Source organism: Agaribacterium haliotis, from assembly GCF_002312815.1.
GTDB lineage: Bacteria > Pseudomonadota > Gammaproteobacteria > Pseudomonadales > Cellvibrionaceae > Agaribacterium > Agaribacterium haliotis.
Genome location: NZ_NKQJ01000007.1, coordinates 1 through 57671 on the forward strand (window position 1 = coordinate 1; position 57671 = coordinate 57671).

Here is a 57671-nt window from a genome sequence, read left to right on the forward strand (position 1 = left end):
GATTGATGAAGCGCGTTCAGGTATATTTGGTTACATCGAAATATTTTATAACCGCAAGAGAAGGCACTCTGCGAACGACGGGCTTAGCCCCGTCGATTTTGAGGAGGCAGCAACTATCGCTGCTTAAGTAAGGTGTCTACTTTTTGTGGGGAACACCAAATTGATAAGGTTCGGCTATTGCACTTTGAAGATCTTAAGAGCGGGTTTGGTGACGTTTATCTACCGGATGCTTTAGATCGTAAGTATCCTGGTGCAGCTAAAGAATTTTGCTGGCAGTTTTTGTTTCCATCATCTCGGATAGCTGTTGATCCACGATCAGGTGTAAAACGCCGGCACCATTGCCATCCATCAACGTTATCAAAAACGGTTCGCCAAGCTTTGAAAAGAGCTGGTATTCACAAGCCCGCTCGCTGCCATAGCTTTCGCCACAGTTTTGCTACTCATCTACTTGAATCAGGATACGATTTGCGCACGATTCAAGAGTTGCTTGGTCATTCGGATATATCAACCACTGAAATTTATACCCACGTCTTAAATCGCGGCGGGCGCGGCGTATACAGCCCTCTGGACGCATTACTTTAATAGCTTGTTTTTTGCCCTTTTAATTGTTGATAAGAAATAAAAAAAGGCCTCCAAGGAGGCCTGCAAGTTACGGGGTTAAGCTGTTGTTCTCTATTCGTTTGCGCCTTGTATTTCACCTGCGATTACTTTGGCGCCGCCGCTAACCTGGGGCATGGCGCCAATATCGGCGGAGCCCTCAGTGCGGGTTGGCACCGGTGCGGCGGGCTCTCTGATACGCATGCTGCCGCACTGACCGTTGGCTGGCGCCATGCGCTGTTCAATATCGCGGGCTTTTATTACATATTCGTTATTCGCGCCTACACTTGCACCGTCGGCGATGCTAAACAGGGCTTGGTGCCTGTCGTTTTCCCGGCTATGAGGAATGCCCCAGAAGTCGCCGTTGCCGCCGTAGTTCAGCATAAATACCTGGCCGTTAAAGTCGCCGGCGTCGCCGCTGCGGTCGTTAGCATCGCTGTGGGTGTAGCGAACTTGAATTGGTTTATCGAAAGCAAGCATGTTGCCGTTTTCGTCTTTAACGGCGCTGAGTTTGTTCCAGTTATGCGCGCCGGTTTCCCATACGTAGAAAGTGCTCACTAGCGTTGGCTCGTATACGTCCCAGCTATTTTGCAAGCTTGCTGCTGTGGCGGCGTCTACCAAAATACCTGAGCTTACGCCCCACTGGTGGGCGCTGTTATTCAGGGTGCTTTCGCTGATGCCGTCGGCAAATTTCACCGGCTCGCCGTTGTCGTTGCGAACTAAAGTCAGGGCGTTGGCGCCGCTGTTGCCGAAGCTGTAAGTTACAGCGCTTTCACCTTGCAGAGAATACGGGCTGTCGTAGTCGGCAAGGTCACCCGCATCTAAAGTACCTATCGGGCAGCGATCAAAGCAGTGCAGTTCAAGATCACCGTTGGCAAACAAATCGCCCGAGCCGTTAAGCACTTCTTCGCGGTAGAAACTTAAGAAATCTGAGCCGCTTTGGTAGCGCACTTCGCCGCCGAGCTGTTCGCTGTACATGTACAGCGTTTCATAACTCTCAAGAGTGATGGGCATCGGGTCGAGCTGAACGATTTCCTCTCCATTTTCACCGTGGCGCAGGCCGGCAACAACATAAAAGCCGTTGCTGCTGTAATTGACAATCAAGTTGTCGTAGCCGAGTTCGTAAGCGCCGTCCCAGCTTCGAAAATCAATGCCTGCTGCGTTGCTAAGCGGCAGAGCTTCAACGGATTTTTTAATTAACTTACCTGGGGCACTAACAATCCTGAAACTCTCAGGCGTGCCGCCCTGGCCAAAGTTTTCTTTGGTGATTTCGCTTCCGCTGGGCAGGCCGTTTTCATCTTCGGTCCATACCCCCCAATAACCTACATGGCCGTGGCTATCGGCTGCGCCATTACCGTCACTGTCGTAGCGAAAAGAGAAACCCGAGTTCACTTCAACACGGGCACCAGTTGTAGCGTGGTAAAGGTCATAGCGGTGAACACTGTCGATAAATTCGGTGCGGCTCAAACACATGCCTTCGTTGTCTCCATTTTGGAAAGCGAGGCTGTCGTAGTTGTCGCCAGCTTGAATTAAAACATGGTTATCGTTAAAGGCGAGGGCATTGGCGCGGCCAAAGTCACCCCATTCGACGGCGGTCAGTGCGAAGCCTTCGCTGCGGTCAGCGCTCATCACTACGCTGGCACTTTGTGAACTGCGATGGCTGCCACGTTGATCTTGTTCGTAAAGGGTGAAACCAATATGCTCTTCGATATCAACGGTTTTTAATTCACCGCCACCGCGACGGCTGCTGTCAGAAAAACTGTTATAAAAGTCGAAGTTAAAGGTAAATTGTCCGAAGGGGTTGCTGTCGCTCGCGCCTTCATAAATTACCGCTTTAAATTTAATCGCCTGTGCAAAATCGTCATCGCCCATATCCGGCATCCAGGCGCTAACAATTAATGGTGAGGTGTCGCTTTCGCGAGTCGCTTCAACAATAACTTCTTTATAAGCCGGGCTGCCGCCGCCTTCGCTGTCACTGCCGTTGCTATCGTTGGAAAAACAGCGATCTTCATCTGCGAGTACAATGTAGGCGCCGTCGTTTACAAAGTCGGTTACGCGCATTTGTTCGGTGAAACAAAGAATACCGTTAACCAGCTCCAGTGGTTCGAGCGCTTCGTTCCAAACGTGGCTGCGTTGTTTGTCGGTATTAAAGTCGCTAGTGCTGTCGTGAATGCTTTGGGCAAAGGCGCCGCTGCTGCAGATGGCTGAAATTGCCAAAGAAAGTTTTATGCTGGTTTTAGTTTTCATTGGTAACCACCTCAAGCTTGCTGGGCAGAGTCAGTGTTTCGGTGGCAACAGCTTGTTGCAATTCCTGGCTTTCGTTGCCGTCTATTTGGTTGGCGCTGTCGCCTGCTTGATTGGCATTGCCGCCGGAGCCGTCGCCAGCCGAGCCGCCTCCACCACAAGCACTAAGGCCGGGGCCAACAAAAATTACAAATAAAAGGCTTAAGAAAAATTTACGCATTGCTTATCTCCGCCGTGTTTTTATTAGGTCAGTTGCTGAAACACAGTGGTTTAAGTTGCAAGGGGCGTGACAGGAGATTAGAAATAAACGAGATTAAAATACGCCAAGTACAACGCCTAAGCTAAGTGCTTGTTTTGTAAGCCCGCTTTTGTTGTTGCCGAGCCCGCCGTACTATGTGATGGATGTCTCAGCACTTCGTGTTATAAACAGAAGTTCGGCTTAGCTCTGATTCAACTAACTGTTTACTACAGTGGCGCCAAATACCACGCGGACAAAATCTGTCAGGCCCTGACGACTTTGGCGCACAAAACAACCTTGACTATTTTTATTGAAATAAAACGGCCGTTTGTTTTTTCTGGCCGTGATAGGCCGCTTATATTGCAAAAAATATAAAACACAAAGTATTTAAAACTGGATCACAGGGTAGGGTATAGTTAGCCAATATAGGCAGCTAGCCAAGATCGCTCTTGGGTACAGGCTGTTAAGACTGCTGTTATGAGAAGGATGAAGGCTAAGCGGGCCTTGTTAAGGAAACATTATGTTGGACTATTTTGCACTCGGGCTTCTGATTTTTGTGTTTGTCACCCTTTTTTATGGTGTCATTGTTATTCACGATATTCCCTATGATATTGCCAAAAAGCGCAATCACCCTCAGCAAGATGCGATTCACGTTGCCGGTTGGGTCAGCTTGTTTACGCTGCATGTGCTGTGGCCCTTTTTGTGGATATGGGCAACACTCTACCGCGACGATCGAGGCTGGGGTTTTATCAAAGAGGACGAAGCCAAGCTGGCTGAGCTCGAAAAAAACGAAAAAAAGCGCGAACAGCAGCTAAGTTTGCTTCAGCAAAACTTGGCTCAGGCAACTGCAGAGCTAAATACCGTAAAAACACGCTTAAGCGAGCTTGAACAGTCATCACAAGTGGAGGCCGACTAATGGATCTGCTTCTTATATTGACTTATGTTGCGCTGTGCACAGTCGTATTTAAAGTTGCCAAAATTCCTTTGAACAAGTGGACGGTGCCCAGCGCAGCGCTTGGTGGAATTTTTCTTATCGGTGCGCTGATTGTGCTGATGAACTACAACCACCCGTATTCAGAAAAAAGCCGCGAGTACTTTGTCAGTACGCCCATTATCCCGGCCGTGCGCGGGCGTGTTGTTGAAGTTGCCGTTGAGGCAAACCAGGTTGTTGAAGCGGGCAGTTTGCTTTTTCGCATAGACCCGGCACCCTTTGAAGACAAAATTGAAAGCCTGGAGGCAAGGCTTGTGGCAGCGCGCGCCGATCAGCAGCGTGCCGAGGAGCTGATGCGGCGCAAAGTTGGCATTCAGCGCGACCTTGATCAGGCGACAGCCCTGGTTGAACAGCTTGAAGCTGATTTAGAAGTCGCCGTCTACGACCTGCAGCAGTGTGAGGTCAGGGCGCCGAGCCGCGGTTGGGTGACGCAGCAGTTCTTGCACGAGGGCATGATGCTGGTGCCTATGCCGCTGCGCCCGGCGATGGTGTTTGTTCACGACGAAAATTATGTGCTGGTTGCCTGGTTTAGGCAAAATAGCACCATGCGCCTGGAGCCGGGCTTTGAAGCCGAAGTGGCCTTTGACGCGCTGCCAGGCGAAGTGTTTTCCGGCAAGATTCGCTCGGTATTGCCGGTGCTTGCTCAGGGTGAGTTACAAGCCAACGGCCGTTTGCTCAGCAGCGAAAACGATCACTACCCCGGGCGCATACCGGTGATTATCGATATTACCGACGCTGCGTTTCTAAATTACAAGGCCAGTATACCTGGTGGCGCCTTTGCGCAGGCGGCGGTGTACAGCGATCACTTTGAGCATGTGGCGATTATGCGCAAGGTGCTACTGCGTATGAATTCCTGGATGAATTATTTGTTTCCATTTCACTAAGTGGATGTTTTAGCTTATTTGTCGCTACAGCTCGCCGTTGCTTTTGCGTACCATAGCGGGCTTAAATTCTGGCCTTTTTTAATTTGTGTTAACAGGCCCTAGAGCACCGCTCTATCGTTTAAGGCCCGTCCAACGGCGATACAAGATCCATGACTCAGACAGACTTTGTTGTGCAGCCCTTAGGTTTTGTACACAGTTGTTTTAAAGAAAAATTCGGCATTCCCCGCCAGCCGGGCCTGGTCAGCGAGGCCAAAGCTAAACTTGTCTTGCAGCCGCCGTTTAATCGCGCCGAATGTGTTGAGGGTTTAGCCAGCTGTTCACATCTGTGGCTGCATTTTATTTTTCACGGTTTTGCTGAAAACGCATGGAAACCGACAGTTAGGCCGCCGCGCCTGGGCGGCAATAAGCGCATGGGGGTATTTGCAACACGCGCGCCGAACCGGCCAAACCGGCTAGGTTTAAGTGTTGTCAAACTTGAGTCGATCGACCTTAGTGACGGTGTCTGTTTAAACTTAAGTGGTGTTGATTTATTAGATGCGACGCCGGTGGTCGATATTAAACCCTATGTGCCTTATGTCGATGTGGTCAACGAGGCAAGCAATACTTTTGCCGATGAGCCGCCGCCGGTGTTAGCGGTGGTTTTTTCCAGGCAGGCTGAATTAGCGCTGGCCGAGCGCGAAAAGCTGTATCAGGAACATCAGGGCATCAAGCTTAAGCGCCTGATTGTCCAAGTGCTTCAGCAAGATCCGAGGCCGCGTTATCAGCACTATGATCCGTCGCGCATTTATGCCATGCACTTGCTCGACTTTGATTTAAAATGGTCTTATCGCCAGTCAGCCGAGGCTAAACTTGAGCTTGTTGTTGTATCGCTTGACGATAGATAAAAAATCCCGGCTAGGTTCGCACTTCGTCTGTGAATAAGTCACTGGTCCTCCGGCTCGCTGCCTGCAGTGGCTTTCGCGGGATGCCGTGAACCCGTCCCTGGGGGCTGCGCCGCCGCATCCATGCGGCAGAGCCCCGCTCAAACCACTCCAGGCACCAAGCCTAGCTACGAGCAAATAAAAGGCTCAGCAAGCTTGCTCACAGTGTTATTGCATTGTCTGACCATAGCCGGGCCAGGGTTGGGAGCACGGGGAGAGCTCCTAATTTCTCCTTAGTTTTTGTTCCAGCGGCGCTGGTACATCTCAGCGTGAACTTCTTTTGCCGCCTGAACTAAGGGCGCATAGGGAATGTCGGTGACCGCAACCATGCCGTTGTTGTAGTTTTCACCGTCGTAGGCGCGACCCGGTATTGGGCTATCCATATACTGGAACATATGGGCACCGATAAAACTTGGGTGATCAATAACGCTGTACATATAGCTTTTATACATGCGGCCCCTGTCTTCTTGATCGCTGCTAATAACAATGCCCGGGTGCACGTGGCCGGCATCAAACGAGCCAAAGCTAAATTCGCCAATGAGCGCCGGCGCGTCGATGTCTTGCATAAATGCCCATTCGCTCGGCACCAGGCCTTCTTCGTATAAGTTAAACGTAATGATGTCCATGTGTTTGCTGCCGGATTGAACAATTTCAATTGGCATGCCCCACACAGGCAAACGAGAACCAAGGTAGAGGTGATTGGGCAGGCGCTGCTTGAGTGCGCGCTTGACGGTGCCAAAATACTGGTCGCCGTAGGCGTAGAGCATGGCAGAGTAGTCTTGTTTTTGCTGTTTGCTGTTAAAGCTCGGCTCGACGCCTTTGGCAAATTCATCCCACGATGCCAGGTTTTTCCCCCAGGCTTTATTTAGCTTGTTGATGTCGCCGTATTTATTTTTCATCATGCGGGTAAATTCCGCTTTGGCGTAAACCTTGGCGGCGTCTTCTTTTAAGGTGTTATAGACAATGCCGTAGTGCAGCTCGTCGGTTTCGAGGCGGCCAAAACTTTGCTCGTTGTCGAGAAAAATACCCATGCACCATGGGCTGTTTTTAATTTGTTTGGCGACGCCGTCAACAGCGGCTTCCGCGCGCGTTTTAAACAGCGGGTCCCACGGGTCTGGCACACCGTGCCAAAAATCAAAACCGCTGCTTAAGGTGCCGAAGTCGCCGATGATATCGGCAAAGGCGACATAGGGCATTTTGGTATTGCTGTAGAACTCTTCCTGAGCCCAATTGCCGAGAGAGCTATAGCCCCAATTTTGCATGCGTTTTAGGGTGATTTCTCGCCAGCTTTGTAAATAACTCTCCGGGCTACTCTCACCGTATTTTCGTTCGAGGTTGGCGCTGTAAAAACTGTAGGTTTCGCCGTGTTTAAGCGGCCCGCTTTGGGTTTCGCGGCGGTAGCCAAAGTGGTTGCCGAGCTCATCGTCGTAACTGGGCAGCCACTTGAAAATATCCGCGCGCGTTTGGCTAACCAGTTTGCGCGAAGGCAAAGCATCATCGCTAACGCGGTTAAGCGGTTGGTCGTCTTCTGAGATCAGCATTTCGCCGTGGCGCTTAGGGATAAACTTTTGATCAAAATCGTAACCGGTTAGGGTCGATGAGTTGGAAAGGCGCAGAATGTCGATACCGGTGCTTAGGTATAAATAACCTTCCGGGTCTATTAACCACCATTTTCCATTGATTTTTTCAGTGCGGAAGTTGCCAGTAGCCTCATAGCGCGGGCCGTCGGCCCAGCCGTTGAATTTACTGCGCCCAGGGAAGGCTTGATCGCTGAGCTCGGCGAGCTCTTTGTCTCTTGCCTGATGCAACTGCTCTAGGCTGTGAATCTTGCCTGGGTAGTCAACTTTATTATTTTGGCCAAATTCATCAATTAAGCCGCTGAGAAAGTTTTTATCCATTTTCGGGTTGGGGCGCAGACGCAGGTTGTCGATGGTAAATTGCCTGTCGCTGAGCATGCCTTTAACCGAAAAACTGATCTTGGTAATGCCTTTTAAGTTCAGGTGTTTTTTGCCCCACAGCGAAAAAACCTGGTGATCGCCCTGCCAGGTGGGTGGGTTTGAACGCAGGCCGCTTTCAAAATTAAATTCATTGTCACTGGCCCAGGCCGGCTCTTTTTGATCGTGGCCATCCATTTTGGCATACCAGGTCCAGGTCACTCCGACCGGTGCAACAAAGGCGCGGGTATAGGTATTGCCGTCGATATCGCTGATATCTAAGTTGATATCGACACTCTCGTCGCCAAAGTTGGCGATATCAAAGGCCAGATGAAAATCCTGGTATTGGCTCCAGTCCCAGGCCTCATTGGGTTCAAAGTTAAGCGCCGCGCTGTTGTGATCGCGCGTCTTGGTGTGAACCAGCAGGGATTTTTCCCCACTTATGGCCTGTTTGCCCGAGACTATGCTTGTTGTTGCGTTGTTGCTGTTAATCGCCGAGCGCAGGCTGATATTGTCAAAGTCGGCGAGCATTTTTTCGCCGCTTAGTTTTTTCGCTTCGATATTGGCGTCGGGACTGTTTTGTACGTTGTTTGGGGCACCGTTGTTAGTCTGGGGCTTAGACTCGCTGTTTTGGCAGCCAGTTAAACTTAAACCGGCGGCGGCAACCATAGCGCTTAAAGAAATACCGGCTAAGGTCGACGGTAAACGGCGAATGTTGGGGAAATATAAGTGACTCATAAGTCCTTCCTTATTCATACTTATTTAAGGTCTTGTTAAAATTTGTTATTCATAGCGAAGGGCGTGCACGGGTTTGCGCATGGCGGCGCGGGTGGCGTGGCTGGCGACGGTTAACCAGGCAATTAGCAGGGCGAGCACCGCGGCAAAAATAAACACGGAAAATGGTAAACCAATATTTTGTGAAAAGTTTTTAAGCCAGGCGCGCATTGCCAAGGCGGCAATGGGCCAGGCAATCACATTGGCAATCAGTACCAGTACCGCAAACTCTTTTGTTAATAAAACTACGATGCTAGGTACCGATGCGCCCATAACTTTGCGCACGCCAATTTCTTTTGTTCGCCGTGCAGTAGTGAACGATGCGAGACCAAATAAACCGAGACAGGCGACAGCAATGGCCAGGCTGGAAAAGGCAATAAACATGGTTGCCTGTTTGTCCTGGCTGTTGTACATCGCCTCAAAATTTTCGTCGAGAAAACTCAAGTTTACTGCGCGGTTAGGCATTAATTCTTGCCAGCTTGCATGAATAAACGGGATTAATTCATCGGTGTAGTCGGTATCAATTTTAACCGAAATATTTTGGCTGCTCTCTTCGACAAGGTGATAAATCATCGGGTTTTGCTCTTCGAGTAGCGAGCCAAAGTGAACGTCTTCAACAACACCAATCACCTCGAGTTGCATAAAAAAGTCGTTGCCATTTTGAGTCCCGGTGGGTGCGCTCAATACTTTGCCTATCGCTTCATTGGCCTGGTAACCGAGCTGCTTGGCGGCGCTGCGGCTGATAACGGCAACTGTTTTGGTAACCGGTTGTTCTGCGTCGGGAAAAACACGAAACGGGTCGTTGCGCTTCTCTGAAAAACTGCGGCCAGCGAGCAGCGGGATTTCGTAGTGTTCAATAAAGTTGTAACCGACATTGAGAATGTCGAGCGCAACCATATTGTCTTCGTTTCTCGGTACACCTTCGGCGTAATACACAGAGCTGTTAAACAGTGTGTTTGCCGGCGCTTGATTGGAGCGAGTGACACTGAGCACGCCGGGGTGAGCGCTAAGTTTTTCGCGCATGGCCCGATATACGGCGTTCATATCCTGCAAACCGGCGGCGTAGGGCGTATCCAAAATAAGGTTTTGGGCCTTGTTGTAGCCGGGGTCGAGAGTGCGCGCGTACTGGGTCTGCAAGACAACCACAGCCGTACAGATCAGCAGCACAATTGAAATTGAAAACTGAAGCACAACCAGGCCTTTGCGCAGGTGGCTGGAGCCGCCAGCTTGGGCCAGGTCGCCCTTTAAAACTTGCGCCGGCTTAAAACCCGAAAGATAAAAGGCAGGGTAAGAGCCCGCGATACAGCCCACCACAGCAACTAACAGCAATAAAAAGCCCAGGTTCTTTGCAGTGTAGAGGCTTAAGCTTGTTAGCGGTAGCTCTACAAAGGCGGTAAACCACGGCAGGATTAACTCAACTAACGAGCATGCAATAAGCATGGCTATTGTTGTCAGTACCACCGCCTCGCTTAAAAATTGAATAATAAGCTGGGCGCGCGACGCCCCGGCTACTTTTCTTAAGCCGACTTCTTTGGCCCGCAAGGTGGCGCGGGCGGTGCTTAAGTTCATAAAGTTAATGCAGGCAATTAATAAAATTACAAAGGCGATGGCGGAAAAGCTAAGTACCATCACATAGCTGCCGGGTTCGCCGAGTTCAAACATCAGGCGGCTGTGTAAATGAATATCGGCAATAGGCTGCAAATACAGCGCGTGATTTTCATCCATATCCGGGAACTGTTCCTGTAACAGGGCAGGGAACTTTTGTTCAAGCCGCTTGGCGACGTTTTTGTCGGCAACTTTAATAAAGGTGTAAGTACTATTGTTGGACCAGTTTTCCATCGCCTGGGGGTAGGCGCGCTGCACACTGCTTAGCGAGCCGAGCATGGGAAATTGCAGGTGAGTATTTGGCGGTAAATCTTTGATAACGCCGGTTACTTCAACCGGAAATTGGCCCATCATCAGCAAGGTTTTGCCTATTGGGTCTTCGTTGCCAAAGAAGCGCTTAGCCTGAGTCTCGGTCATCACCAGCGTGCTGTGGCGTTCAAGAGCGGTGTTTTTATCGCCGGCGATAAATTCGAGCTGGAAAAATTCAAAGATATTTTTGTCGGCCCAAAGAAAGTTCTCGACATTAAACTGTTTGTCTTGCCAGCTAAGCGGCATGGTCGAGCCCATACCTATGCGAACGATGTCGTCGATCTCGGGGAAACGCGCTTTTAAAAGTGGGCTAAATGGCGGCGCGATACTGGCAAGGTGAGAAAACTCGTTGCCAAAATCGCGGCTAACGCGATAGATTTGCTCGGAGTTTTGCCAGTGTTGGTCGTAGCTGCTTTCGTAGCGCACGTAGAGCACAATTAATATGCATACGGCCAGGCCAAAGGCGAGGCCAAGAATATTTAGCGCACTAAATAGCCGGTTGGCGGCGATATTGCGCAGAGCAATCAGCAAGTAGTTTTTAAGCATGCTCGGCAACCTTGGCCAGTTGGTTTTCGCTGACAACTTTGCCATCAAATAAGTGAATTAAACGTTTGGCGTATTCGGCGTGGTACTGGCTGTGGGTCACCATCAAAATAGTTGTGCCTTCATCGTTGACCTGTTTAAGCAGCTCCATCACTTCATCGCCGTGTTTTGAATCGAGGTTGCCCGTTGGCTCATCGGCTAGGATCACCTCCGGTTTGCAAATTAATGCGCGGGCAACGGCAACGCGCTGCTGTTGGCCGCCACTGAGCTGCTGCGGCATATGCTTGGCGCGGTGTGCGATATTTAGCCGTTGCATGACTTCGTCAACACGTTGTTGCCGTTCCGCGCGGGCAATGCCCTGGTAAAAAAGCGGCATTGCGATGTTTTCAGCCACGCTTAACTCATCGATTAAGTTAAAACTTTGGAAAATAAAACCGATATGGCCTTTGCGCTTTTGCGCAAGCTTGCGTTCGCTGTAGCGGCTGATCTGTTCGCCGTTAAAAAAGTACTTGCCATCGCTCGGGCTATCGAGCATGCCGAGCACGTTAAGTAGGGTTGATTTGCCACAGCCCGATGGCCCCATGATAGAAATAAACTCGCCGGCCTCGATATTTAGGTTGATATTATTCAAGGCGGTGGTCTCGACTTCGCTGGAGCGATAGACCTTAGTAATGTTTTCGAGACGAATCATGCTTGCTCCTGTTAGCTTACCTGCGTGGAATTGGCATTTAATAATTAGTGTTCAATAAAAAGGCGGTCGACATTGCGGTAGTTACCGTAGCTCGACACAATGATTTTTTCCCCGGCTTCAAGGCCCTGGGTAATTTCAAGCTGGCTCGGGTTGCGGCGGCCAAATTTAACGTCGCGCTTATAGGCAACTTGCCCGTCTTCGCTCAATACAAAGACCCAAGCGCCGCCGCTTTCCTGAATAAAGCTGCCGTTGTCGACCAGCAGCACCCGCTCTCGTTTACTGAGCATTAAACGCGGGCTTAAGCTCTGGCCACGGCGTATAGACTTGGGTGCGGCGCCGACAAAATTTAAATCCACTTCAAATTCGTTATTGCGAACTTCGGGGTAAATCTTGCTCAGCTCGAGCTCGTAGTTGTGGCCGTGAATCTCGACTTCGGCGCGCTGGCCGAGGCTCAGGCGGTTAAGGTAGTACTCACTTACCATGCCGCTTGCTTTATAGCGTTCAACATCGTCGATCTGACCGAGGCGCTGACCCCGGTTGCGGGTTTCTCCAAGCTCGACATCAAAGGCGGTCAGGCGGCCCGAGCGCGGCGCTTTGACAATTAAGTTATCGAGGTTGGAGCGGGCGATCACCAGGTTTTTCTCAAGCTGAGCGACGCTGGTTTCGAGTTGTTCTATCTGCGCCAGGCGCATCTGCTCTTCTTGTTGCTGGCTCTCCAGCGTCAGTGTGCGGCGGAGCTCCATATAGTGAAGTTCGTCTTCGAGGGTATCGATTTCCTCTTCGCCGACATAGTCGGCAAGCTTCTGGCGTCGCTCAAGGCGGCGCTTAAGGCGTTTTATCTGGTAATCAATCTCAATTAAATCCCGCTTCAGGCTCAGCCGATTTTGTTCAATCGCCAGTTTGGTATTGCGCAAGTTGTTTAACTGTTCGCTAACTTGCGCCTCGCGCGAAATCAGATCGAGCTGCAGTGTTGTATTACTGAGTTCGAGCAGCTTTTGGCCTTTTTCAACCAGCTCGCCTTCTTCGACAAAAATTTTCTCAACCCGGCCGCCCTCAATCGCGTCGAGGTAAACCGTTTTAAACGGCTGCACAAAAACGCGCAGTGGCAGGTAGTCTTCAAACAGCGATTGTCTGACCTCGGCAATGCTTAGGCGCTCGCCTTTTACACTAAAACTCTGGCCACTTCCCGGCCCGAGCGCGACGATGGTCGCGGCAACAACAACACCGAGGCCGGCCAGGGCCCAGTACCAATAGCGGCGCGGGCTTTTTTCAATTTTTTTATCCATCGTCTTTTATTGTGCTCTTCGCGTTTTCGGTAAGCTTCTTGCGTTTTCTTGGTTACTTGTAGAGCCAGGACTGTGCCAAAACAAAATGTCTATATATTTCAATGGCTTAGTTCCGCTCTTGTGCTGATGTGTGTGCGCTGGCTATACACGAGGTGTACGCATGCGTACACTTGCCTGAGTTTGTCATTGCGCTGGAGCGGCTTTTTATAAGCTCGCTTAACAAAAAATAAGGAAGCTCTATGGCTAAAAAAAATGCCAAGATTGTTGTTGTTGACGACGATAAAGACGTACTGATTGCCGCCGAACTTTTATTAAAGCGCCACTACAGCGAAGTCAGCTGTTATAGCCATCCCCAAAAGCTGCTGGACGCCTGCCCACAGTTGCGCGGCGATGTTTTTTTACTCGATATGAACTTTGCCCTCGGCCGCAATACCGGTGAGGAAGGCCTGGCTTGGCTTAAGCGCATTCAGGAAATAAAGCCCGGCGCGGTTGTGGTTATGATGACGGCCTACGGCGATGTAGAGACCTCGGTAGCGGCAATTAAAAATGGCGCGGCCGATTTTGTGCTTAAGCCCTGGCAGAATGAAAAGTTGCTGGCGACCTTAAATTCGGCGCTGCTGCTTGCCGATAGCCGCGAGCAGGTGCAAAAGCTAAAACAGCAGCGCCGCGAGCTGCAGCAGCAAAATAAAGCGATCATCGCCGAAGCTCCGCTGATGAAACAGGTACTCAAACTCGCGCAGCGAGCCGCGCTGACCGATGTCAATGTATTGATACTCGGCGAAAACGGCGCCGGTAAAGAAGTGATCGCACAGGAAATTCACCGCCACAGTGCGCGCAAAGATGAGTTGATGCTCAGTGTTGACCTCGGCGCGATACCCGAGAGTTTGTTTGAAAGTGAGTTATTTGGCCACGTTAAGGGCGCCTTTACCGATGCCAACAGCGATAGGGCCGGGCGCTTTCAAGCGGCCAGTGGCGGCACCTTGTTTCTCGATGAAATAGGCAACCTGCCTTTGCATTTGCAGGCAAAATTGCTGCGTGTGCTTGAGAGCCGCGAAGTCAGCCCGGTTGGCTCAGACAAACATATCGCCGTTGATGTACGCCTGATTTGCGCAACGAATATGCCGCTGCAAACCTTGGTGGATGAAGGCAAGTTTCGCGCAGATTTATTTTATCGCATCAACACGGTACAGCTTGAATTGCCGCCGCTGCGCGAACGCCCCAGCGACATACCGCTGCTGCTTGATTTTTACATACAAAAAAGTGCCGCCAAATACAAGCTGGCTCACAAGTCTTTGAGTGCGGCGGCCATTAAAAAACTCAGTGCCTACGCCTGGCCGGGCAATGTGCGCGAGCTTGCACATGCGGTTGAGCGCGCATTGATTTTAAGTGAGGGCGACGAGCTCAGTGAACACGACTTTTTATTGCGCCCGCAAGGCGGCGGCAGTACCGCCTTGTTTGATAACTGCAACTTGGAGCACGTTGAACGCCTGGCCATTGAACAGGCACTTAAAAAGCACGCGGGCAATATTAGTCACGCGGCCGAGGAGCTGGGTATTACCCGCACCTCTCTTTACCGGCGCTTAAAAAAATACGGTTTATAGAGCTTATGAACGTTTCGTTAACCCTGCGTTTTCGCTGCCTATTTTTACTGCAGCTGCTGGTTTTATTTATTTTATTGTTCACCTGCGTATTTGTGCTAAAGCTTGAACAGCAGCCGTTGACGAGTGTGCTGTTTGTCGGCTTGGCTGTGCTGCAGTTGCTGTTGTTACTGTCTTTTGTCGAGCGCCACTTTCGCCTTGTTGCGCAGTTTTTTCGCGCGGCACAAAGTGGTGATTTTTCTCAAAGCCTCGGTGACGGCGCCTACAGCAATGAGCTAAAACAGAGCTTTAATCAGCTCAATCGCCAGCTGGCAGAAAAACGCCACCAGAAAGAAGCGGAGAACGACTTTCTACGCGCCTTGGTGCGCCAGGCTCCGGTGGCAATCTTGGCCTTTGATCAGCTTGGCAATATTAGTCTATTTAATCTCGCTGCCAGCCGTTTGTTTAATCAGGCAAGCCCCGTCAATATTCGCGAACTTGAACACAGCTTTAGCGGATTTGTCGACGCGCTAAACAAAAATACCGGGCAGAGCCGGGCCTTGTGCAAGGTTGTGCGCGATGGTGTTGAATACAACTTGATGTTGGCGCAGAGCTCGGCCGTACTCGATGATAAACAGCAAAGCCTGGTAACCATAGAAAATATTGGCCGGGAATTAATGGATGCCGAATATCAGGCGTGGCGAAACCTGATTAGTGTGCTGACCCATGAAGTGATGAATTCGGTGACGCCGGTGGTTTCGCTGGCGACAACCTGTCGCGATATTCTGAGCCAGGATGAGCTTTTATCTATGCCGCCGGAGCAGTTAAATGCGGAGTTACACGATGCAAAACAAGCGGTGCGAACCATCGCCTCGCGCAGTGAAGGCATTGTCAGTTTTGTTCAGGCTTACAGGCAGCTGGCAAAAATGCCGGCACCTGAGTTCGAATCAATAAATATGGTGGATTTTTTTGCAGAGCAAAAACCTCTGTATATGAACTTAGGTGCAAGCGAGCGGCTCGAGCTCAGCATTGATATTGAGCCTGCGAGCCTTGCGCTGCGCGCCGATAGGCAGCAATTGGCTCAGGTCTTATTAAACCTGGTGAAAAACGCCATCGAAGCGATGGAAACAAGCGCCGAGGCCAAGCTTAATATCGAATTACGTCTGCGCGCCGCCAAGACCGTGCTCAGTGTAAAAGACACGGGCTGTGGCATTGAAGCTTCAATGCTCGAGCAGATTTTTGTGCCGTTTTTTACCACAAAACGCCACGGCTCGGGCGTGGGTTTGGCCCTGACCAGGCAGTTTATGCACGCCCACGCCGGCCAGTTGGCTGTGCACTCAAACGTAGGTGAGGGCACAAGAATCGAGCTGATTTTTAATTAGTGTTAACAGGCCCTAGTGTTGCACAAGCCAAGGCCAAAACCGAATCGCGATTATTCTGTCTCGTATATCATCTTTTGGGGCTACCATTCGCCCGGAAACTGTGAAAAACTTTAAATTCATGTTTTCACTTGTTTCAACGTATTGAAACGACCTGCTGTAGTTTACGGCACGCTTAGGTGTGGGCGAAACCTAGGGGATTTTATGGATAATACGATAAAGCATGATATCGCGCTGCTTGATTTTATTCGCGGTTGGGCGGCGCTGGTGGTGTTTTTTGCACACGCAGCGTTATTGGGTTTTGGGCCCAGCGTGCTTGCTGCGGTTTTAGCTCACGAAGCCGTAAACGCTTTTATGTTGGCCTCGGGTTTTTTAATTTATTTTCAGTGCTCTATCAGTAAGTCGTATGAAGGCTTACAGACCCGCTCGGGTATAACAAACTTTGCTATTCGCCGCTATTTTCGAATCGCACCTGCCTATTACCTGTGTTTACTTCTGGCTTTTTTGTTTTCTGATTTTCTCGGCCAATGCCGCGAGTCAATTGCCGAGGTGTTGCCGCATGCCAGCACTGATATGGCGCGTTATTATTTCGCCAAACCACTAGAGAACTTTCTTGTTCATATTACTTTTGTCTTTGGTTTAATCCCCTCCTATGCCTTTACTACGCCGCTTCCCGATTGGAGTTTGGGGCTGGAGATGCAGTTTTATTTTATGTTTCCGTTTCTTTATTTTTTCTATAAAAAGAACTTTGCTTTATTTTTAACCCTGTCTTTGTTGCTGATGTCTTTTATTGCCTATGCCTTAACATCGGCCGGCATTGAGTATGCAATGCCTACTTTGTTAGCGCTTAAGTTTCACAATTTTGCTGCGGGCATGGTGATTGCGCATGTACTGATAAACAAACAGGCGAGGCTGTCTAATGCGATTGCGGTGCTTGTCACCTTGTTGTTCTTGGTTGTGTTAAACGACAATGTGCTGATTGCGTTGATGTTTGTTTTTTGTCTGTGGTGGATTTGTTATGCCGACCACTTTGCCAAATTTGGTTTCTACAAGGCCTTGGCTTATCTTTTTAATGCTCGCCTAAATAAGCTGTTGGCTGAAATGTCGTACTCCGTCTACATTTTCCACCTGCTGCTTATGCTGCCGTTTTTTGCTTTTGTACTAAAACACGGGCCTTTAAGCGCAAGCACGTGGCTGCTGTTATCAAGCTTGCTGTTCTGCATAGTGCTTGTATTTGCCTACTTTATTTATCGATATGTCGAGATCCCGGGTATTAACTTAGGTAAGGCGCTGATCGGCCGGCGAAAAGCGCTCGGGCCAAAAGGGCTCTCTGTGTGATGGCGCTAGATGCTTAAGTTTGCGCTATTGTTCGTTGCGATCAAAAATCAAACACGTTGCAGGCGCAGTTTCATCCACAGTTTCTGTGGATAAGTTGTAGAACAAGTTGCCGGTAAGTGGCAAATACCGGCCCCAAGCTGCATGTTTACTGGCTTGAGAATTATTGCAGTTTTTTTAAGCACTTGCTGGCTGTGCATGGTGATAGCAATGCACAGCCAGTACCCGCGCCAATACCCACACCAATATCAACACCAGTACCCACGCCAATACTTGTGCCTTCCGCCAGTTCCAATGCTTACGCCAGCACCATTGATAAGAGCCATGCATATCTGTAGCTCTGCAGCGTTGTCAGCTAAGGCTTGCTGCTAGTTAGAGTGATAGAGATAGGGGATTAAAATAGTGTATTGCGCGGCCTCGCTTGCTGGAGGCCGCGCAATACAGCTTCTTGTTACATAAATGCACCGTCGCCAAAACTTACACGCACGGGTATACACCAGATGCTGATGTAGTCCATATCGTCGAGGGTTTTGTCTTCTGGCAGTTGCACACGGAAGCTGCTGTTGCTGTAGCCGCTGTTATTCACCAGGTTGTCGCCCATTGCAAAGCCGCCGCTAAAGTTGGCGCCCTGGCCGCCGTAGGCGCGCACGTCGATGCCGCCACCGTCGAAGTCAAAATTGCTAAATTCGATGGTGCAGTCATCGATAATCGTAGCCGTGCCGCTGACTCCGTGGGCGCGTTCGGTCAGGTTTGCGCTCTGGCCAACTTTGCTGTGTGTTGTTGCACACTGGCGCTGCTCGCCGGAACTGCCGCCATTATCGGGCAGGTTGTTAAAGTCGCTGGTAATTAAAAACTCGATGACATTGCTTAAGTTGGCATCGCTGATTCGGTCTTCAACCCAAAACGGCATGCGCCCGCCAATGCCATCGTTGTAAACATCGTGCTCGGTCGGCCCGCTCAAGCGCACCTTGCGCGCGATATAGTTGGCGGCGCCTTCGTACTGCAAACGCCCGGCGAGGCTCGGGCCTCTAACGGTGCCTTCGGCGTCTTCACCGTGGCACATTGCGCAGCTGACATTAAAAAATAGGCGGCCGTCGTCGGCGCTGCCATTCACAGCACTGTTGCTGGCAAATTCCAGCGGCGTGGCTTTGGCAAACTGCAGTAAGTCAGCCGGGCCGGAGCCTTGATCTTCATTTTCTAAAAAGTCGACCAGGGCAATATAGCGCTCGCTCTGTTCCGTCCACGGGGTATCGACGGCCATCCAGGTGTCGAGGCAGACATTAACAGCGTCGACCAGGTTGTCGAGTTCGCCGTTTTTAAACATGGCCCGGCGCGTGGCATCGCCGATGGCGTGGCCCGGGCGATAGAAACTGTCGCTGGCCGGTTCCGTCAAGGCGTGGCAGTTTGCGCAGGCAAAACTATTGCCGTCAGCTTGCGGCTCCATATATACATCAACACCGCTGATTTGAGCTGCAGGGCTGCTAGATGGCGACGGCGACGGGGCGGATGACGGAGAAACAACAGGCGAGGGCGAGCTGACAGGGTTGGCCTCGGCGTCACTTGAACCGCCGCCGCCCCCGCCGCACGCGCTAAGCAGCGCAGTGGATAGAGTCAAAACGATTAAGCGCTGCTTAGTAAGCGGCTGCATTAAAAAATGCTTTACGAAAGAACGACTGAAGCTGAACATAGGGCCTCCCCTTGGTTTTTTTATCTTGGTCGCAGCAAGTTTAGGATTCTTACAGCCGGGCCCGCGTTTGTTGAGTGCTCACAGATGAATGTTTTATGACAAGCTGCTGTATGATGCGTTTTACTTGAGCTTGCGTGATTTATTGCAATTTTAGCTAAGAGCTGCAAGGCGCTCTTTGCTAAAGAGCTGTGCAGCCGGAGGCTTGAAAGCAGGCACAAGACCGGCGCAAGAAAAATTAAGGCACAAGCAGTTAAGGCGCGAGCAGTTAAAGCACAAACAAAAAGGAACGTGTATGAGCACCAACACCAAGGCCCAGAGCAAACGCATTGCCGCAATCGACTGGATGCGCGGTTTTGTGATGATCTTAATGGTGCTGGACCATGTATCGATGGTCTACGATGTTGGCCATTTAAGCACGGATTCGGCCGCCTCGTATGAGCCCGGCACGGCACTGCCAGAGTTTGCGTTTTTTTCGCGTTGGATCACTCATCTGTGCGCGCCGACCTTTGTATTTCTGGCCGGCACGGCACTGGCTATTAGTGTTGAGCGCAAATTACAAAAAGGCGTGAGCCCGGCGCTGATCGACAAAGACATTCTTTTGCGCGGTTTATTTATTGCCGCACTGGATTTAACCCTGGTATCGCTGGTGGCCGGTAAGTGGACGGTGCAGGTGCTCTACGCCATCGGAGTGGCGATGATGTGCATGGCCTTTTTTCGCCGTCTGAGCACTCCGGCACTGATTGTTATTGCCCTGGGCTGGATGCTGGCCGGTGAAGCGCTGACGGCCTTGTTTTGGCCGCCGGGGCAGGGCGCCGAGTCGATTGGCGCGGCGCTGCTGTTTAGCAAATATTCCTCCGATAACCTGAGCATTAGCTACGCGCTGTTGCCGTGGCTGGCGGTGATGTTGCTCGGCTGGGTATTTGGCCGTTTTATTCTGGATTTTAATGCCGGTAAAACCAGGCTCAGTCCGGCGCAGCTGTTATATCTGCTTGGCTTTATTGCGCTGGCGGCGTTTGCGCTTGTGCGCTACGTCAACGGTTACGGCAATATGTTTTTACTGCGAGACGATATGAGCTGGCAGCACTGGTTGCACGTTAGCAAGTACCCGCCATCATTGAGCTTTATGTTATTAGAGCTCGGCCTGATGTCGATTATCCTGGCGATGATGATGAACCTTGAAAAAATAATCGGCGTGCGCCCCAACGGCGTGTTACTTGTCTTTGGCCAGACAGCGATGATGTATTATCTTGTGCACCGTTTATTGCTGGTTGGCAGCGGCAATTATTTGGGTTTAAAAGACTTTACCGACTTGGGTACAAGCTATTGGATTACCCTCGCTTTGTTGCTTTTACTCTACCCCTTTTGCCTGTGGTACCGCGGGTTTAAGGCGCGCCACAGCGATAACGCCTTGCTTAAATACCTGTAAAAGCTGGTGTGGCTCTGCATTAACGCAAGCAACTAAAAACAAGCAACTAAAAACAAGCAATTAAAATAAGAAGCAAAAAAGATGTTAATAAATTTACTTATAGGTGTACCGGTAATGGCGCTGTGCCTGGTGTTTCAGGTGCGCCTGCTGGTTTATGCTCTGCAGTATTACGGCCGTCAGCGCCAGGCCTTTTGCACGGTTCGGCGCAGCTCGCGGCTGTTGATTATCTCGTCGGTGATGCTGATTTTAGTGTTTGGCAATTTATTACAAGCCGCACTGTGGGCGCTGGTATTTATGTTATTGGGTGAATTTAGCAGCTTCTCTGAGGCTTTTTATCACTCCCTGGTTAACTTTGCCACGCTCGGTTACGGCGATTTTGTTATGTCGGATACCTGGAAATTACTCGGCCCGCTTGAAGCCTTAAACGGTATTTTAATGGTTGGTGTGTCGACTTCGGCACTTATGTGGATTTTGCAAAACGCCTTTACCGCACTTGCCGAGCACCAGGCTGCCAATCAACAGACAGTAAAACAACCGGCTGAAAAGTAACGGGCTGAAAAGTAACGGGTTAAAAGCAACACAAACCGCAGTTTTATAAATTCACGAAGCGGTATTCGCTCCGTGAATTTAGTACTAGGCCGTGTAAAGCGCGCTTGTTATTTGGCGCCGTCGTGGTGATCAAAACTAAAGCGGCCGATGTAGTTGCCCCACTGATACCAGGCTTTGCCTTCTATTGGCACATACTGATGGTACAGGCCCCAGCTTAGCGCCGCGCCCGGTGCACTTTCGCGCTCTAAGGATTCGACCAGGCCAATCGCGTGGGGGATCTTGGCATCGAGATACGCTTTAATTTCAAAGTTTATGCCGTCTGGCGACCACTGCATGGTTAAGCGCTCGGGGCCATCCTGGGTGGATATCATGGCCATGCCGCCCTGGTAGGGCCAAATCAACAGTTCGTGGCCACTTTGGGTAATGGGGTTGTATTCCGATTTCACATAGGGCCCTTCGGCTTTATCGGCAATGGCAACACCCCAGCGAATTTCGCGGCCGCCGGCTGTCAGGCGCTCACCCATGCGCTCACCTTTGTAATACAAATAAAACTTATCTTTGTAGAACATTAATGTGGGGTCGTGCACTTTGTGGCTGTCAAAATCACCTTGTTTAATTGCTTTGTAGTGGTCGTCTTCAGTGCCTTGCCATATGCCGTTATCCGCTGGCAGCAAAATTGGCTGCTCGAGCTTGCGCCAGGGGCCGCGCGCGTTATCGGCGATGGCCATCGCTACGGAGTTTTTAGTGCGCAACAGGTACGGCGCTTTGATGGCTTGATAAACAAGATAAAACTTGCCCTCGTGCTGCATCACCTCGGGGGTGAACACGGAGCGATCGTCAAAGGCGCCGGCCGGGCCGCGGCCAACGGCCAGGCCTTCTTCTTTCCAGGTCCAGCCATCTTTGGATGTGGCGTACCAGATTTCGGCTTTGTCCCACGGGAAGACCTTGTTTTCAACTTTGCCGGAATTAAAACCGTAGACCTTACCGGTTGAGCGTGTGTACCAGGTGTAATACAGGCCATCGACCAATAATACCCGCGACGGGTCGCGGCGCCAGATCTTGGCATCGTAGGCAAAGTCACCTTTGAGTGGGCCCATGCTAAAAAGGCCAAACCAGTCGGCATTGAGGTGGTAACCGCGCTCAAGCGCACGCATGGAAGAGGCGCTGAGTTTGCCGTCGCGACTGAGCGCGAGCTTGTCGAGATCCTCGTCACTGTAGCGGCTTAAATCGAACTTTTCTTCAGCGCAGACACTGACACTGCAAAACAGTAAAAACAGCGCGGCGCGCACAAGATACACTGCGTTGGGCATGGGGCTTTCCTTGCTAACCGTTAATGGTGAATAGCTGGTGGTTAATGGCTTGGCAGCCAAGCCGTGTTTATTGTTATCGTTTAAAGTTGCTATTAAATGTTAGCGGGCAGCATTTGGCAAATAGATCAACCAAATAGCCCGGGCCTGCGTACAACACAGTTCACTTAAGTGAACAATGTTGCGGGCCTGCGTATACTTTTGGTATCAACGGCCCTAGTACAACAATGCCCTAAGTGGCCTCAGCTTGGGTTTAGTTAGCTACCTACTATAGTGAGAGTCGAGTCAGCAAGAGCGCTGTTGCAGCGAGTACCGTGAATGAGGGTACTGTGAATGAGCATACAGATAACGAGCATAGCATGCGTATTTTAATCACCGGTGGCACGGGCCTGATCGCCCGGCACTTTATCGCGGCTTACCCCGACTACCACTACTGTATTTATACCCGCAATACAGCGCTGCGCTCGAGCGAAACGCTTGCTTATATTCATTCGCTCGATCAGCTTGCCAACCTGAACGACTTTGATGCGGTTATCAACTTAGCTGGCGAGCCGATTGCCGATAAGCGCTGGACTCAAAAACAAAAAAACAAACTCAGGCACAGCCGCCTGCACACAACAGAAAAAATTGTAGAACTGATGCAGCGCAGTGATAAAGCGCCGCTGGTTTTTTTAAGTGGCTCGGCCATTGGTTATTACGGCTCGGGCCTTAACAGCGCAGTCGATGAAAACTACGGCCAGATTCAGGCAGACTTTGCCCACGAGCTGTGCCGCGACTGGGAGGCGGCGGCTTTAAACGCGCAGGCCAGTTGCCGTGTTGTCTGCCTGCGCACCGCGGTTGTGCTCGCCGAAAACGGTGGCGCCTTAAAAAAGATGCTGTTGCCGTTTAAGCTTGGCCTGGGTGGCCCGATTGCATCGGGCAAGCAGTTTATGTCGTGGATTCACATTCACGATATGGTGCGAGCGATGCATTTTCTACTGTGCGAATCGACCCTCAGTGGGCCGGTGAATATGGCCGCGCCGCAGTCACTGCCCAACGCTGAATTTTGCAAAGCTTTGGCCAAGCGCTTAAAGCGCCCGGCATTGATGCCGATGCCCGCGGCGCTATTAAAAATACTGATGGGCGAGGCGAGCAGTTTGTTATTGGAGAGCCAACAGGTACTGCCAACCAAACTGCAAAAGGCGGGTTTTAACTTTAGTTATGCCGAGCTGGATAAAGCCCTGCAGGCGTTAAAACTTTAGCCTGTATCAGCGGGCCTGCAGCACCACTGTTGAAGGCATTGGTTAAAGGCATTGGCTAACGGTAATAGCTAAAGGCAGTAGTTAAAATAATAGTTAAAGGCAATAGCTAGAGTAGGGTGTTCATCCGGTGCGCTTGTTTTGGCGTATTGTTTGGCTCGGCTGCTTATATCAAAGACAGGTTGTATAGACATTTACATGCTTAGAACCGGGCTTTAGACTCGGGGCTATAATTTTGGCATCTTCTGATAAGGATTCACTCGATGCGTGCTTTTGCTTACTTTCCAATGCTTGTCGGTTTTATGCTGGCTGCCCCGTTGAGTTTTGCTGAAGAAAAAACCTTTTCGCCCTATGTCAGCAAACATGCCACCAACGTTTATTGGGGCGATTCCCACCTGCATACGGGGTTGTCTTTGGACGCGGGTTTGTTTGGCAATACCTTAGGCCCGGATGACGCTTACGCCCTGGCTCGCGGCAAACAAGTGGTTTCGTCACGCGGTTTGCCGGTAAAACTTTCGCGCCCGCTCGATTGGCTGATCGTGACCGATCACACCGACCTTATGGGCATCGCTACGGATATCCAAAGTGGTGCGCCAAACGTTGTGGCCGTGCCTAAAGGTAAAGAGTGGCACGAAGGTTTTAAAAAAGGTGGCAAAGCCGCCGGTGAAGCCGCTTTTGATCTTATTCAGAACTTCTCGCAAATGACCCTGCCAGAGCAGTTAGTAAAAGACTACAGCCCAGGCTCTGAAGTGTTTGAAGGTGTCTGGCACGAGATTGTCGATTCGGCTGAGCGCAATAACGAGCCGGGTTTGTTTACGGCTTTTATTGGTTTTGAATGGACGTCGGTGCCCAAGGGTTTTAATTTGCACCGCAACGTGATTCTTCGCGATGGTGCCGATATCGCCAAAAAAGTGCAGCCGCCAACAACGCAAGCACCCTCTGGCAGTACCGACCCAATGTCTTTGTGGCAGTGGTTGGCAAATTACGAAAAGCTCGGCGGCAAGGCCTTTGCGTTTGCGCATAATGGCAATTTATCCAACGGCTGGATGTTCCCAACCGAAAGCACCTATCACGGCGGTAAGGTCGATAAAAACTATGTTGAGCTTAGAGCAAAGTGGGAGCCGCACTACGAGATTACCCAGATAAAAGGCGATGGTGAAACCCACCCCTATCTTTCCCCCGAAGACGAGTTTGCCGATTACGAAAACTGGGATGTCGGCAACCTGGATATCAGTGAGCTTAAAAAGCCCGAGATGTTCAAAGGCGAATATGCGCGCGAAGCCTTAAAGCAGGGTTTGTTGTTAGAGGCCCAGCTTGGCACTAACCCTTACAAGTTTGGTGTCGGCGGCGCAACAGATAGCCACACCGCTTTGGCGACTGCCGCAGAAGATAACTTCTTTGGCAAGTCGACCTCTGTTGAGCCAGAAAAAGACCGTATTAGCCACTCGTTTATCGCCAACGATATGGGCCGCATTGAAGGTTATAAATTGGTTGCCTCGGGTTATACAGCTATCTGGGCACATGAAAATACACGCGAAGCGCTGTTTGATGCCATGCAGCGAAAAGAGAGTTACGCCACCACCGGGCCGCGTATGACGGTGCGCTTTTTTGGCGGCTGGGATTACAGCGACAAACACCTGAACAGTTCGCAAGCTGCAAAATTTGGTTATGAGCTGGGTGTGCCAATGGGCGGCGATTTAACAAAAGCCAAACGCGGCCAGGCGCCTAAGTTTATGGTGTTTGCCCAGCGCGACCCGATAGGGGCAAACTTAGACCGCATTCAAATTATTAAAGGTTGGCTGGATAAAAATGGCCAGCTGCATGAAAAAGTCTACGACGTTGCTGTATCGGATCAGCGTGAAATCAAAAATGGCAAGGCGCTTAGTGCCGTTGGCAATACGGTTGATGAAAAAACCGCAAGCTGGAGCAATAGCATTGGTGATGCAGAGCTTGCGGCACTGTGGAGCGACCCGGACTTTGATAAAAACGAAGCGGCGTTTTATTACGCGCGTGTTCTCGAAATCCCGACCCCGCGCTGGGTGCTGTATGACAAAGTTCGTTTAGGTGCAAAAATTCCGAAAGAAGCCGAGTTGCTTGGCCAGGAGCGCGCTTACACTTCCCCTATTTGGTACAGCCCGCGTTAATAAAAGCTGCGAGCCATTGCCATTGTCTATTACTTATAATGCAGGGCCTTAAGGCCCTGTATATCGTTAAATTTGTATGCTGCTTAAACTAATTAAAGACCCCTTAGTACACTTCTTATTTATTGCCGCCGTATTTTTTCTACTCTTTGGCCTTATTAACAATAACGAGACGCTGAATTCAGAGGCACTGAACTCAGAGATTCGGGCTTTTGAGGCAAAAAGCACAGAGCCGCGTATATATATAAGCGCCGAGCGCATCGAAGCGATTAAAGCCAACTATGTACAGCGCTGGCAGCGAGAGCCCCTGCCCGAAGAGCTGGATAAAGCCATTGCCCACTACGGCCTTAACCAAATGTATTTGCGCGAAGCGCGCAATATGGGGCTTGATATTGGCGATCAAATTATCGACAGGCGCCTGCTGCAAAAAATGAACTACATGCTCGACGATATGGCGGCCGTGCGCGAACCCGATGAACAACAGTTAAAACAGTTATACCAACAGCAACAAGATCAGTTGAAAACGCCCGCGCGCTTTAGTTTAACCCAGCGCTTTATTTCAACTGAGCGCAGCGATAAAGAGTTAGCAAAGCTGCTTACCAAGCAAAGCGCGCGTATAGCGCAGGGTTTGGCGCCCGAGGCAGAGCGCTCGACCTTGCCCGAGCAATTTATTTTGGCCACAGCCGCGCAGCTGGTTCAGCAGTTTGGCCCGGGGTTTAGTCAGCGTTTATCGGCCTTGCCTTTGCAAAGCTGGTCTTTGCCGCTGGATTCAGCTCTGGGTAAACATTTTGTTTTCATCACCGAATATCGCCCTGAAAGCCAGCTAAGTTTTGAACAGGCAAGGCCCGAGCTGGTTAAGATTTGGCGCAAACAAAACGAAATAGAGCTTAAGCAAAGTTTTGATCAAAAGCTGCTTACGCAATATACGCTTGTACTGGCTGAGTAAGGCTGAGCATGAAAAACACGCTTAGCATGCCAAGCACTCCAGTAGCTCTAGTAACCCCAGTAACACAAACCACACCCACCACTTCAAACAGGCTATGGCAAGCTGTGTTGGCGGCGATAATAGCGATAATGTTAGCTTTTGTATTTACGCCCAGCAGTTACGCCGATGACCTGCGCCCGGCGGCGCTGTTTATCGATGCCGATGGTGAAAATTTAAGCCTGCAATTAAAGCGGCCTTTTATTAAGTCTCAGCTAATGCCACTGACATTAACGCTTGATCACGGCGCCTTGCCTTTGCATGGGCCTAAGTTAGAGGGCGAATTAAGAGGAGTGTTAAGGGGCGAGCCAAGGCGAGAGTCGGGCGCGCTGATTGAAAGCTGGCAGCTACAAAGAAAAGCCGGCTTGGCAGGTTTACACCTACAACTAAGTGATATGAGCGACGCTAGTGCCGGCGTCATTGTACACGTAGCCAATAGCGACGGTATTTTGCTAAATACCGTGTTAAGCCCAGAAAAAAGCTCACTGCGCCTTGGCGATAATTTGCAAAGCTCGTGGTTAAAAACCGCCTTAGATTATCTGTGGCTCGGCATAGAGCACATTCTAATAGGCTGGGATCATCTGCTTTTTGTGTTGTGTTTGATGATGATTGCCACATCCATCAAAAAATTATTGTGGGCAATAACAGGTTTTACCCTTGCACACTCACTTACCTTAATTTTATCTAGCCTTGAGTGGGTGCAGCTACCGATTGCGCCGGTAGAAGCCGTTATTGCTTTGAGCATTGTATTTTTGGCAAGAGAGATTTTAGTAAATAATAAAAACAACCTGAGCTTGCGCTTCCCGGTATTGGTATCTTCGAGTTTTGGTTTATTGCACGGCTTTGGTTTTGCATCCGTATTAGCCGATATCGGCCTGCCATCTGGCGCAAAATTTACCGCCTTATTAAGCTTTAACTTAGGGGTAGAACTGGGCCAGCTAATTTTTGTTGCCGCGCTGTTGGCCTTATATGCACTGGTGAATAAATGCCTGCCTAAAGCGGCTGCACTCTGGCGCATGCCCACCGCCTATCTCTGTGGCGGTTTGGCGTGTTTCTGGACTTTGGAGAGGTTGGCTTCGTTTTAGGCTTAAGCAAGCAGCAAAAAACGTTAAGCTTAGAGCATTTAAATACAAACTAATCACCCGCTTCTACTTCCTTTCTCAGTGCTTCATGGCCCTTAAAAGCGTAGATCGCTGCGATAATGTAAATTGGGTACACCAAAAAAAAGATTTCAATCGACGGCGGCGACATGATCGAATACCAAACTTCATCCGCTAATGCTGCGATAACATAGATGCGCCAAAATAGAGTGGGGCCTAGTTTTATTCCAAATGCCAGCAAAATCGCGCAGAAATATAGTGGCAAAGTAGTTGAAAATGTTAATAGATCTGATAGCTGAGCGTGGCCCGTACGTACGGCGACAAGCGTGTCTATCCATCGAATTGTATACAGCGGAAGTTTCGGAATCAGATAAATAAGAACGGCTAGTAGGGCGATTATCCGTAGTTTTTTTGTGGTGCCTTTTTGACGCTCTTCTAGTTCAGATTTTGGTGGGGTATAAATCGAATCGGTCATAGTTAAACGTTCAGCTTGCACACACTATGGCTAGTATTACTTAGCAGTCCTGTTCGAATCCTGATGGATTTTGAGCTTGGTTATCAATTGTAGTCTTGAACTGTATCACTAATCTCATGCCATTAACTATTTACAATGGATTTATTGGCTTTTTGGTGATTGATAAGTGCTCACTAGAGTTCTCGGTGTATTTATAGATAAAGGACTATATCCGTGACAGAACAGACGGTAGATGTATACGAACTGCAGCCTCAGGAGCTAAAACGTCACCAGGCTTTTAAGGCAAACTAGATCAGAACAGCAATGCAGGGCAGCACTTGAATCCATTGCTACACGCCTACAGAACGGTGAGTTTGAGTACTAAGATGAAGATCTATACGGTAAACCCTGACCCAGATTACAAGCTAATGTTTCCAGAAGATAAGGTTTATGACTCTGAGCATTGGTGCTTTCAAGGTGATGAACTGGCAGGAAGGCTGCCTCTACATTTCAGCGCTTACTTTCAAGATGATGACAAGCTTGCAACACCCGATATAGCTTGGTTGGGAATGAATACTTTTGCCTTCAGAGATGATGTCGCTTCAGCGTTACAACACATTCTAGAAGAGTTTGGAGAGTTATTGCCGTTTAAGGTTGGCGAGCAACAATGGTACTGTTTTAACGTTCTAAACAAACTTGTAGATGCTCTAGATGTTAAGGAAAGCCAATATGAAGTTGATAACGGCGAAATGCGTTTTGGCTTAACTAAAGCGGTTTTCAAGGCTAATAAAATTCCGAACGCTTCGGTTGTATTTAAAATTGAAGAAGACAACTACACCAATATCTTTTGTACTGACCTTCGTGATAGCGATGAAAATATTATGAGCAACCTCTTTTGTGCTATTGCTGCTGGTGAGTATACGGGGGTGGTATTTGAAGAGGTGGTTGTAGTTTAAAAGTTATAAATTGTAGTAGCTCAGACTTACAATGGGTCAGCTTTGAAGCTCTACAAATCAGATATTATTTTAATTTACTCTGTAAATTATTCTGTGTAATTCTCAGCTTAAAGATAGTCTAGCAGGCGATCTACGGGCCCGATCACAAATCAATTCAAGGTCTTTTTTTGTTTTTTAATTATGGTGCAGGTCGGGTTGCCTGAGTATTTAAAAATTTTAAGGCTGCGGCTCTGCATGATGTGCTAAGTATTTCAGCATCGGCCGCTCAAGTGGCAGCGCATTGAATGCCGGGTTTATTACAATGCCGTCATAAGTCTCGCCTTGAAGCGCAAATGCCCACGCTTGTTTACTGGGAAGTACCCACCCAGATACCTTTTTATCCGTATAAGCGGCTAGGGCTTTCCAGTCTGTGAAAAGAACAAGGAAGTGTTTACCTTCACTGCGCGACGATAAAACGCCAAAGCTACTGCCTTTTTCGATTGTGCTCTCGTTGTTTTTTCCATCTGAGATTTCTAGTTCGTCAGGAAATATCGCTGCAAGAAAATCGGCCTGTTGCAACTGTAAAAGAAGTGCATCTTTTGCTTCGTCAGAACCGTCTCTGGCCACACGCTCCATCGCTGCAAGTAGGGATGGGTTTTCAATAGGCTTATCTAAACTGGGTTTTGAGTTGCTTTCGGTTTTGCTGCTGGCCGCTTTGAAGCGAAGTGCTGTGCTTAAGCGTGATTTTATTTTGTTTAGCATGGTTGTCGAATTTATTGTCATCTTAGTGGAAGAAAGGCAGTTGTTGGGTGTGTCTTGTGTTTTGGTATCGGCTTGTTTTTTCTGGTATGAACTTTTACATTCAATCGGAACTTGAGGTGCAGCTTGCCTGAATATCTAGAAATTTTGATAGTAGGCAAGCCGCCGCAAAATTCTCACCTTATGCTTTAACCAAATACAGATATGTTGACGGTGCAGCTTTCGCCTTGGTTTGATACAACTTGAACCTGTGTGTATTGGCTTACGTCAGGGCCTTTCTTTTCGAAAGAAAAGTGACGAGGAGTGCCTTTCATAGGGCCTGGGTTGGGCGTTATGGTTAACTTCAGTAACAATATACTTGGGTTAATACCAGGGGCATCCGCTTCTTCGATTGTGACTTCAGTTTCAGTGGTGTAAACCATAACTGAACCATGAACATACAAGCCATTGGGCTGTTCTTTCAAATTTACGTTTGCGTTTAAAGCTAAATTACATTCACTCATTGTAAAATCCTTTTATCCAATCCATATTTTTACGATTTTTCCCGATTCCGACAATTCGATATTGACGCGATCAGGTATAAAGTCTTCGGTTAGCCTGTCTCCTGTTGTATAAACTCTAGAGGGTTTGCCGATCAGGGTTGATATGGCTTTGTCGTTTACTTCATTGCTCATGCTACTTTCCTTAGTTGTGGTGGAATGCTAGCGCCGCGAACAGCAGCTGATAAAGATGAGGGATTCGGGTGATGGTTTGGTCGATTGTCAAAAAAACAAAGTTCTGGTGATAAGTAAATTGTTCCTGAAGTTAGTCGATGAGATGGCTGTGGCTTGAAGCCAATGCTAAATGATTGTTTTGGCAATTTCGTAGGCCTCATGTGAATCAAGTAGCTCATCTGCTATACGTTTTTCTCTATTCTCGGTTTTTACGCCGTCTGTTATATCTGCGGAGTAACCTTTGATGAAGGTAGGTGGTAGGTTCGGGGCTTTGCGTTCGAAGCTAAAGACACCAATGCCCTGAAAAGTCGAATAATCTATGTGTGAATCACATGTGTATGTATATGTGAGTATGCCGTCGGAAGCATTGATCGAAGTTGCGACTGATGTCCATTGGGCATATGTTGTGCCATCTGTATTGAATGCTTCGCCTCGAATAGTTAATGAAGAGATGGTTTGCTCAAAATACTCTACAGTGATCTTCTCTTCTCCTTGCGTGTTTACGAACTTTCCTGCCCAAGTGCCAGCCAAATAACTTGGCCCTAATAAATGCCTCTTTAACCATGGCCATTTTCGGGCGAAGCTATTTAATGTCTTTGCAAATAGCCCATATAAACCAAATGCAGATAAAAGGCTTGCTAGAGGCATGAGGTAGGTTTTAGTGCTTTCATGGCTAATAATAACTGGCATCAGCTTAGAGATAATAAAGTACATGAAAAACACTGTTAATGTTGTTATATATGAGTGAAATTTATGTTCTGGTATCATCGATAGTGTTGAATTAAGCGTTAATTAATTGTAATGATTTTTATCTTGGGTATTAATCGACCCTGTAAATGATTCTGTGTGACTGATTGGGTTTAAATTAATAGACCAGTCATGGTCTTGAACTGTATCACTAGTCTCTACGGTCAACTATCTCAAGCTCTGTCAAGTAAGCCGTTCCCGAAACTATCCAACTGTTAGTTTCCGTAGTTCCTAATAATCGAATCTAAGTTCGACCTTCCTATTTCTGCTCGCATGTTATAGCGATCTTTTAAGCTAAAGATTAGTTTACTAAACCATTCCGGTGCTTCAGGGCACACTCGAACATCGTCAATAAAACTATTCCCGACAAGTTTAATAGCTGTGCCAAATGGGCTGTTCGTTCGCTCTTTCATTGGGTCTTGGTTGCTAGGGTAAACAATAATGCGCGCTTCATTCTCATATTTATATGCCAAATGCTTGTGGAAAAATGTATTTAGGCGATGAGAAGTTTGAAAATAGTGATTTTCATAGTCTATATAATCAACCCTAACAACAGTAACTGCTATATCATCAGGAATATTTAATGCGTCTAGCATTTTCCCAAAAGTTGTAGTAATGCAAATGGATTGTTGACTTTTTCCGTATATTTTCCACATCGCCATATTGTCCCGTGAGCTTTCTGGAAGATGCCAGCAACTCACATCAAGCCAATTCTTTTGGGCTCGAAGAATATCTCTATAGGTTCGCTCTTTGTTTGTCCCAATGTTGCCAAAAACTGTCTTTATGTTTTGGTTTTTTTTATCCTTATCATGTTTTTCAGATCTTTTCTGGGCAGCTTCAATAACGTCTGGTGGGTTTAGGTTTTTGCCGAATGAAGAGACAAGAGAGTTGTTTACGAGGTTGCTCAGTTCTGAAGCTCCACCACTTGAGAAAAATTCATTAAGAGGAGTGCTTGCCCCCTCCAGCTTGTCTTCAAAATGATTCATGTTGCAGAAAAATAATTGCTGGTTCTCAAGAATATCCATGTACTTACTGAGGTCCATGTATCTCTGAATCTGTGTTTTTCGCGTCAAACCACCAACATACTCGATCATACTTATCTCAAGATGATAACCGTGAATAAATAGAAGTGTTTTTTCTTTAACTTCCCAACTCTACCTCCAGCACCTAAAAAAATCCATAAGCATCAGCAGCTTAGCGCTTTTTTTGATTTGCTTATGTATGCATAATTTATTTTTACGCTACCGATTTATCGGCTTGATAAAACCGAATATTTATTACTTAGCTTTGTATATTTAGGCCGGTATTAACGATTTGTGTTTTTCTACGCGATTTTTGTGTAGCCGGTGCAAGGTGATTTGCCTTTGCTTTATCGCCGCTTTGCTAAGCAGTTTTAAGGCCATTCTGGGCGCCGCGCTGTATACATTGAGCTGTAATTACGATTTGGTCACAGTGCGAAATGTTTGTTTCCAAGAGCTTAATTTTCATGGCGGGGTGAGGAAAAAGACGTCAGAAAGTTTGCTATATCAACACCTAGTGTTATCAGAATTGTGCATAATGCTTCGGTCGCAAATATAACGAGCAGTATTGCGATGCGCCCGCTAGTTTGGGGGCTTAAGAAGGACACAACCATTGAAGGTGAAGTATGAAACGAATTTTTTTGGGATCACTGGCAGCGTGGTCTGCGTTTGCCGTTGCTGCAGATTGGGATACATTTCACGAGGTGCCGGCTGACCCCGGTGAGGGTTATAGCTGGCAGCTGCACCCTATGTCGGATGACTTTAATTACGAAGCGCCGGCCGTGGGCAAGAGCGATCTGTTTTATCAGCGCTGGGATGAAGGTTTTATCAACGGTTGGTTGGGGCCCGGGCCAACGGAGTATTACGCGCCAAATTCCAGTGTAACCGGCGGCATGTTGCGCATTGAAGCGACACGCAAGCCCGGCACGACTGATCGTTACCACGCCGGTATTATTCACTCGCAGCAGAGTTTTCAATTTCCGGTTTATCTTGAAGCGCGTATCAAAGGCATGAATATGAATTTGACCAATGGCTTTTGGCTGTTGAGCGCAGATTCAACTCAGGAAATTGATATCGCCGAACTTTACGGCAGCGATGATCCAAACGAAGTTTGGTTTGATGAGCGTGTGCATATCAGCCACCACGTATTTATTCGCGAGCCGTTTCAGGATTATCAGCCGCTCGATTTTGGCAGCTGGCATGCCGATGAAGCCGGCACGCGTTGGCGCGAGGATTATCACACCTACGGTATTTACTGGCGCGACCCGTGGACCCTGGAATACTACATCGACGGCGAGCACGTGCGCACTGTGCACGGTGTCGATATTATCGACCCGGTTGGTTATACCGGTGGCCAGGGTTTGAATCAGCCTATGGAGCTGATGATTAATGTTGAATATCAGGAGTGGCGCGAAGAGCAGGGCACAGTGCCGCCAACCGATGAACAGCTGCAAGACCCCGAGCGCAACCGCTATCACGTTGATTGGTTCCGCGCCTACAAACCTGTTGATGCCAATGGTTTGGGGCCGTATTACGCGGTGACCACAGAGATGGGCGATTTTCTGCAAACCGGCAAAAACGGTGAAGCCATTGAAGGCGACAGTGTTGTTGGTTTTAACCCGGCTTACGGCAATATCAACTTTAATACCGTTGGCGATTACGCCGATTACCAAGTTGTGATTGAGCGCGACGGTTTTTATCGTTTTGATATCACCACCGCCACCACGGTAAGCGAAGGCACAGGCGCAGATATCAGCATCGACGGCCAGTTTGTTGGCAATGTTGAGGTTGCAGCGACCGATGGCTGGGAAAGTTATCAGGTATTCAGCATGGACGAGCTGATAGAGCTTAGCGCTGGTAGCTACACCGTGCGTGTTGAAAGTGCCGGCAGCGCTGCCTGGCAGTGGAACGGCAACGACTTTACGTTTGTTAGGGTTGACCCGAATGCAATACCGAGTCCGAGCCCATCACCAATTGTTAGTCCGTCACCTGAAGTGAGCCCATCACCAAGTGTTAGCCCATCGCCGAGTCCTTCTCCGGAAGTAAGCCCGTCGCCAAGCCCAAGCCCGTCACCGAGCCCAAGCCCATCGCCGAGCCCAAGCCCATCGCCGAGCCCAAGCCCGTCACCGAGCCCAAGCCCGTCACCGAGCCCAAGCCCGTCACCGAGCCCAAGCCCATCGCCAAGCCCGGCACCGGGTGCACCTGTGCTGGTTGAAGGTGAAGACTTTTTTGCAACCGGCGGTACGCAAGATGGTTTTACCACGCGTTCGTGGTGGGGCGGCACCATTACCTTTGCCGATCATATCCTTACCGGCGGTTGGGCCGACTACAGCGTAGATATTCCGGCGGATGGTCAATACAGCCTGAAATTTACCGCGTCGAGCAACGAGCAGAGCGATTCAAACGCCAAGGTTTATATTGATGGTGTGGCGGTTGCCGAAGTACCGATTTACGCAAACAACCTGAATGTGTTTGTCGACTTCCCAATTGTTTCCGGCTTGAACTTAAGCGCCGGCGAGCACACCGTGCGTATCGAAGCTACAGGCTCAAATTTAAAGTGGCACTTTTTCTTAGATAGCTTCACCTTTACCGCGCAATAAATAAAGCGGCTGTAATCGTTCCGCCGTGAACGTGATATAAGCAACCAAGACCCTCAGCTGCTGTGAGGCGCCAGGGAAGGAACTACGCCGCGTCTTGGCTGCTTGTATGCCGTTTACATTTGACTACTCGCTTCAGTTTTTTTCAATAAATAAAGCGGCTGCGATGTTTATAGAATGAACTTGATTTAAGCAACCAAGATCATCAGCAGCAGGGAGCTGCTGCCCCGGCTCCAGGGATGGATCCACGCCGCGTCTTGGTTATTTGTATTCAATTTATATTTGACTGCTCGCTTCAGTTTTTTCCAATAAATAAAGCGGCTGCGATGTTTATGGAATGAACTTGATATAAGCAACCAAGACCATCAGCAGCAGGGAGCTGCTGTTGAGGCTCCAGGGATGGATTTACGCCGCGTCTTGGTTGCTTGTATCAAGTTCATATGTGGCTGCTAGTTTCAGTTTTATCGGGCTATTAACTCGAATGCGCTTGGCCAATATGCTTTTCTAAAAACTGTTCAATTTCTTGTAGCAATACTTGGCGAGTCGAGCCTTTATCTAAGTAGTGGCTTTCTTCTTCAAACTCCAGATAGCGCAGCTCTTTATTATTTTTCTCAAGCGCAGTTGCAAAACTTCGGCTCTGCACAACCGGAACAACGGTATCGTGCTGGCCGTGAAATAATAAAACCGGCATGGCGACATCTGCCGCATAACTAAGTGGTGAAGCCTGCTTCAGCTCTTTATTGCTTTTACCGACCATGGCCGCGTAAATATTTTTTTGCATAGTGTTATTCATGCGTGTGCGGTTGGCGACTAAATCCGATAGGCCGGCATAACTGACGGCGCAACTAAAGTGCTCTTTTTGTTGTGATGCGGCAAGCATCGCAGCATAGCCGCCATAACTTGCGCCCACAATGCAAATACGTTTTGGGTCTACTTGATAGCTTTCAGTCAGCCATGCTGCGGCGTCCGCCAGGTCGCTTTGCATGCTGCCGCCCCAGTTTTTAATCGCCTGCTGGCTAAAGTCAAAACCGTAACCGGTGGAGCCGCGAAAATTCGGTTGAATAACGGTATAACCCCGGCTGGCGAGAAACTCCGCCCACCAATCAAAGCCGCCCCAGGTTCTTGCCATCGGCCCGCCGTGGGGGAAGACAATAGCCGGCCCACCTTTTTTAACGCCGCCGTGGGGCAGGCTGATATAGGCTTCAATCTCAAGCCCGTCGCGGGCCCGATACTGCACTTTGCTTTTACCACTTAGTTTGCTGTCATCTAATAAGGGGTATTGTGAACCGAGCTGCTCAACCTTGCCGGCTTTTCTGTCAACCAGGTAAAAGTGTTTGGGCATGCCCGATTTTTGCGAGCTAACAATGAGGCGTGTTTCATCGTCGCTGAAACTTTCCATCACGTTAAAACGCTCGGGCAGGGCTTTGTCTATCATCGCTTGCAGGCGGTTGTAGTTTTCATCCCAGTAGGTCCAGCCGTTGCCGTCGCCGTGATGGGTGCCAATAGCATCGTTGCTAAGCGGGGAATAAATTAAAGCACCGGCAACGTCGTTATCTTCTGCGGCAAAAACAAGCTCACCTTGTTTGTTTTCAGCGCGAATATCGATTTTGAAAATCGCGGCATAGCCGTTGTGATCGGCCTTGTAATACAGCACATTTGGGTCGGCAGCAAAACCGAGCGGTGTAATCGGGGGCTGCTCAAACTGTTTGTAGCTCCACAGGGTGAACCAATCATTGTTTTCAAGGTTCAGCACCTGAATCGAAATTTCCCGGTCGCGCTCGCCTTTGTGTGCAGACTGTGCGATGCCGAGCCTAACCCGGCCCTGCCTGTCGGCCATCCAACGCCGCACATTGCTCATCGTGCGCTGGGCTTTTTTCTTGGCGCGCTTTTTATTTAGGTTAATTTCATACACAGCGGGCAAGCCCGGTGTTTTTAAATCCAGCTGCATCAGAATATGGTTGGGTTTTTCCGGCAGGGTAGAGACGATGCGATCGCGAAGCTGGGGGCGAAAGTCTTTTTTACCCGGTACAAATACCGGGCGAAAATCTTCGTTGTTGTTGATACTTACACGAATAAGTTCGGTCTCGCTAACTTCGGCCCTGGCCCAGCCCATGCGCTCACTGGGGTAGGCAATGCTTACCAGCATCACTTCATTATTGGCCCAGTGATAGCTGCGCATTTTAAACTTGCGGTTGTCGCTAACTAAGACATCCTTGGTCTCGCCGCTTTCTAAGTTGGTTGTACGCAAATACGTGGTATCGCCAACATACTGGTAAAACGCAAGTTGTTTGCCATTGGGTGAAAGGCTTAACGATGTGATTGAAGGGCGCTCGGAAAATGCCCGGATTGGTATGTCGCTATCTGCCTGGCTAAGCGCCAGCGACGACAACAGCGCAGTAACAGCGGCTAAAAAGGTGGCTAAAAAGGTGCTAAAGAAGGTTTTTGTAAATGTGGCAAAAAAGGCAGATAAAATACGGGGTACTGCTAGGGGAAATACAAGGGTTTTCAATACTTACTCCTGACTATTATTTTTATTTCCGGTGCGACTATTTATTTTCGCGCGACTTTAACATGGGCCAGCACGCCGGGATAATTATCGGCGAACATTTGGCTAAATGTGCTTTTAGTGCATACCTTGCGCTGGGCTTTGCCTGGTTTTTGATCGATGGCTCGGTTTAGCGGCCGCTTAATTCGTGTTAACAGGCCCTAGGGCGGCAGCCAAGCCTGGCTCTGCAACTGGTATCTGCGCCTGGAATTCTCGCCTTGAATTTGCGCGAGCATTGAGCTGGCTCACTATTGAGTGCATCCGGCTTGTAGTACAATTTCAACTTTGTGCCTGTAAGCTAGCGCCGCGTTTATTAGTGATCGGAGTTTGAGCATGTTGTTATTTGCCCGTTTACCTGTTGTATTGTCAGCCTTGCTGTTATTGCCGGCTTGCACAACAACTCGCGTGGATGAGTTGACGGATGACGAGGGCGGTTTGTTAGCCGGTAAGACGGTTACTTATTCGCAATATAATGAGCTGCCCGACTTCCCAATTAAAACGGCGGCGAATCTGCGCTCGGGCATGCTTGATATTGCCGGTGCCATTACCAGTGGCAACAAGATGATCAAGCGCGCAGAGGTTGGCGACCCGGCCTTTGATATCGCCCAGCTGCTTGGCCAACAGCTTGAAACACGCTACGGCGCAAGCATTGAGCAAGGCAGTGGCAAAAAAATAAGCTCAAAAAAATTGGATCATGTTGTTAAGGCGTATGACGACTACGACTTTGTGTTGGATGTACGCACTTTAAGCTGGTCTGCAGCGTATTTGCCGTCTAACTGGAAGCACTATTCAGTTCAGTATTCGGCCTTGGCGCGTTTGATTAATGTCGATAAAAAAACGGTGGTTGCCGAAGAGGTATGTGCGTTTAACACCAGTTTAAATGACCCCCAGGCAGCGCCGACTTATAAAGAACTGGAAGCCGGCCCGCGCCTGGCGCAGGAACTGGATGCAGCGGTGCAGTACTGCGTTAAACATATCAGTGAGATGGCCAGGTTCCATGTGCAGCAGATTAAGGCGGATATGGCCACAGATAAGCGCGGGCACTAAGGCGCGGCTTTAACTTAAGCAGGCCCTAGCTTATCACCAGAGCTTACCACCAGGCTTCAAACTGCGCGCCGATGGTTGTTGCTTCAGATTCGCCCATTTTAATCTGCTCGCCATCGTTGCTGTGTTGGTAAACCAGTGTTTCGACATCCATATTGGCGTAGGTGATAAAAAATCGAATCACGGGTCTGTCCCAGTAGCCGCTGCCAGCGTGCAGGTTTTGGCTGACGGTAAGCTTATAGCCGCTGTTGGTACCGTCTTGTGCCGGGTCGGTTGCGGTGAAACGAACTTGTTCGTAACCGGTTTCAATTTCCGTTGAGGTGCGCTGATTCCAGGCAAGGCTATTGCGAAGCACCAGAGAATTCCAGTGCGCATCTACCTGCTCGGTGTAATTTCGCTTGCGCGCGGCTTCGTCAAAGTGTGCATTTTCGTGTGACCAAATATAGGCGATGCGGTAGTCTTCGGTGATGTGTTTAAGGCCCTGGTAAAAAGCGCCAATCTGATAGCTCGGTGTTTGTTGCCAGGTACGCGTTATAGACATCGAGGTATTGTGGCTATAGCGCAAGAAAAATTCATCGTTGTTAAAGTAGTCGCCGCGATGCAGCTTAAAGGCCAGCTGATAGGCATTGGGGTTTAGTTCTCTGGCGTTGCTGTTGTCATCACTGACCGCCGGGCCCATAAACGTGCCGAAGTTGGCAAACACATCCAGCTCTATCTGCTTCGGTAAAACAATTTTTCGCAGTGAACTGGAAACGGCCACCATGTCGCCACTTTCTAAGTTGGTCTCGTTGTAAAGGTTGCGGGTAACGCCGATGCTAAACAGCCCGGCACCGACATCAAGGTCGTCCATGCCAAAACCTAAACCGTCACTCGAGAGCGCCTGCATATCGTTTAGCACGGTTTCAACACGCGCATAGTAACGTTTGCCGGCCCAAAAGCGCGCATTGCTGTGCTGGGTAAAAACACCGTCGGCCTGGGTGTAGAGCTCATCAAGCGCCAGTTCATCGCCGTAGACAATATTGGCGTTTAGACCCCAGGCCATATCGTGGTCGTGGGTGAAACCCTGGTTAAAATGCAGCTCGAGCCAGTTGGCCTCATTGCCCATGCGCCCGCCCGAGCTATCGGAATAGCGATTGCCGGCGAGGCGGAAGATATTCATACCGTTTGCAGCCCAATCGTAGGCTTCGGCATTAAGGATCGGGTCGTTGCTAATACCTAAGCCACCTTTGGCGTAGCCGTGGAACTCAAAACCCGGTTCGATCACCGAGCTGGCGTGGCTGAATGAACAAAGTAAGCCCAGCGTCAGGCTGTTGAATACAAAGCTGGTTTTTTTAGGCATCGGCAAGTTCATATTAGTTACGGCTGACGAACGCTTGCTTCTACAAAAGAGAAAGAGGTCGTACAAGGGCTTATACAAAAGCAAAAATTCTAACATAAGCCAAGCGAGCATAGGCTTGGGCTGGCGCTCATAGCGGCGCTTTTTCCCAAAATATTGATTTAGCACCATGATGCACAAAGCGGCTTTCGCAAAACAGTCATGTTTACCGGCGCCGCCTATGTTAACTTTCTGGTTTGCATCGCTAACTTGCACCGTTTTACTTGCACGGCTTTACTTGCAAGTCGCAAGCAAACTGCAACATAGATAAACAATGTGGCATTTATATTATTATCGAGTATGAGCGGGCTTATATTGACGCTGTGCCAGCATTTTGATCACTTAATGAAGGAGCCTAAGGTGAAGCTTATCTCACGTGAGTATGTCAGTTTTTTGTTTTTAATGTTTCTAGCTGTTGCACTTAGCTATAGCAGCCCGGCCAGTGCGGTTGATAGTGTGTATGTTAACGGCCAGGTCTATACCGTTGATGCCACCAAGCCCTGGGTCAGTGCCTTTGCTGTGGATAAGGGCAAGTTTGTTGCGCTGGGCAGCGATTCGGAAATTAAAAAGCTGGCGAAAAAACACACGCAGCTGATTGATCTTGACGGCCAGTTTGTTATGCCCGGCTTGATCGATAGCCATACCCACCCCGTGCGGGTGATTATGTTTGAAGATATCTTGTTTCGTAACGATAACTTCACCCACCGCACGCCGGATGAATTTGGCGAGATCTTAAAAACTTATGCACAAAAGAACCCGGATAAAGAGTGGATCTACGGAGCGGCTTTTTCGTGGAGCTATTTTCTAAATAGCGGCGTAGAGATGGATCGCCACTTTATCGATAAATATGTTGCCGACAGGCCGGTTGTTATCGAGGACGACGGTGGCCATGTTGTGGTCGCTAACACTAAAGCTTTGCAGCTTGCGGGCATCAACAAGGATACTAAAGACCCGGTCGGTGGCAGCATCGCCCGAGATAAAAACGGCGAGCCCACCGGTAGGCTAAATGCGTCGCCGGCGATTAAGCTGGTGCTTAAATATCATCCTCGTTTTGACTTGGCCGACGTCTATTACGCAGCAAAAAAATCGACAGCCATTATCAGCTCGTTTGGTTTTACTGGTATAAAAATTCTCGAGGGTGACGAGGTACAGATGCAGGCTTTTCACAAGCTCGATAACGAAGGGCTGCTGAAGATGGACGTGCGCATGTACCCGTATCAGGAGGACTTCTATTTTGGTTATCGCAACGATGATGTGATCTTAAAGCGCGATCAGTACCGCAGTGAGCACTTTGCGGTGACGGGGGTAAAGCTGTTTATTGACTCAACGCCCTTTGGCCGTGCGATTGCGGTAAAAGAGCCCTTTAAGGGCGACGGCAAGGATTTTGGTAAGACCTTTACTACCTATGAGCAGTATCGCGACGATATGCTGCGCTGGAACGGCCTGGGTTTGTCGGTGGCGACCCACACCATGGGTGATCGCGGTTTTGAACTTGAGGTCAACGCGATGGAGGAGTCGGCCCAAAAAAATGGCCTGGAAAAAGTGCGTGCGCTTCGCAACCACGTTGCTCATGCGATGATGATAGATCCGGCCGATTTGCCTCGCTTAAGGCATGTCGGCGGTTTTGTTGAGTTTTCACCGAATGTGTTTTTGGGTTTGCAGCTTGCCGACGCGGTAAAAGACGATATGGAGTTTGATCAGGTGCGGCGGTTTTGGCCAATTGCCGATGCGGTAAATGCCGGTGTCGGCTACACTATCGCCAGCGACTGGATTCAGGCACCGATGAACCCGTTTTTACATATCGAACAGGCGATGACCAGAAGCCCGGCTGGGGCGACATCCATACAAGATAAATTTGCCTATAGCCAAACGATTTCCCTGCCCAAGGCCATAGAGGGCTACACCATCAATGCCGCGAGACTTATGCATATGGAAGATAAAGTCGGATCTATCGCTAAAGGCAAACACGCCAATTTTATTGTGCTAAATAACAACCCCTTTGATATACAGGTCAATCAAATCCACACCCTGTTTGCCAAACAGGTGGTGTTTGAGGGTGAGCTTGTGCACAGCAATGAAAAACAAGTAAGCAGGGATTAATACTGCTGCAGCTTTTGCAACAATTTGGAGAAAATATGATGTTTATTTTATCAGCGAATACTTGCTTTCGTACGATGTTATTACTGGCCGCTGGTGTTTGCGCGACGGTCAGTCACGGCGACAGTGCTGATGGCGGCATTGATGCCTCGGACCCAACTAAAATATACAGCTATGCCGGTGCCGGTTATAAATTCACCGACTTTACCAATGGTGAAAGCCTAAGTGAGTTTAGAATCTCCGGCAATTTAGGTTTTAGTGCTACGGATATGGTGCTGTTTGAGCTTGGCTACGGCAGCAGTGGCCAGGTCGATGCCGGCGACGACAGCGGTTTTACTAACGCGCGTGCGCGCTGGTTTCATATATTTAATATGGATTACAGTGTTGCATCGGGTTATCGCGGTGTTGCGAGCCAGGTAGATATGCAGCTGGCCGGTGATATTGTTGGTACCGATGGCGCCAACAACCTTGCCTTAGGCGCGGTGCCGGCCTTTGGTTTATCACCGCAGTGGAGCTTTTTTCTGCCGCTAAGTGCGGTAATCAATTGGGATAAAGATTTTGACAAGCGCCGCGGCAGTGGTGTGGCGATCTCGCCGCTATTGGTTTATGTGCCGAATTGGTGGGCCGGCAGTTATGTGCAAATTTGGCCAACCTATACACGTTTTGTTGAAGGTGATATTGGCGGTGAAGGCGGCGCGAATCTCGATTTAACCATCGGGGGTGCTATAACCGATACCGTATTGTGGAGCATTACGGGCCAGAAAAACTTTGATCAGGATTTTAATGAATTAAAGCAGGGTGTTGAAACAGGTTACGGTAACGACTGGAATGTATTTGCAAGTATCAGCGCGTATTTTTAAGGCTGTGCTGTCGGCGGCTAAACAACATACTATCTGCGCTTTTATTTGTGTTGTGTTTGCAACAGCCGCTGCACCTGTTGCTGCACAGCAGCAGTCCGCTGCCGATAGGCGCGAACTTGCGGCAAACGAAGACCCGCTGCTAGAGAAAATTGAACAGAAAAACAGCGGGGCTTTGCACAGCAGTGTCGATGCTTACGGGGTGCTGTATTTGCGTTATCGGCGCGGCAACAACGAATTGAGCGCGGTTGAAGACAATGGCTCGCGCGCCGGTGTGGATGCGTATTATGAATATCAAAAGCAGCACTGGTTGTTTGCTCGTTACGAACTCGGTTTTAATGTTTTTGATGAATTAAATGTCGCGCGCTACGAGCAGGCTGAGCAGGCGCGTTTTTTAAACGGTGACTCGTTGTTTACGCGCCTGGCCTATGTCGGCATTCAGACCGAAGCGCTGACCTTTGCTTTTGGTAAAAATTGGTCGAGTTATTATCAAGTTGCAAGTTTTACCGACCGTTTTGACTCGCTCGGCGGCGAAGCGCACGGGGTTTACAATGCAGGCTCGGATGGCGGCTCGGCGGGCACCGGGCGCGCAGATAATGCGCTGCAGTCGCGGCTTAGCTGGCAACGTATAGCCGGGCTTAAATCGTTAAATGTGAATGTTCAGTTGCAAAATAACAGGCCGGTAAGTGGGCTCGAATCTGAACGCTACGGCCTCGGTTCTGGCCTTAGTCTGATTGCCGAGCTAGCTAATCGCCTGAGTTTGGGCCTGGCCTATAATAAGGCCGCGCTGCAGCCGGGCGGCGAGGCGCGTGCCGCTGGTATAACCGGCGATACTGAGGTGCTGCTTGTCGGCGCGCAGTGGTATAACTCACACTGGTTTGTCGGCGCGACCTATTCGCACAGTGACAATCTAAATACTGACGAAACGGGGCGCTATTTTAACGGCCGTGGTTCAGAGCTTTATATGCAGTATCAGTGTTTGCCCAATACCTGGCTGTTGGCTGGCTTTAATAAAATTCGGCCCGACTCTAAGGCCGATGTTGCTTCTTACCAGCTTGATTATTCTGTATTGGGGCTGCGTTACAGTTTCTCGGATTTTGATCGCATGATCTATGTTGAAAGCCGCCTGGACGATAGTTTTAGCAGCGACGGGCAGCAAATTGGCAATCAGTATATTATCGGGCTGCGCTGGAGGCTTTAATTTTTTCTGTAACCAGTGCGTTCGCAAGAGCATGTTCTTAAGTGCATGCAGAGAAAACTAAGCGCTTAACGCCGGCTGTATACAGCAAACGTTAAGCGCGCGATTGTGCTTTATTTTACCGCGGCAAGAATGCTGGGGATAACCTGGTAAAAAATCAGGTTTGCCATTCGCGGCGTCTCAGTTTGTGGATAACCGCCATTTAGGGCAATAATCACTTCTGATTCTTTATCAATGGCTAACACTTGGCCGTGGATGCCAATCATAACGAGCAGGCTGTGGCCTTCGATATTGAGCACCCGGTATTGGTCTTTATACCAGGCGTCATTAGCCAGGGCGTATTCTTTGCCTTTTTTCCAGGCCGCTTTCACCGCTTGGTTGCCGTTCCAGATATCATCTAAGAACTGTTTGGGGATAATTTGTTCGCCTTTGTAGTTCTTGCCACCGTTAACAATGACTCTGCCAACACGAGCCAGATCGCGTGTGCTCATATTCAGGCCACCAGATGCGACAACAAACTTGGCTGGGTCCGCCATCCAGTAGGCGTCGTTTTCTGCACCGATTTTTTTCCAGATTTTTTCTTCCAGGTAGTTCGCCAAGCTCTTATTAGTAACGCGCTCTACAACTTGCCCGAGTATTTCTGTGTTGGGGTCCTGATATTGATAGACCTCACCCGGGGCGTACTTTCGATCTTTAATTAACAATAGGTAGGCGTGCACGCCGTGTAAGCCGGAGTCGTTTTTGCCATGCCATTCCTGGGCCTGCGTTAATCTTGGGTCCCAGCTTTTGTGCGGCGGTGTCGGAATATTTAAGCCGCTGCGCATATCGGCGATTTCCTGAATGCTCACGCCTTCAAATGCGGTCTTCTTAAACTCGGGTAAATAGTGCTCAAGTGGTTTGGACATGTCGAGCAAACCTTCTGCTGCGGCAATGCCGGCCAGTGTTGCGGTAAACGATTTGGTGACCGACATATCCAGGTGGGTGGAATCCGGGCCCATGCCATTGAAAAAATGCTGGTGCACAACGGTATCACCCTTAAGCACCACCATAGAATGGTTTTTTAATCTATCCCTTAAAATTGTATAGAGGTCTTGCTCGGCGTCGGCGTCTTGGCCTTTAAGTTTTTCTAAGTCTAAGGCCTTGCCTTCTTGCCACTTCTCCGGGGGCAAAGAGCCTTTAGCAATTTTGTAGTGGCGGGTATATTTATAGGCGTTTGGAAAGGTAGCCGCAGCAAACTCGCCTTGGTCCCACTGGTCTTGCGGTACACCGAGTTTGGCTGCGTGATCAATAAATGTTTGATCGGCTGGGTGAAAGCTCGCAGCCTGGGCGTTTAAACATAGCCCAGCGCTTATCGCTAATAAAAAACAACGCATCGTTATGACTCCTTTTGGGTTACTGTCTATTTCGTAATCGTAGCGTTACATGACTGTAGGCCTAACAGGCCTTTGTTTTGTAATTGACCCATTCAATCAGCTCTCGCGGATCGCCCCAGGTTTTTAGCCAGCGGATAAAACTTTGGGGGCAGCGTGTTCCTAGGTTTAATTGGCACCAGGCATCCAGCGCTGCTTGTTTGCAATAACCCTCTTGATAGGCGTCGTAGGCGGCATCGGCTTTGCGCCAAAATTTGTGATCAATACGGCCGCGCTCGGCTAAAAAAGGGTGTGCGCCTTTGGGCGCCGTGTGGCGAGGCAGCTCACTGCAGATCGCACTGAGTAAGCGCTGCAGGGTTTCAATGCCGATATCGGCTATGCTCAGTTCGTCAATGGCCTCCAGGTCGTCGCCGGCCACTTGAGAAACGCGCTCTACCAAAAAGTCTAGCTTGAGTGACTTAGCGAGTTCATAGGCAAAAATATCCAGGCGAGCTAAGATGCGGTCTTGGTACTCTTCGCGGGTGAAGTCACCATTTTTGAGTGCCGCGCCGGGTAAATGGCTAAGTGCACTTAGCAGTTTATCCTGGTTGACCAGCAGCTTGCCGAGTTCGTGTTCTGCATCTGTTGATAACTTCACTGCGCTTCCTCTTTTATCAAGCCGTGTTTGAAGCCATGTCCGCGGCTAAGCCTAGTGGCTAATAGCCTTGGAAAAGACACTTATAATAAACACGCCAACGATGATAAATGCCATGCCTACAACTGCGGCGATATCGAGCTTCTGGTCAAAAACAATGGCCGCCACTATAGCAATGAGCACCATGCCCAGGCCAGCCCAAATAGCATAGGCCAAACCTACGGGTATAGCCTTTAAAACTAGGGAAAGGCAATAAAAAGTCAGCGCGTAACCGCCAATCACTAATAGGCTTGGGCCGAGTTTAGAAAAGCCCTCCGAGGCCTTAAGTGCATTGGTGGCGACAACTTCAGCAATGATTGCAATGGTGAGCCATAGATAAGCCATAGTTTTATTGCTCCTGATCAACAACTGTACATTTGCTGTTAAGCCTTGCAGTTTGTTTAAAGTACGCGCTTTATTTAACTACCGTACTTGCTTTAACTAAAGTACTTATTACATTGGGCCCATCGACACCGCGAATGCAAATGGGCCCCCGGCGTTTAGCTTTTGTGCACTGACAGTGCTTGCACAAGCGCTGGAACAAGCTGGTGAAATTGCATTGTGGCAAAGCGCGGTGTTTCGGCCATCGGGTAGGCGCCATTTAGCGCAATAACCGAGTTGCTCTCTTTGTGCATCACACACATCTGGCCGTTGACACCTACCATCGCCAGATAGCGTTGCCCGCCAATTTCAAGCATACGAAACTGATCTTTGTAATAGCCGTCTGCCAGGGCCGACTCTTTGCCTTTTTGCCAGGCTTTGCGCACCTTGGCATTGCCTTGCCACAGATCGTTTACAAATTTTTCTGGCAGCACTTGTTCGCCTTTTTCATTTTTGCCCGAGTTGAGAAACAAAAGCCCAACACGAGCGAGGTCTTTGGTGGCCATATTCATGCCCGTTGAGCCCATGGCCAAGCCTTTTTTATCCGACATAAAGTGGGCATCGGCGGCCACCCCGACCTTTTGTAACAGCTCTTGTTCAAGTATGTGGGTGAAAGACCTGCCTGTTGCCCGGTCGACAATTAGCCCTAGCAGTTCGCTGTTAACATCCTGATAGTCATATTTTTCACCCATCGCGTAGTTTTGGCGCTCGGTGATCAAAGGGAAAAAGTCCATGGTACCATTGGCGTAGGCTTTTGCAGCGTTTTCACCATAATAACCCTGGGCGTCGGATAAACGTGTATCCCAGTATTTTTCTTTGCTGCCGGCGGCGAGCACTACGGCCGTGCGCATATCTGAAATCTCTTCGACGCTGGCGCTTTCAAAGGCTGTGTTTTTCAACTCCGGAACGTATTTAATGGCTTTGTCATCCCAGTTTAACTGGCCTTTGCCAACGGCAATGGCCGCGGCCATCGCGGTAAACGATTTGGAGACCGACATGTCGAGATGGGTCGAAAACTCATCCATGCCATTGCTGTAGTGTTCGTGAACAATTTTCCCATCTTTTAAAATAACCGCATTGTGATTCTGGACACGATTCATTAAAAAGTCGCTTGCGGAAATATTTCCGTCATAATCTTGAATAACAAGCTCATCCAAGTTTAAGGGGCTCGCACTTTTTTTAAGCTCAAGCACAAACTGGCCTTTGTGCAGGGTGTAACTGTGAGCGAACTTATAGACATGGGGCATGGCCGACGCGATATACTCTGGTGTTTCCCAGTTTTCGCCGGTCATACCGATGCTTTGGGCTGCGTCAATAAAAGCTTGGTCGGGGCCTTTAAATGTCACTGCATTTGCAGCCTGGGGAAGAATGATGGCTGCACTTAATAAAAATACTTTGATGTTCATGGTGCCTATCCTTATTTAAAGTTTGTGTGCTTCAGTTAAGGGTATTCAGTTAAGGGCATTGAGTCTAGCCACGTGAAGCCTGGTGCAGTGCAGCACCGCCCAATATGGCGCGGCGCTGGCCTGGATGTTTAATAATTTCGAATCAGTACCTCTGGGTGTTTGTCGTCTGTTTCTATGTATATATCAACCAGGGCGCCTTGAATGCGAAAGTGGCTTGAGCTAACGGTGCCCATAAATTTGCCCCGGCCTTTCCACAGTGGTTTTTGTTTGGCAAACGCTTGTGCTTCAGCCTTGTCTTCATTGATGTCGGCGCTATTAATGTAGGCCTCGGCTGCTTCTTGCCTAAGCACACTGGCACCTGCAAAATGTTTGTTTACAAAAGGCTTGTGGGTATAGAGCGAGTGGTTTGCATGAGCCATTCGGTCTTTGGCACTGATCACTACTTTGCCTTCAGTTTGATTTTCGATATTGGTCACTAAACCAAAACTATCCACTAAGGTATAAGAGAAAAATGCCGTGTATTCGGAGTAAGCGGTGACCACATCAATCAGCTGCTCGGCCGATTCGGTATTGTAGGCTTCCCAGCTTAAATAAAAGGATGGCACCGCAGTTGCCGATATCACTTCGCCGCCGTTTCGCTCGCGCAGGCTGCCTTCGTCCGCCATGGTGTTCATCAATAAGGCTTGCCCGCCTTTGTTGACACCGCCGTAGGGAATTAGGCCGGCCCAGGTTTGAATAACACGCCGTTTGCCATCGTCATCGAGGTGGTTCAGCACAATTAAACCTTCATAGTTGGCGGCCATATAGTCAAAGTTGGCCTGGCCCCAGGCTCGGCCCTGTTTATCGCTGATGGCCATCACCGTGCAGCGCGACGGGGTACTGGCGGAATACGATAAGCTGTTTTGCATAAAACCGACGCCGCCGTTTTTTTGTGACTCGAGGATGGCTTCATCCGACATTGCGACTGCCAACAAAAAGTGCGGGTCGCGCTCGAGACTAAGGCTTAAACCCTCTAAGTAGTCGGCGGCATCGGGGGAAACTTGCTCAAGGCGCTGATACAGCTGCTGGGCCTGCATGGTGCGCGCAAGCTCAGCGACGCTCATGCCCGGCAGCATAAAGTCCAGAGTTTTATCAAAACGAGCGATGCCGTCTAATATTTGTTCTTTGGCGACTTCGCCAACGTGCAGGCCCAGCTCGTAGCTCGAGCCGCTAAAACGCACTTCGGCAATTTGCTCGCTGTGCTGAATAAGCTCGGCGTGGGCACAGAAGCTAAGTGCCATGGCAGAGCAAAAACTTACTACCTTTTTGATTTTCATCGTATTGTCCTCTCTTACATTAACGGGCAGCCACTTGTGGTGGCGGTGCTGGATAAATCGGCTGTGGGTAAAGCCAAAACCATGAGCCCATGCTAAGAGTGTGGGCATTACTAAGCATCACTAAGTGTTTTAATAAGCTTTAGTATTCAGCTGAAAAGGTAACAGCAAAGGCAGCAGAAAAGGGCAGTAGGAGGGCAGTAGGAGGGCAGTAGGGCAAAACACAAAGGGCTGAGCCGATGGAGAGCAGCAGATGGAGAGGAGCAGATGGAGGGAAGCACAAGTAGGGTGGAGCGGGCGAGGCCTAGACGAGGCAGCAGTACTCAACAACAAAACTCAACGACAAAGGCCAGAGGCTGCAACAATAAATACAGCGCCAGCCCCAGCAGTAACCACGGGCTGAGCACAGCCATTAGCGAACTTAATTTGCGATTGATTGTTTCTAAAAATTTTGTGGCCTTGGCGCCGGCAAACGCCGCTGCCAGGGGTACGGCCAAAAAAGGCAAGGCGTAGCCGATGTTGTAGCCAAGCAGCAATAAATAGGCCTGCTGCAAGCTGATATCCGCACTCGATACGGTGTCGATGGCGGCAAAATACGGTAGCGCAAACGGCGCACCGACAAAGTTGATGATGGCGCCGTATAAAAAATAGCTCAGGGCTGAAGCCTGGTCCGGCGTTGTGTTTTTGGCAGGCTCGGATGTTTTGTTTTTTGTAAAAGCAATATACGCAGCAAAAAGACAGGCTAAACCCAATACAGCGCTGATTAGCAAGTCGGCAGGTTTTGCTAGCTGCAAGCGCTGGCTCAGCGCCTCAAGCGCATACGAAGCAACAAGGCCAACACAAATATAGGCGCTGGTGTGGCCCAACAACAAAAACAAGCTGTTTGCCACAGGGCGTGAAGATGCAGCAGCGACAATCATTACCGCCAGCAAGACGGGGTTTAAGATGTCTAAAAGCAGTATCGAAAAAAGTAGCGCAACAAGATCTGCCATCGCTGTCCCTCTAAAACATCATTTACGGCATAACTCGCGGCATACTCTTTGGAAAAGCGCAGCCTTCAGTGCCAAAGCCTTAAGTGGTTATCATAAAACAAAGAAGCCCCAAGCGGGGCTTCTTAATGGCTGAATTGAGCGTCTGTATTAAGAGGTTTTAAGTGTGCTAACTATTTATTTTTTTCCAGGCTCTTAATCGCATCGCCAAAGGTGCGCTGGTACATATCGCTGTGCAGTTCTTTGGCCGCTTCAACCAGGGTTGGGTAGGGTGTATCGGTCACACTGACAAAACCGACGTTGTAATTTTCACCGTCAAAGGCGCGGCCGGTAATGGGTGAGTCGATGTATTGGAACCAGTGAGCGCCAACAAAATACGGGCTGTCGAAAATGGTATTCATATAGTCTTTGTACATTTCGGCGCGCTCTTGCTGGTCCATCGCGTGCACAAGGCCGGGGTGGAAGTGGCCGTTGCTGATTGAGCCTACGTGAAATTCACCGATAATGGTTGGCATATCGAGCTCTTCTAAAAATGCCCATTTCTTTGTTTGCAGGCCTTCTTTATATAAATTAAAACTGACTACATCGACGTGTTTGGCACTGGCTTTAACAATTTCAATCGGCATGCCCCAGTCGGCAAAACGCGCGCCGAGGTAGAGGTGATTTGGCAAGTACTTCTTCATCACTTTATTCACAGTTTTAAAGTACTCGTCGCCGTAGAGATAAAGCATGGCGCTGTAGTCGGCAAGCTGCTGCTCGTTAAGATCACTGTCGTTAATGCCCTTGGCAAAAGCCTGCCACGAGGCGATATTGGTTTCCCAGGCGGCGTTGAGTTTGTTGATGTCTTGATATTTTTCTTGCATCAACTCGGTAAACGCTTTTTTGGTAGGCACGTAGTCGGCGTTGCGGCCGAGGGTGTGAATAACGATGCCGTAGCGCGATTCAACAGTTTCCGGGCGGCCAAAGCTTTTTTCGTTGTCGACAAAAACACCCACACACCACGGGTTGTTTTTAACCTGCTTGGCAATTTCTTTGACTTTATCTTCGACAACGTCTTCGTAAACCGGGTCAAATGGGTCGGGTAGGGCCCACCAGAAATCGTTGCCGCTGGAGACGGTTTTATAGCGGCGGTCAGTGGTCCATACATGGGTAAAGAAAGGAATGCGTTTGTTGTCAAAAAAGCGCGGGTCCGTCCAGTTGCCGAGTGAAGTAAAACCCCAGTTGAGCATGCGATCGACGGTGACTTTTTCCCAGTCATCTAAATACGATTCTTTTTTCGTTTCACCGTATTTGCGTTCGAGGTTGGCGCTGTAAAAGTTAAAACTCTCACCTTGTTTTAACGCACCGGAGTGCAAACCGCCGGGTATGTAGCTGTAGTGATTGCTCAGCTCGTCGCCGTACTCGGGCAGCCAATAAAACATATCCTTGCGCATTTGCGAGGCGACAAAACGATGTTTCTCAGCTTTGGCGCTGCGTTTGGTGCCTTTGTCACTTTTGCTGTATTTGTACTTGCTGTTGAAGTCGTAGCCGGTGATGGTGCCGGTATCGCCAAGGCGGGCAGAATCGATACCGGTGGCTAAATAAAGATAACCTTCCGGGTCAACCAGGGCCCAGCGCTCGCCGACTTTTTGGGTGCGGAAATAACCCGTGCCTTTGAGTTTGGGGCCGTTTAGCCAGCCGCCAAATTTGGAGCGGTCGGCCATGGCTTTGCCGTTGTCGAGCGCTTTGAGTTCCTGATCGCGCTTGGCGTGTAAATCTTCCAGGCTGCGCACTTTGCTGGCAAAGTCGGCGCGGTAGTTCTGGCCAAACTCATCAACGATATTGCTTAAATAGCCGGGGTCTTCCGCCTCGGGCGGCAGCGCAATTAAGCGCAGTTTATCGATTTCGATGCTTTTGGCGCCGTGGCCGTCTTGCAGGTGGAAGTTAATCGAGGCAATGGCGCTGAAATCTAAGTTTTTAGTGCCCCACATCCAGATAAACGGCGTTGCTGCGCTCGTCCATTTCGGAGGGTTGCCGCGCAGGCCCGAAGCCTGGTTCAGTTCGTTGGCGACATCGGCCGTGCCTTCGGGGTTGATAAAGTCCGCAGCTTTAAGCTCGGAATAATAACTTGTCATCGGCCCGGGTTTAATGCTGACGCTGCGCGAGTGCATGGCGCCGTTTTTATCGTGAATGGTAAAAAACACATGCACGGAGCGCTCGCTTAAGCTGCGGGCATCAAGGGCGATGGCAAACTCGTCGTATTGGCTCCAGTCCCACGGTGTTTGTGGGCGAAAAACAATACCCGCGCCCTGGTTGTTGTCGGCGTCAAAATCGACGCGCAGTCGCCGATCATCGCCCTTATCAACCAAGCTGACTTGGCTGCGGTCGAGTTCTATCGTAGTTGGCAGCTCGGCGCCGTTAAAGTCTTCTATTTCGACGATGGGCTTGCTGAAATATTCGGCAAAAGCCGGCTGCTCTGCGTGAGCGGGGGTGAAGTTAAGGCCAGTTAAGGCAAAAACAGCAAACGCACTGCGCTTGTACAGGGAGAGTAAAGACATATTTATCATATTTAACCTTGGCGGTAGACAGGTCATGGGAAACTATTATTAGATCTTACAAGCGGCTAGCTTAGCTGCGCTTGGCGTGTTTGTCATTGTTTACTCTCGACGTACGCATTGCAGCTGCACTGCTTAACTGGGCGGATTTGTCTGGGGAGCTTTGTTTGGGGGAGGCACTGCTGGCTGCGGATGCTGCGCTAGTTGGCGTGGCTGTTGTAGCGGTTTTAGTTAAGAAGGGGCTAGTAGAGGAGGGCTTTCACCAGGTTTTCTTTTTCAATAAAACCTGGTGAAGCAGCGAGTACGGGGTTTATTTAAAACCGCGATACATCAGGTTTCTGAATCGCACTGGCGATACAAAAGAAACTTCAACCGCCTGGTGAGGCACAACACCAAACATGGTGGCGTTTTGTAAACGGTTGGCGTTACATACCAAACGGTAGTTTCGACTAAAGGCGTTTAATCGGCCTACGCGTTCGCCGAGTTTTTCTGACGCTTCCGCCAGGCGGCCTTCGACGTGCCATTCACCGATAATCTGGTACTGGTGGCCACCGTAGGCGTCGTCTTCTGCCGACGCGGTAGATAACAGGCCGACATTATTAAACATTACGTGCTGCTGGAACTGCATTGGATCTAGAAGCATGGCTTTGAGCTTTAGTCGCGCTCGCTGAAACAGCGCGTCTTCGTTCATGCCGGCACAGTTACAGCCAAGTTTACCGTTGGTTTTGTTATTGCAGGCCAAAAAACCGTCAAAACCACCGGCGTGGTGCTCAAGCAAATATTTGGGAACAAAGCCGCCGGTACTTCTCATTGTGGCCAGGTCTCTAGTATCCCCCCGGTAAGAAAACTGAACTCTCATTAAAAATCCCTCGTGTAGATTGTATGTAGTCCCGCTCGCTAATCCAGCAAGCTTGAAATAATGTCTGGTGGATGCAGTACCAGCCGATTCGAGCGGAGCATTTTACACGATTATTACGCCAAAGTATGTTTGAATACTCATTTGCACACATCGATATTTAGAACAAAAGCGTCTAGTTAAAATGCATTCTTTATGTATGCGTAATGACTGTTTGTTCGTCTTGCCTGTAGGGCTTTTTGCCTTGCTTAAAGCGACTTTGTTAAAAAGCCCTTTTGTTGATAAGCCACGTTGTTGAAAAGCCTGAAACATCTGTTTTAAAGCTTTGGCCAGAGTGTGCCAGAGTGCATCGACGTGCCGGCCTATTCCATGGCGCGCGCGGCTTATCCATGTTTTATGTGTGTTTATGCATGTTTATGCGTATTGATGCGTAGTTACGCGTAACTATGTATCTTATAAATGGTGTTGAGCCGCAAAGGCCGCGATCGAGGCGGCGCAGTTAAGCTGTTTTATTTGGCTTACAATAAATCTGCAAAGTCTAAACGCTGCAAACTTGCAAGTTTTCCAGGGTTGTTATTACCAGTTGAAATAAAGCTATTTAGTTCAACGGAGCTAGCGCCGTCAATAAATGGGTATACAAGCGTCAGTACCTTTTTATTGTCTTGCTTTGTATGCTCTGTTGTTATTTTTGCCACCGCGTCGTGCGTGACAGGCCTTTGGGGGTGCTGCTCAAGACGCCCGCCCGCCAAGGTATTGCCATGCTTATCATTTAAGAAAAATATTAAGTCAGATTCTTTTTGGTAAAAGGCGCTGCCGGTTAATGTTTTGCTGTCATCAAAATCGGGTGCAAGTATTTTATCTGTGACGGATTCGACTTCAATTTTTCTTAATATAAGCTCGGCTGAAATCAAGCTGAAATGATTGCCAACTTGCTCAATCGTTAACTTTAAGTTTTTGTGTTCATTTGCCTGAGCTTGCGCAACACCAATAATTAATAAAATACAGCCGAGTAAAAAGGTAAGGCATTGAGATAGGCTAAACATGTTTGCTCCAAAATATTATTGCTGTGCCAGCTAAGAATCAGCGCGCTTTTGTATTGGGCGGCCAACAGGGCTGGATTCGAATTCACAGTAAGCTTGGTGGGGCATGCTTGCGATCGGCCAGTTGGTGATTTGGGGTGTTTTTGATCTAGGCTAGCTGGTCATTGGCGCTGTATTTGTGACGGCGCTAACAACTTGGCTGTGAACGGCATCTAGGGCCTGTTAACACTAATTAAATACGCTCTGCTGGAGCCTGAGTATTCGCCCAGAAAGGCACTTTGAGCACAGTTTAGCAAGCTAAATAAGCGATAAGTAACGCATCTGTAGGTAATGGCCACGTAGCCACGGGGCTTTTCTTTAGTGACTTTAAGCTTAATAATGGCGCGCCCATAAAAATAAAGAGTGTTCACCGGCCCTGGCAAGGTGTTTGGCTGTCATTTGAGCGTAGCGAGCGGTACATGAGAGAGCATCGGATAGATTTATTGCGTTTTATCGGTCTGGCCTTGATTATCCTGGCCCATGTGTGGCCCCCAGCTTTAATCTTTAACTTGCGCAATTTCGATGTGCCGTTGATGGTGCTGGTTTCGGCAATGAGCTTTAGCCTGGCCTATAAACAAGAAGCTCTGGGGCCCTATGTCTGGAAGCGTATCAAGCGTTTACTGTTGCCCGTCTGGTTATTTCTTTTATGTTATTTTTTATACAAAACCCAGCTCTCGGCTGAAGACTTTGATACAAGCAAAATGTTGCCAAGTTTTTTGCTGCTACAGCAAGGCAGCATCGGTTATGTGTGGATTATCCGCGTTTTTTTACTTGTCGCTTTAATTGCACCGCTTATCTATTCGTTTAACCGGCGCATATCGTCCGATCGAAGTTTTTTTATACTCTGCGCTTTTGCTTTTATTGTTTACGAGTTGGCCCGCTATCAATTCAGGGCGTATTTCTATAGTGGCTGGACAGCTTATGTCAGCGATTTGCTTTTTTATATCATTCCCTACGGTTTGTTGTTTGCGATAGGCTTGCGTTTTATGGCGCTGTCTCAATCGGCAAGATTGGCACTGTCGTTTATCTCGTTGCTGGTTTTTTCTGCCGTGGCTTTGTATTTGTGGCGCGCAAGTGGTGCGTATGTCGCAACGCAGGCCTTTAAATATCCACCATCATTTTATTATTTCTCGTATGCGCTGGTGGTCTTGTGCTTGATCTGGCCCGTTGCCGGCAGCCTGTGGCGTTTTTGTGAACAGGTGCGTATAGCGCCGGCGTTAAGTTTTGTCTCAGCCAATTCGATTTGGGTGTACTTGTGGCATATCTGCTGGCTGCAAATGCCCTGGCAGATAGAGCACTACGCCTGGCGTTGGCTGGTGGTTTTACTGTTATCATCGCTAAGTGCTTTTGCCCAAGTTAGCTTGGTGAATTACCTTGCGCAGCGCAGTCAACCCGGCGCGGCGCGCTGGCTGCGCAGTTTATTAACCGGCTAAGCCTGTAGTTAAGCCTTTTTAAGCTTTGGCTTCAGCCGCCGTTAGAGCTTTGTTTGAGCCGCTATTAGGGCCTTGTTGTGTTTAGTATTCCCGCTCAGAACCTTTATTTTATCCTGGCCCCATTGGTATCGGCGCAGCTGTTGCTGATGGTGTTGATGTATTTTGTTTTTGTAAGCCGGCGGGTGCTTCGGGGCTTTTATTTCCACCTGTTGTTTCTGCTGAGTTTTAGCTGTTTTTTGCTCGGCAAGCCTTTGCAGTTTTACGTAGAGTTCGAATCTGCCATTGCCATACTCTATGTTCGCGTGGCGCTATTTTTTGCGTTGGGTTTGCCGGCGATGAGCTGTGCGGCGGCCTTACAGTGTGGCCTTAAGCTGGGCAAAATCCACTATACGGTAGCGTTTACAGTGGCGATGTTAACGGCACTGACTTATGTCATTGCTGCGGATGCGGCAAATTACCAATTATTTATTGCGAATGATGCTGTTTTTGCCTTAGTGCTGGATGACAATCTCGCTCAGTACGCACTGATGCTTAACGCGTTATTGCTAAGTGTGCTGCCTAACCTGTATCTGTTGTTTGTGTGCCTTAGAGCAAGGGGCAAAGTGGGTGCTTTAAAAACATCCGGGCAAACGCATTCTGCTTTGAGTTTTGTAATCGGCGCGGCGAGTTTTGGTGTATTGCTGCTGGCCAGTTACGCCGTCGGTGAAGCGTATTGGCTGTACTATATTGGTTCGCTGTTTATTGCCGCGTGTTGGTGTTGGCCTGCCTATCGCGATATGCGCGAGCTGAAAAGCCGGGCCCAGTGGCTTAACGAAGAATTGCAACTATTGGTCAGCCGCGGCGGCACAGAGTTAAATCGCCACAGTGTCAGCGCCGTGCTTAAGGAGCTTGAGCTCGCCAGTTGCGGCGATGTCAGCGCCTATAAGTTAAAGCTGCGCGAGGCGCTGGGGCGCTTGGTTGGCGCCAGTGTTGCCGCAGGTGCCGATGCGCCGAGCATGTTAAAGCGCAGCAATCACACCCTCGCCGAACTTGAGAGCAGTGACAACCGCGACAAACTCACCGATGTTGCTGCAAACGAGGCGCTTGCCCTTGCCGAGGTGATGGCCGATTTGCCCAAGCAACGCGGCGAAGCGCTTGTTGATAAGGCCTGCCAGTATCTTGCCGAACACTACGCCGAACGCTGTGATGTCGATAGTTTGGCCGAGCACGCGGGTGTTAGCCGTTCGTACATGATGCGCTGTTTTAAGCAAGTTAAAGGGCAGACCATCAAGCAGTATTTGTTGGTTTTGCGCATGGACAAAGCCAAACAATTTTTAGCGACAAAAAGCATTACCGAAACCGCGTTTGCGGTGGGTTTTAACGATTCTAACTACTTTAGTTCGGTGTTTAAAAAATACACAGGTCTAACCCCGGGGCAGTTCCAACAGCAGTGTTCTTTGTAAAAACCTTTCTATAAGTTGTTGAAACATATAGGAAAGATTTTTTTCTAGTGTGCTTGGCTTGTTTTTTAAAGGTTGTTTTTGACAGGGCTGTTAAGCTGCTTGCCGTAATAATAAGCAA

The 57671-nt window shown here is 49.2% G+C and carries 47 protein-coding genes; 22 read left to right on the plus strand and 25 right to left on the minus strand.

All coding sequences use genetic code 11. The annotated features are described in order from the left end of the window. Positions 1-127, plus strand: a 127-nt coding sequence (locus CFK45_RS09255) for an IS3 family transposase (protein WP_143247539.1), incomplete at its 5' end; no start/stop codon positions are given. A gap of 50 nt (positions 128-177) precedes the next feature. Beyond that, a complete protein-coding gene (locus CFK45_RS09260; RefSeq protein WP_414630751.1) occupies positions 178-582 on the plus strand; it encodes a tyrosine-type recombinase/integrase in 405 nt (134 codons plus the stop codon). A gap of 90 nt (positions 583-672) precedes the next feature. On the opposite strand, the gene CFK45_RS09265 is transcribed toward CFK45_RS09260, so the two are convergent. Next, positions 673-2844, minus strand: a complete 2172-nt coding sequence (locus tag CFK45_RS09265; protein WP_096086175.1) for a hypothetical protein — start codon at positions 2842-2844, stop codon at positions 673-675. Next, positions 2834-3061 carry a hypothetical protein gene (locus CFK45_RS09270; RefSeq protein ID WP_096086176.1) on the minus strand — a complete coding sequence of 76 codons (228 nt, stop codon included), beginning with the start codon at positions 3059-3061 and terminating at the stop codon, positions 2834-2836. Before CFK45_RS09270 ends, CFK45_RS09265 begins: the two co-directional genes overlap by 11 nt. A gap of 538 nt (positions 3062-3599) precedes the next feature. On the opposite strand from CFK45_RS09270, the gene CFK45_RS09280 reads away from it, so the two are divergent. From CFK45_RS09280 to tsaA, 3 genes are all read left to right on the plus strand, one after another. After that, positions 3600-3995, plus strand: coding sequence for a DUF3302 domain-containing protein (locus CFK45_RS09280; protein WP_349677394.1), 396 nt, complete (start codon positions 3600-3602; stop codon positions 3993-3995). After that, on the plus strand, positions 3995-4954 hold the full coding sequence (locus tag CFK45_RS09285) for an HlyD family secretion protein (RefSeq protein WP_096086179.1): 960 nt from the start codon (positions 3995-3997) through the stop codon (positions 4952-4954). The genes CFK45_RS09280 and CFK45_RS09285 overlap by 1 nt, the downstream gene beginning before the upstream one ends. Positions 4955-5103: 149 nt before the next feature. Beyond that, entirely contained in the window at positions 5104-5838 is a 735-nt protein-coding gene (tsaA, locus tag CFK45_RS09290; RefSeq protein ID WP_096086180.1) for a tRNA (N6-threonylcarbamoyladenosine(37)-N6)-methyltransferase TrmO, read from the plus strand. Positions 5839-6107: 269 nt separating this feature from the next. Here the strand turns inward: tsaA and CFK45_RS09295 are convergent, their stop codons facing one another. The 4 genes from CFK45_RS09295 to CFK45_RS09310 are packed head-to-tail and all read right to left on the minus strand — an operon-like array spanning position 6108 to position 13016. Further along, entirely contained in the window at positions 6108-8546 is a 2439-nt protein-coding gene (locus CFK45_RS09295; protein ID WP_239923627.1) for a beta-galactosidase, read from the minus strand. Positions 8547-8591: 45 nt separating this feature from the next. Next, positions 8592-11042 (minus strand): ABC transporter permease, encoded by a 2451-nt coding sequence (locus CFK45_RS09300; protein ID WP_158224656.1) that lies wholly within the window; start codon positions 11040-11042, stop codon positions 8592-8594. Further along, positions 11035-11730: an ABC transporter ATP-binding protein gene (locus tag CFK45_RS09305; RefSeq protein WP_096086183.1), complete on the minus strand. Its 696-nt coding sequence runs from the start codon at positions 11728-11730 to the stop codon at positions 11035-11037. The genes CFK45_RS09300 and CFK45_RS09305 overlap by 8 nt, the downstream gene beginning before the upstream one ends. A gap of 44 nt (positions 11731-11774) precedes the next feature. After that, entirely contained in the window at positions 11775-13016 is a 1242-nt protein-coding gene (locus CFK45_RS09310; protein ID WP_096086184.1) for an efflux RND transporter periplasmic adaptor subunit, read from the minus strand. A 239-nt stretch (positions 13017-13255) separates the two neighbouring features. Here CFK45_RS09310 and CFK45_RS09315 point away from each other — a divergent pair, with 239 nt between their 5' ends. The 3 genes from CFK45_RS09315 to CFK45_RS09325 all read left to right on the plus strand — a co-directional run bounded on the left by CFK45_RS09315 (position 13256) and on the right by CFK45_RS09325 (position 17310). After that, positions 13256-14617, plus strand: coding sequence for a sigma-54-dependent transcriptional regulator (locus CFK45_RS09315; RefSeq protein WP_096086185.1), 1362 nt, complete (start codon positions 13256-13258; stop codon positions 14615-14617). Positions 14618-14622: 5 nt separating this feature from the next. After that, positions 14623-15975, plus strand: a complete 1353-nt coding sequence (locus CFK45_RS09320) for a sensor histidine kinase (RefSeq protein WP_096086186.1) — start codon at positions 14623-14625, stop codon at positions 15973-15975. A 201-nt stretch (positions 15976-16176) separates the two neighbouring features. After that, positions 16177-17310 carry an acyltransferase family protein gene (locus CFK45_RS09325; protein WP_096086187.1) on the plus strand — a complete coding sequence of 378 codons (1134 nt, stop codon included), beginning with the start codon at positions 16177-16179 and terminating at the stop codon, positions 17308-17310. 448 nt (positions 17311-17758) lie between these two features. On the opposite strand, the gene CFK45_RS09330 is transcribed toward CFK45_RS09325, so the two are convergent. Continuing rightward, positions 17759-18955, minus strand: coding sequence for a DM13 domain-containing protein (locus CFK45_RS09330; protein ID WP_096086188.1), 1197 nt, complete (start codon positions 18953-18955; stop codon positions 17759-17761). Positions 18956-19286: 331 nt separating this feature from the next. Between CFK45_RS09330 and CFK45_RS09335 the strand changes: the two genes are divergently transcribed. After that, the gene (locus CFK45_RS09335; protein WP_096086353.1) at positions 19287-20420 is read left to right on the plus strand and encodes an acetyltransferase domain-containing protein; all 1134 of its coding nucleotides are present in this window, start codon (positions 19287-19289) and stop codon (positions 20418-20420) included. An 81-nt stretch (positions 20421-20501) separates the two neighbouring features. Further along, positions 20502-20969: a potassium channel family protein gene (locus CFK45_RS09340; RefSeq protein ID WP_096086189.1), complete on the plus strand. Its 468-nt coding sequence runs from the start codon at positions 20502-20504 to the stop codon at positions 20967-20969. A 107-nt stretch (positions 20970-21076) separates the two neighbouring features. Here the strand turns inward: CFK45_RS09340 and CFK45_RS09345 are convergent, their stop codons facing one another. Beyond that, entirely contained in the window at positions 21077-22279 is a 1203-nt protein-coding gene (locus CFK45_RS09345; RefSeq protein WP_143247540.1) for a glycoside hydrolase family 117 protein, read from the minus strand. A gap of 356 nt (positions 22280-22635) precedes the next feature. Here CFK45_RS09345 and CFK45_RS09350 point away from each other — a divergent pair, with 356 nt between their 5' ends. The 4 genes from CFK45_RS09350 (at position 22636) to CFK45_RS09365 (ending at position 27722) form a co-directional block, all read left to right on the plus strand. Continuing rightward, complete coding sequence (locus CFK45_RS09350) at positions 22636-23517, plus strand: TIGR01777 family oxidoreductase (protein ID WP_096086355.1); 882 nt, start codon at positions 22636-22638, stop codon at positions 23515-23517. A gap of 260 nt (positions 23518-23777) precedes the next feature. Continuing rightward, positions 23778-25658 (plus strand): DUF3604 domain-containing protein, encoded by a 1881-nt coding sequence (locus tag CFK45_RS09355; protein ID WP_096086190.1) that lies wholly within the window; start codon positions 23778-23780, stop codon positions 25656-25658. Positions 25659-25734: 76 nt separating this feature from the next. Continuing rightward, positions 25735-26601 carry a peptidyl-prolyl cis-trans isomerase gene (locus CFK45_RS09360; RefSeq protein WP_096086191.1) on the plus strand — a complete coding sequence of 289 codons (867 nt, stop codon included), beginning with the start codon at positions 25735-25737 and terminating at the stop codon, positions 26599-26601. A 128-nt stretch (positions 26602-26729) separates the two neighbouring features. Beyond that, complete coding sequence (locus tag CFK45_RS09365; protein WP_096086192.1) at positions 26730-27722, plus strand: HupE/UreJ family protein; 993 nt, start codon at positions 26730-26732, stop codon at positions 27720-27722. 49 nt (positions 27723-27771) lie between these two features. On the opposite strand, the gene CFK45_RS09370 is transcribed toward CFK45_RS09365, so the two are convergent. After that, positions 27772-28233: a hypothetical protein gene (locus CFK45_RS09370; protein ID WP_204378443.1), complete on the minus strand. Its 462-nt coding sequence runs from the start codon at positions 28231-28233 to the stop codon at positions 27772-27774. A 344-nt stretch (positions 28234-28577) separates the two neighbouring features. Here CFK45_RS09370 and CFK45_RS09375 point away from each other — a divergent pair, with 344 nt between their 5' ends. After that, positions 28578-29147 carry a hypothetical protein gene (locus CFK45_RS09375; protein WP_096086194.1) on the plus strand — a complete coding sequence of 190 codons (570 nt, stop codon included), beginning with the start codon at positions 28578-28580 and terminating at the stop codon, positions 29145-29147. A gap of 216 nt (positions 29148-29363) precedes the next feature. Here the strand turns inward: CFK45_RS09375 and CFK45_RS09380 are convergent, their stop codons facing one another. From CFK45_RS09380 to CFK45_RS09400, 5 genes are all read right to left on the minus strand, one after another. Continuing rightward, positions 29364-29888: an SseB family protein gene (locus CFK45_RS09380; RefSeq protein WP_158224657.1), complete on the minus strand. Its 525-nt coding sequence runs from the start codon at positions 29886-29888 to the stop codon at positions 29364-29366. A gap of 185 nt (positions 29889-30073) precedes the next feature. Then, positions 30074-30388 (minus strand): hypothetical protein, encoded by a 315-nt coding sequence (locus CFK45_RS09385; protein WP_096086196.1) that lies wholly within the window; start codon positions 30386-30388, stop codon positions 30074-30076. 12 nt (positions 30389-30400) lie between these two features. Beyond that, complete coding sequence (locus CFK45_RS09390) at positions 30401-30559, minus strand: I78 family peptidase inhibitor (protein WP_096086197.1); 159 nt, start codon at positions 30557-30559, stop codon at positions 30401-30403. Between the two features lie 165 nt (positions 30560-30724). Continuing rightward, complete coding sequence (locus CFK45_RS09395) at positions 30725-31312, minus strand: hypothetical protein (protein ID WP_143247541.1); 588 nt, start codon at positions 31310-31312, stop codon at positions 30725-30727. Between the two features lie 248 nt (positions 31313-31560). Beyond that, a complete protein-coding gene (locus CFK45_RS09400; RefSeq protein ID WP_096086199.1) occupies positions 31561-32439 on the minus strand; it encodes a DUF2971 domain-containing protein in 879 nt (292 codons plus the stop codon). Positions 32440-32990: 551 nt separating this feature from the next. Between CFK45_RS09400 and CFK45_RS18460 the strand changes: the two genes are divergently transcribed. After that, entirely contained in the window at positions 32991-34964 is a 1974-nt protein-coding gene (locus CFK45_RS18460) for a carbohydrate-binding protein (protein ID WP_096086200.1), read from the plus strand. A 469-nt stretch (positions 34965-35433) separates the two neighbouring features. Here CFK45_RS18460 and CFK45_RS09410 read toward each other — a convergent pair whose 3' ends face one another. Then, entirely contained in the window at positions 35434-37470 is a 2037-nt protein-coding gene (locus CFK45_RS09410) for an alpha/beta hydrolase family protein (RefSeq protein ID WP_096086201.1), read from the minus strand. Between the two features lie 369 nt (positions 37471-37839). On the opposite strand from CFK45_RS09410, the gene CFK45_RS09415 reads away from it, so the two are divergent. Then, on the plus strand, positions 37840-38553 hold the full coding sequence (locus CFK45_RS09415) for a hypothetical protein (RefSeq protein ID WP_096086202.1): 714 nt from the start codon (positions 37840-37842) through the stop codon (positions 38551-38553). Between the two features lie 43 nt (positions 38554-38596). Here CFK45_RS09415 and CFK45_RS09420 read toward each other — a convergent pair whose 3' ends face one another. Further along, complete coding sequence (locus CFK45_RS09420; RefSeq protein ID WP_158224658.1) at positions 38597-39889, minus strand: carbohydrate porin; 1293 nt, start codon at positions 39887-39889, stop codon at positions 38597-38599. Positions 39890-40285: 396 nt separating this feature from the next. Here CFK45_RS09420 and CFK45_RS09425 point away from each other — a divergent pair, with 396 nt between their 5' ends. From CFK45_RS09425 to CFK45_RS09435, 3 genes are read left to right on the plus strand one after another with little or no spacing between them, the layout of a single operon-like run. Next, the gene (locus CFK45_RS09425) at positions 40286-42025 is read left to right on the plus strand and encodes an amidohydrolase (protein ID WP_158224659.1); all 1740 of its coding nucleotides are present in this window, start codon (positions 40286-40288) and stop codon (positions 42023-42025) included. 35 nt (positions 42026-42060) lie between these two features. Next, entirely contained in the window at positions 42061-42882 is an 822-nt protein-coding gene (locus tag CFK45_RS09430; RefSeq protein WP_096086205.1) for a hypothetical protein, read from the plus strand. Continuing rightward, on the plus strand, positions 42857-44080 hold the full coding sequence (locus CFK45_RS09435) for a porin (RefSeq protein ID WP_158224660.1): 1224 nt from the start codon (positions 42857-42859) through the stop codon (positions 44078-44080). The genes CFK45_RS09430 and CFK45_RS09435 overlap by 26 nt, the downstream gene beginning before the upstream one ends. Positions 44081-44190: 110 nt before the next feature. On the opposite strand, the gene CFK45_RS09440 is transcribed toward CFK45_RS09435, so the two are convergent. The 9 genes from CFK45_RS09440 to CFK45_RS09485 all read right to left on the minus strand — a co-directional run bounded on the left by CFK45_RS09440 (position 44191) and on the right by CFK45_RS09485 (position 54642). After that, positions 44191-45450: a serine hydrolase domain-containing protein gene (locus CFK45_RS09440; protein WP_096086207.1), complete on the minus strand. Its 1260-nt coding sequence runs from the start codon at positions 45448-45450 to the stop codon at positions 44191-44193. Positions 45451-45511: 61 nt separating this feature from the next. Beyond that, positions 45512-46084 (minus strand): hypothetical protein, encoded by a 573-nt coding sequence (locus CFK45_RS09445; RefSeq protein WP_096086208.1) that lies wholly within the window; start codon positions 46082-46084, stop codon positions 45512-45514. Positions 46085-46135: 51 nt separating this feature from the next. Continuing rightward, on the minus strand, positions 46136-46465 hold the full coding sequence (locus tag CFK45_RS09450; RefSeq protein ID WP_096086209.1) for a DMT family transporter: 330 nt from the start codon (positions 46463-46465) through the stop codon (positions 46136-46138). A gap of 155 nt (positions 46466-46620) precedes the next feature. Next, positions 46621-47907, minus strand: coding sequence for a serine hydrolase domain-containing protein (locus CFK45_RS09455; protein WP_096086210.1), 1287 nt, complete (start codon positions 47905-47907; stop codon positions 46621-46623). Between the two features lie 128 nt (positions 47908-48035). Next, positions 48036-49223 carry a C45 family autoproteolytic acyltransferase/hydrolase gene (locus CFK45_RS09460; RefSeq protein WP_096086356.1) on the minus strand — a complete coding sequence of 396 codons (1188 nt, stop codon included), beginning with the start codon at positions 49221-49223 and terminating at the stop codon, positions 48036-48038. A 320-nt stretch (positions 49224-49543) separates the two neighbouring features. Continuing rightward, on the minus strand, positions 49544-50212 hold the full coding sequence (locus tag CFK45_RS09465) for a cytochrome c biogenesis CcdA family protein (protein WP_096086211.1): 669 nt from the start codon (positions 50210-50212) through the stop codon (positions 49544-49546). Between the two features lie 170 nt (positions 50213-50382). Continuing rightward, positions 50383-52746 carry a beta-galactosidase gene (locus CFK45_RS09470; protein ID WP_096086357.1) on the minus strand — a complete coding sequence of 788 codons (2364 nt, stop codon included), beginning with the start codon at positions 52744-52746 and terminating at the stop codon, positions 50383-50385. A 307-nt stretch (positions 52747-53053) separates the two neighbouring features. Then, entirely contained in the window at positions 53054-53602 is a 549-nt protein-coding gene (locus CFK45_RS09480; RefSeq protein WP_143247542.1) for a hypothetical protein, read from the minus strand. A gap of 515 nt (positions 53603-54117) precedes the next feature. Then, positions 54118-54642, minus strand: coding sequence for a hypothetical protein (locus CFK45_RS09485; RefSeq protein WP_096086214.1), 525 nt, complete (start codon positions 54640-54642; stop codon positions 54118-54120). 455 nt (positions 54643-55097) lie between these two features. On the opposite strand from CFK45_RS09485, the gene CFK45_RS09490 reads away from it, so the two are divergent. Beyond that, entirely contained in the window at positions 55098-56111 is a 1014-nt protein-coding gene (locus tag CFK45_RS09490) for an acyltransferase family protein (RefSeq protein WP_096086215.1), read from the plus strand. A 77-nt stretch (positions 56112-56188) separates the two neighbouring features. Beyond that, positions 56189-57553 (plus strand): helix-turn-helix transcriptional regulator, encoded by a 1365-nt coding sequence (locus tag CFK45_RS09495; RefSeq protein ID WP_096086216.1) that lies wholly within the window; start codon positions 56189-56191, stop codon positions 57551-57553. Positions 57554-57671 lie beyond the last annotated feature (118 nt).

What these genes read in the sequence shown, in the direction of transcription:
- CFK45_RS09265 (WP_096086175.1), bottom strand. Translation starts at nt 2,844, where the DNA reads ATGAAAACTAAAACCAGCATAAAACTTTCTTTGGCAATTTCAGCCATC.
- CFK45_RS09270 (WP_096086176.1), bottom strand. Translation starts at nt 3,061, where the DNA reads ATGCGTAAATTTTTCTTAAGCCTTTTATTTGTAATTTTTGTTGGCCCC.
- CFK45_RS09280 (WP_349677394.1), top strand. Translation starts at nt 3,600, where the DNA reads ATGTTGGACTATTTTGCACTCGGGCTTCTGATTTTTGTGTTTGTCACC.
- CFK45_RS09285 (WP_096086179.1), top strand. Translation starts at nt 3,995, where the DNA reads ATGGATCTGCTTCTTATATTGACTTATGTTGCGCTGTGCACAGTCGTA.
- tsaA (WP_096086180.1), top strand. Translation starts at nt 5,104, where the DNA reads ATGACTCAGACAGACTTTGTTGTGCAGCCCTTAGGTTTTGTACACAGT.
- CFK45_RS09295 (WP_239923627.1), bottom strand. Translation starts at nt 8,546, where the DNA reads ATGAGTCACTTATATTTCCCCAACATTCGCCGTTTACCGTCGACCTTA.
- CFK45_RS09300 (WP_158224656.1), bottom strand. Translation starts at nt 11,042, where the DNA reads ATGCTTAAAAACTACTTGCTGATTGCTCTGCGCAATATCGCCGCCAAC.
- CFK45_RS09305 (WP_096086183.1), bottom strand. Translation starts at nt 11,730, where the DNA reads ATGATTCGTCTCGAAAACATTACTAAGGTCTATCGCTCCAGCGAAGTC.
- CFK45_RS09310 (WP_096086184.1), bottom strand. Translation starts at nt 13,016, where the DNA reads ATGGATAAAAAAATTGAAAAAAGCCCGCGCCGCTATTGGTACTGGGCC.
- CFK45_RS09315 (WP_096086185.1), top strand. Translation starts at nt 13,256, where the DNA reads ATGGCTAAAAAAAATGCCAAGATTGTTGTTGTTGACGACGATAAAGAC.
- CFK45_RS09320 (WP_096086186.1), top strand. Translation starts at nt 14,623, where the DNA reads ATGAACGTTTCGTTAACCCTGCGTTTTCGCTGCCTATTTTTACTGCAG.
- CFK45_RS09325 (WP_096086187.1), top strand. Translation starts at nt 16,177, where the DNA reads ATGGATAATACGATAAAGCATGATATCGCGCTGCTTGATTTTATTCGC.
- CFK45_RS09330 (WP_096086188.1), bottom strand. Translation starts at nt 18,955, where the DNA reads ATGCAGCCGCTTACTAAGCAGCGCTTAATCGTTTTGACTCTATCCACT.
- CFK45_RS09335 (WP_096086353.1), top strand. Translation starts at nt 19,287, where the DNA reads ATGAGCACCAACACCAAGGCCCAGAGCAAACGCATTGCCGCAATCGAC.
- CFK45_RS09340 (WP_096086189.1), top strand. Translation starts at nt 20,502, where the DNA reads ATGTTAATAAATTTACTTATAGGTGTACCGGTAATGGCGCTGTGCCTG.
- CFK45_RS09345 (WP_143247540.1), bottom strand. Translation starts at nt 22,279, where the DNA reads ATGCCCAACGCAGTGTATCTTGTGCGCGCCGCGCTGTTTTTACTGTTT.
- CFK45_RS09350 (WP_096086355.1), top strand. Translation starts at nt 22,636, where the DNA reads ATGCGTATTTTAATCACCGGTGGCACGGGCCTGATCGCCCGGCACTTT.
- CFK45_RS09355 (WP_096086190.1), top strand. Translation starts at nt 23,778, where the DNA reads ATGCGTGCTTTTGCTTACTTTCCAATGCTTGTCGGTTTTATGCTGGCT.
- CFK45_RS09360 (WP_096086191.1), top strand. Translation starts at nt 25,735, where the DNA reads ATGCTGCTTAAACTAATTAAAGACCCCTTAGTACACTTCTTATTTATT.
- CFK45_RS09365 (WP_096086192.1), top strand. Translation starts at nt 26,730, where the DNA reads ATGTTAGCTTTTGTATTTACGCCCAGCAGTTACGCCGATGACCTGCGC.
- CFK45_RS09375 (WP_096086194.1), top strand. Translation starts at nt 28,578, where the DNA reads ATGAAGATCTATACGGTAAACCCTGACCCAGATTACAAGCTAATGTTT.
- CFK45_RS09380 (WP_158224657.1), bottom strand. Translation starts at nt 29,888, where the DNA reads ATGCTAAACAAAATAAAATCACGCTTAAGCACAGCACTTCGCTTCAAA.
- CFK45_RS09385 (WP_096086196.1), bottom strand. Translation starts at nt 30,388, where the DNA reads ATGAGTGAATGTAATTTAGCTTTAAACGCAAACGTAAATTTGAAAGAA.
- CFK45_RS09390 (WP_096086197.1), bottom strand. Translation starts at nt 30,559, where the DNA reads ATGAGCAATGAAGTAAACGACAAAGCCATATCAACCCTGATCGGCAAA.
- CFK45_RS09395 (WP_143247541.1), bottom strand. Translation starts at nt 31,312, where the DNA reads ATGTACTTTATTATCTCTAAGCTGATGCCAGTTATTATTAGCCATGAA.
- CFK45_RS09400 (WP_096086199.1), bottom strand. Translation starts at nt 32,439, where the DNA reads ATGATCGAGTATGTTGGTGGTTTGACGCGAAAAACACAGATTCAGAGA.
- CFK45_RS18460 (WP_096086200.1), top strand. Translation starts at nt 32,991, where the DNA reads ATGAAACGAATTTTTTTGGGATCACTGGCAGCGTGGTCTGCGTTTGCC.
- CFK45_RS09415 (WP_096086202.1), top strand. Translation starts at nt 37,840, where the DNA reads ATGTTGTTATTTGCCCGTTTACCTGTTGTATTGTCAGCCTTGCTGTTA.
- CFK45_RS09420 (WP_158224658.1), bottom strand. Translation starts at nt 39,889, where the DNA reads ATGCCTAAAAAAACCAGCTTTGTATTCAACAGCCTGACGCTGGGCTTA.
- CFK45_RS09430 (WP_096086205.1), top strand. Translation starts at nt 42,061, where the DNA reads ATGATGTTTATTTTATCAGCGAATACTTGCTTTCGTACGATGTTATTA.
- CFK45_RS09440 (WP_096086207.1), bottom strand. Translation starts at nt 45,450, where the DNA reads ATGCGTTGTTTTTTATTAGCGATAAGCGCTGGGCTATGTTTAAACGCC.
- CFK45_RS09450 (WP_096086209.1), bottom strand. Translation starts at nt 46,465, where the DNA reads ATGGCTTATCTATGGCTCACCATTGCAATCATTGCTGAAGTTGTCGCC.
- CFK45_RS09455 (WP_096086210.1), bottom strand. Translation starts at nt 47,907, where the DNA reads ATGAACATCAAAGTATTTTTATTAAGTGCAGCCATCATTCTTCCCCAG.
- CFK45_RS09460 (WP_096086356.1), bottom strand. Translation starts at nt 49,223, where the DNA reads ATGAAAATCAAAAAGGTAGTAAGTTTTTGCTCTGCCATGGCACTTAGC.
- CFK45_RS09465 (WP_096086211.1), bottom strand. Translation starts at nt 50,212, where the DNA reads ATGGCAGATCTTGTTGCGCTACTTTTTTCGATACTGCTTTTAGACATC.
- CFK45_RS09470 (WP_096086357.1), bottom strand. Translation starts at nt 52,746, where the DNA reads ATGTCTTTACTCTCCCTGTACAAGCGCAGTGCGTTTGCTGTTTTTGCC.
- CFK45_RS09480 (WP_143247542.1), bottom strand. Translation starts at nt 53,602, where the DNA reads ATGAGAGTTCAGTTTTCTTACCGGGGGGATACTAGAGACCTGGCCACA.
- CFK45_RS09485 (WP_096086214.1), bottom strand. Translation starts at nt 54,642, where the DNA reads ATGTTTAGCCTATCTCAATGCCTTACCTTTTTACTCGGCTGTATTTTA.
- CFK45_RS09490 (WP_096086215.1), top strand. Translation starts at nt 55,098, where the DNA reads ATGAGAGAGCATCGGATAGATTTATTGCGTTTTATCGGTCTGGCCTTG.